General features: G+C 66.0%; 49 protein-coding genes (1 of these 49 running past the window's edge). 22 read left to right on the top strand and 27 right to left on the bottom strand.

What is annotated here, in order from left to right; translation table 11 throughout:
• Positions 1–474, bottom strand: partial view of an acylneuraminate cytidylyltransferase family protein gene (locus G4223_RS00245; protein WP_163673563.1) — the 5' portion only. The gene continues 249 nt to the left of window position 1, outside the view; the window shows 474 of its 723 coding nt (coding positions 1–474); it begins with the start codon at positions 472–474; its stop codon lies off the left edge, out of view.
• Positions 475–645: 171 nt separating this feature from the next.
• Here G4223_RS00245 and gmd point away from each other — a divergent pair, with 171 nt between their 5' ends.
• Positions 646–1698, top strand: coding sequence for a GDP-mannose 4,6-dehydratase (gene gmd / locus G4223_RS00240; RefSeq protein ID WP_163673561.1), 1053 nt, complete (start codon positions 646–648; stop codon positions 1696–1698).
• Between the two features lie 13 nt (positions 1699–1711).
• Here the strand turns inward: gmd and G4223_RS00235 are convergent, their stop codons facing one another.
• On the bottom strand, positions 1712–3616 hold the full coding sequence (locus G4223_RS00235) for a glycosyltransferase family 39 protein (RefSeq protein ID WP_163673558.1): 1905 nt from the start codon (positions 3614–3616) through the stop codon (positions 1712–1714).
• A complete protein-coding gene (locus tag G4223_RS00230) occupies positions 3613–3759 on the bottom strand; it encodes a hypothetical protein (RefSeq protein WP_163673556.1) in 147 nt (48 codons plus the stop codon). Before G4223_RS00230 ends, G4223_RS00235 begins: the two co-directional genes overlap by 4 nt.
• Positions 3760–3897: 138 nt before the next feature.
• Between G4223_RS00230 and G4223_RS00225 the strand changes: the two genes are divergently transcribed.
• From G4223_RS00225 to G4223_RS00185, 9 genes are all read left to right on the top strand, one after another.
• On the top strand, positions 3898–6048 hold the full coding sequence (locus tag G4223_RS00225) for a bi-domain-containing oxidoreductase (RefSeq protein WP_163673554.1): 2151 nt from the start codon (positions 3898–3900) through the stop codon (positions 6046–6048).
• Positions 6049–6053: 5 nt separating this feature from the next.
• Entirely contained in the window at positions 6054–7076 is a 1023-nt protein-coding gene (locus G4223_RS00220; protein ID WP_338086785.1) for an MraY family glycosyltransferase, read from the top strand.
• On the top strand, positions 7073–8002 hold the full coding sequence (locus tag G4223_RS00215) for an NAD-dependent epimerase/dehydratase family protein (RefSeq protein ID WP_163673552.1): 930 nt from the start codon (positions 7073–7075) through the stop codon (positions 8000–8002). The genes G4223_RS00220 and G4223_RS00215 overlap by 4 nt, the downstream gene beginning before the upstream one ends.
• A gap of 192 nt (positions 8003–8194) precedes the next feature.
• Positions 8195–9298: a non-hydrolyzing UDP-N-acetylglucosamine 2-epimerase gene (wecB, locus tag G4223_RS00210; RefSeq protein ID WP_163673551.1), complete on the top strand. Its 1104-nt coding sequence runs from the start codon at positions 8195–8197 to the stop codon at positions 9296–9298.
• Positions 9295–10533 carry an O-antigen ligase family protein gene (locus G4223_RS20320; protein WP_163673548.1) on the top strand — a complete coding sequence of 413 codons (1239 nt, stop codon included), beginning with the start codon at positions 9295–9297 and terminating at the stop codon, positions 10531–10533. The genes wecB and G4223_RS20320 overlap by 4 nt, the downstream gene beginning before the upstream one ends.
• Before the next feature lie 85 nt (positions 10534–10618).
• Positions 10619–12136 (top strand): B12-binding domain-containing radical SAM protein, encoded by a 1518-nt coding sequence (locus tag G4223_RS00200; RefSeq protein WP_163673547.1) that lies wholly within the window; start codon positions 10619–10621, stop codon positions 12134–12136.
• 68 nt (positions 12137–12204) lie between these two features.
• On the top strand, positions 12205–13458 hold the full coding sequence (locus G4223_RS00195) for a glycosyltransferase family 4 protein (protein WP_163673545.1): 1254 nt from the start codon (positions 12205–12207) through the stop codon (positions 13456–13458).
• Positions 13459–13561: 103 nt separating this feature from the next.
• Entirely contained in the window at positions 13562–14962 is a 1401-nt protein-coding gene (locus G4223_RS00190) for a mannose-1-phosphate guanylyltransferase/mannose-6-phosphate isomerase (RefSeq protein WP_163673543.1), read from the top strand.
• Between the two features lie 5 nt (positions 14963–14967).
• Entirely contained in the window at positions 14968–15954 is a 987-nt protein-coding gene (locus G4223_RS00185) for an FkbM family methyltransferase (protein WP_163673541.1), read from the top strand.
• 64 nt (positions 15955–16018) lie between these two features.
• Here G4223_RS00185 and G4223_RS00180 read toward each other — a convergent pair whose 3' ends face one another.
• The 10 genes from G4223_RS00180 to G4223_RS00135 form a co-directional block, all read right to left on the bottom strand.
• The gene (locus G4223_RS00180; protein ID WP_163673539.1) at positions 16019–17203 is read right to left on the bottom strand and encodes a GDSL-type esterase/lipase family protein; all 1185 of its coding nucleotides are present in this window, start codon (positions 17201–17203) and stop codon (positions 16019–16021) included.
• Positions 17204–17207: 4 nt separating this feature from the next.
• A complete protein-coding gene (locus tag G4223_RS20315; protein WP_163673538.1) occupies positions 17208–19049 on the bottom strand; it encodes a carbamoyltransferase N-terminal domain-containing protein in 1842 nt (613 codons plus the stop codon).
• Positions 19050–19067: 18 nt separating this feature from the next.
• Positions 19068–19217: a DUF5989 family protein gene (locus G4223_RS00170; RefSeq protein WP_163673536.1), complete on the bottom strand. Its 150-nt coding sequence runs from the start codon at positions 19215–19217 to the stop codon at positions 19068–19070.
• Between the two features lie 10 nt (positions 19218–19227).
• Positions 19228–19668: an SxtJ family membrane protein gene (locus G4223_RS00165; RefSeq protein WP_241003873.1), complete on the bottom strand. Its 441-nt coding sequence runs from the start codon at positions 19666–19668 to the stop codon at positions 19228–19230.
• A 9-nt stretch (positions 19669–19677) separates the two neighbouring features.
• Entirely contained in the window at positions 19678–20268 is a 591-nt protein-coding gene (locus tag G4223_RS00160) for a D-sedoheptulose 7-phosphate isomerase (RefSeq protein WP_163673534.1), read from the bottom strand.
• A gap of 66 nt (positions 20269–20334) precedes the next feature.
• A complete protein-coding gene (locus G4223_RS00155) occupies positions 20335–25104 on the bottom strand; it encodes an NAD-glutamate dehydrogenase (protein ID WP_163673532.1) in 4770 nt (1589 codons plus the stop codon).
• A 58-nt stretch (positions 25105–25162) separates the two neighbouring features.
• A complete protein-coding gene (gene holA, locus G4223_RS00150; RefSeq protein WP_163673530.1) occupies positions 25163–26185 on the bottom strand; it encodes a DNA polymerase III subunit delta in 1023 nt (340 codons plus the stop codon).
• Between the two features lie 13 nt (positions 26186–26198).
• Positions 26199–26780: an LPS assembly lipoprotein LptE gene (locus G4223_RS00145; RefSeq protein WP_163673528.1), complete on the bottom strand. Its 582-nt coding sequence runs from the start codon at positions 26778–26780 to the stop codon at positions 26199–26201.
• Positions 26767–29340, bottom strand: coding sequence for a leucine--tRNA ligase (gene leuS / locus G4223_RS00140; protein WP_163673526.1), 2574 nt, complete (start codon positions 29338–29340; stop codon positions 26767–26769). The genes G4223_RS00145 and leuS overlap by 14 nt, the downstream gene beginning before the upstream one ends.
• A gap of 84 nt (positions 29341–29424) precedes the next feature.
• On the bottom strand, positions 29425–29958 hold the full coding sequence (locus tag G4223_RS00135; RefSeq protein ID WP_163673524.1) for a DUF3576 domain-containing protein: 534 nt from the start codon (positions 29956–29958) through the stop codon (positions 29425–29427).
• Positions 29959–30229: 271 nt separating this feature from the next.
• Here G4223_RS00135 and G4223_RS00130 point away from each other — a divergent pair, with 271 nt between their 5' ends.
• Together G4223_RS00130 and G4223_RS00125 are read left to right on the top strand one after the other, a co-directional pair.
• Complete coding sequence (locus tag G4223_RS00130; RefSeq protein WP_163673522.1) at positions 30230–31426, top strand: porin; 1197 nt, start codon at positions 30230–30232, stop codon at positions 31424–31426.
• Between the two features lie 427 nt (positions 31427–31853).
• Entirely contained in the window at positions 31854–33002 is a 1149-nt protein-coding gene (locus G4223_RS00125) for a porin (RefSeq protein ID WP_163673521.1), read from the top strand.
• 58 nt (positions 33003–33060) lie between these two features.
• Here G4223_RS00125 and G4223_RS00120 read toward each other — a convergent pair whose 3' ends face one another.
• A complete protein-coding gene (locus G4223_RS00120) occupies positions 33061–33639 on the bottom strand; it encodes a thiamine phosphate synthase (protein WP_163673519.1) in 579 nt (192 codons plus the stop codon).
• A gap of 27 nt (positions 33640–33666) precedes the next feature.
• Here G4223_RS00120 and G4223_RS00115 point away from each other — a divergent pair, with 27 nt between their 5' ends.
• Entirely contained in the window at positions 33667–34356 is a 690-nt protein-coding gene (locus G4223_RS00115; protein WP_163673517.1) for a YggS family pyridoxal phosphate-dependent enzyme, read from the top strand.
• On the opposite strand, the gene G4223_RS00110 is transcribed toward G4223_RS00115, so the two are convergent.
• Together G4223_RS00110 and ribA are read right to left on the bottom strand one after the other, a co-directional pair.
• Positions 34357–35448: a hypothetical protein gene (locus G4223_RS00110; RefSeq protein WP_163673515.1), complete on the bottom strand. Its 1092-nt coding sequence runs from the start codon at positions 35446–35448 to the stop codon at positions 34357–34359.
• A 123-nt stretch (positions 35449–35571) separates the two neighbouring features.
• Complete coding sequence (gene ribA / locus G4223_RS00105) at positions 35572–36687, bottom strand: GTP cyclohydrolase II (RefSeq protein ID WP_163673513.1); 1116 nt, start codon at positions 36685–36687, stop codon at positions 35572–35574.
• Positions 36688–36858: 171 nt separating this feature from the next.
• Here ribA and G4223_RS00100 point away from each other — a divergent pair, with 171 nt between their 5' ends.
• From G4223_RS00100 to G4223_RS00090, 3 genes are all read left to right on the top strand, one after another.
• Positions 36859–37392: a winged helix-turn-helix transcriptional regulator gene (locus G4223_RS00100; RefSeq protein WP_338086784.1), complete on the top strand. Its 534-nt coding sequence runs from the start codon at positions 36859–36861 to the stop codon at positions 37390–37392.
• A 121-nt stretch (positions 37393–37513) separates the two neighbouring features.
• On the top strand, positions 37514–40036 hold the full coding sequence (locus G4223_RS00095) for an ATP-binding protein (protein ID WP_163673509.1): 2523 nt from the start codon (positions 37514–37516) through the stop codon (positions 40034–40036).
• A gap of 10 nt (positions 40037–40046) precedes the next feature.
• Positions 40047–40505, top strand: a complete 459-nt coding sequence (locus tag G4223_RS00090) for a YccF domain-containing protein (protein ID WP_163673507.1) — start codon at positions 40047–40049, stop codon at positions 40503–40505.
• Positions 40506–40659: 154 nt separating this feature from the next.
• Here G4223_RS00090 and G4223_RS00085 read toward each other — a convergent pair whose 3' ends face one another.
• The 6 genes from G4223_RS00085 to G4223_RS00060 all read right to left on the bottom strand — a co-directional run bounded on the left by G4223_RS00085 (position 40660) and on the right by G4223_RS00060 (position 46929).
• Positions 40660–41349 (bottom strand): c-type cytochrome, encoded by a 690-nt coding sequence (locus G4223_RS00085; protein WP_163673505.1) that lies wholly within the window; start codon positions 41347–41349, stop codon positions 40660–40662.
• Between the two features lie 81 nt (positions 41350–41430).
• The gene (gene mog, locus G4223_RS00080; protein WP_163673503.1) at positions 41431–41967 is read right to left on the bottom strand and encodes a molybdopterin adenylyltransferase; all 537 of its coding nucleotides are present in this window, start codon (positions 41965–41967) and stop codon (positions 41431–41433) included.
• Positions 41968–41982: 15 nt separating this feature from the next.
• A complete protein-coding gene (locus tag G4223_RS00075) occupies positions 41983–43317 on the bottom strand; it encodes an ABC transporter ATP-binding protein (protein ID WP_163673501.1) in 1335 nt (444 codons plus the stop codon).
• 12 nt (positions 43318–43329) lie between these two features.
• Positions 43330–45063, bottom strand: a complete 1734-nt coding sequence (locus G4223_RS00070) for an ABC transporter permease (protein WP_163673499.1) — start codon at positions 45061–45063, stop codon at positions 43330–43332.
• Between the two features lie 271 nt (positions 45064–45334).
• Positions 45335–45643 (bottom strand): PH domain-containing protein, encoded by a 309-nt coding sequence (locus G4223_RS00065; RefSeq protein ID WP_163673497.1) that lies wholly within the window; start codon positions 45641–45643, stop codon positions 45335–45337.
• Positions 45644–45786: 143 nt separating this feature from the next.
• Complete coding sequence (locus G4223_RS00060) at positions 45787–46929, bottom strand: DNA recombination protein RmuC (RefSeq protein ID WP_163673608.1); 1143 nt, start codon at positions 46927–46929, stop codon at positions 45787–45789.
• Positions 46930–47016: 87 nt separating this feature from the next.
• On the opposite strand from G4223_RS00060, the gene G4223_RS00055 reads away from it, so the two are divergent.
• The 4 genes from G4223_RS00055 to truA all read left to right on the top strand — a co-directional run bounded on the left by G4223_RS00055 (position 47017) and on the right by truA (position 50654).
• Entirely contained in the window at positions 47017–48405 is a 1389-nt protein-coding gene (locus G4223_RS00055; RefSeq protein ID WP_163673495.1) for a DUF4139 domain-containing protein, read from the top strand.
• A gap of 83 nt (positions 48406–48488) precedes the next feature.
• Positions 48489–49001 carry a peptide deformylase gene (def, locus tag G4223_RS00050; protein WP_163673493.1) on the top strand — a complete coding sequence of 171 codons (513 nt, stop codon included), beginning with the start codon at positions 48489–48491 and terminating at the stop codon, positions 48999–49001.
• Between the two features lie 4 nt (positions 49002–49005).
• A complete protein-coding gene (gene fmt / locus G4223_RS00045) occupies positions 49006–49914 on the top strand; it encodes a methionyl-tRNA formyltransferase (protein ID WP_163673491.1) in 909 nt (302 codons plus the stop codon).
• Positions 49914–50654, top strand: coding sequence for a tRNA pseudouridine(38-40) synthase TruA (truA, locus tag G4223_RS00040; RefSeq protein ID WP_163673490.1), 741 nt, complete (start codon positions 49914–49916; stop codon positions 50652–50654). Before fmt ends, truA begins: the two co-directional genes overlap by 1 nt.
• Here the strand turns inward: truA and G4223_RS00035 are convergent.
• The 5 genes from G4223_RS00035 to G4223_RS00015 all read right to left on the bottom strand — a co-directional run bounded on the left by G4223_RS00035 (position 50645) and on the right by G4223_RS00015 (position 54534).
• Positions 50645–51151: a GNAT family N-acetyltransferase gene (locus G4223_RS00035; protein ID WP_338086783.1), complete on the bottom strand. Its 507-nt coding sequence runs from the start codon at positions 51149–51151 to the stop codon at positions 50645–50647. The genes truA and G4223_RS00035 overlap by 10 nt on opposite strands.
• Positions 51152–51153: 2 nt before the next feature.
• Positions 51154–51714 carry a hypothetical protein gene (locus G4223_RS00030; protein WP_163673488.1) on the bottom strand — a complete coding sequence of 187 codons (561 nt, stop codon included), beginning with the start codon at positions 51712–51714 and terminating at the stop codon, positions 51154–51156.
• Positions 51711–52847, bottom strand: coding sequence for a succinyl-diaminopimelate desuccinylase (gene dapE, locus G4223_RS00025; RefSeq protein ID WP_163673486.1), 1137 nt, complete (start codon positions 52845–52847; stop codon positions 51711–51713). The genes G4223_RS00030 and dapE overlap by 4 nt, the downstream gene beginning before the upstream one ends.
• Positions 52848–52905: 58 nt before the next feature.
• On the bottom strand, positions 52906–53748 hold the full coding sequence (gene dapD, locus G4223_RS00020) for a 2,3,4,5-tetrahydropyridine-2,6-dicarboxylate N-succinyltransferase (RefSeq protein ID WP_163673484.1): 843 nt from the start codon (positions 53746–53748) through the stop codon (positions 52906–52908).
• Positions 53749–53823: 75 nt separating this feature from the next.
• The gene (locus G4223_RS00015) at positions 53824–54534 is read right to left on the bottom strand and encodes a pyrimidine 5'-nucleotidase (protein ID WP_163673482.1); all 711 of its coding nucleotides are present in this window, start codon (positions 54532–54534) and stop codon (positions 53824–53826) included.
• A gap of 150 nt (positions 54535–54684) precedes the next feature.
• On the opposite strand from G4223_RS00015, the gene G4223_RS00010 reads away from it, so the two are divergent.
• Together G4223_RS00010 and G4223_RS00005 are read left to right on the top strand one after the other, a co-directional pair.
• Positions 54685–56355 carry a sensor domain-containing diguanylate cyclase gene (locus tag G4223_RS00010; protein ID WP_163673480.1) on the top strand — a complete coding sequence of 557 codons (1671 nt, stop codon included), beginning with the start codon at positions 54685–54687 and terminating at the stop codon, positions 56353–56355.
• 5 nt (positions 56356–56360) lie between these two features.
• Positions 56361–57632, top strand: coding sequence for a DUF2336 domain-containing protein (locus G4223_RS00005; RefSeq protein WP_163673473.1), 1272 nt, complete (start codon positions 56361–56363; stop codon positions 57630–57632).
• Positions 57633–57671 lie beyond the last annotated feature (39 nt).

Here is a 57671-nt window from a genome sequence, read left to right as displayed (position 1 = left end):
CAGCGGCACCATGCGGCCATCGGCGTTCTCGGTCAGCATCCAAAACGGCGTCTTGCCGGGAACGCAGCACGCGACCGCCGCGGTTGCGCCGCGGTCATGGCAGGCGCGCAAGGTGCCGTCCACGTCCTCGACCCGGCGCAGCGGCACCGTGGAATGCAGCATGGCCACATAGTCGAAGGTGTCGTCGAGAGTGCGCAACAGGTGGACGATGGCGTCCTCGGGGCGGGCGGTGTCGGTCGAGAATTCGGCCGGGCGCAGAAAGGGGACCTCGGCGCCAAGATCGCGCGCGGTTCTGGCGATTTCCTCATCCTCGGTGCTGACCACCAGCCGGTCGATCAGGAGGGACTTGGCCGTTTCTTCGATGCTCCAGCCGATCAGGGGACGGCCGCAGAGGGGGCGAAGGTTCTTCCGGGGGACGCCTTTGGATCCGCCGCGGGCGGGAATGACCGCCAAGACCCGTTTGCCATCGAGCATCGAATTCACTGTCCATTGCGACCGAAACGCTAAACAGCCAAAAACAGCGCAGCGGGTCAAGAAATTTGCGCGTGATCGCGGGTGGCATGGGCGCGCAACAGAGTGTATGGTGCGTGCCCCATGGACCCGAGGGGCATGCGTGCCCGTCCATGGTGCATCCGGAGGATTTGAATGTCTCAGCGCGTAGCCTTGATCACCGGCATCACCGGCCAGGATGGAGCGTATTTGGCCGAGTTGCTGCTGTCCAAGGGTTATGTGGTGCATGGCATCAAGCGGCGGTCGTCGTCGTTCAACACCGGCCGCATCGACCACCTGTACAAGGATCCGCACGAACGCGACGTGCGCATGTTCCTGCATTACGGCGACATGACGGATTCCACCAACCTGATCCGCATCGTGCAGGAGACGCAGCCGGACGAGATCTACAATCTCGCGGCGCAAAGCCACGTCCAGGTCAGCTTCGAGACGCCGGAATACACCGCCAATTCCGACGCGGTCGGCACGTTGCGCCTGCTCGAGGCGATCCGCATCCTTGGCCTGGAGAAGCGCACCCGCTTCTATCAGGCGTCCACCTCCGAGCTTTACGGGAAGGTCCAGGCCATCCCGCAAAACGAGACCACGCCATTTTATCCGCGCAGCCCCTACGCGGCGGCCAAGCTGTATGCCTATTGGATCACGGTGAACTACCGCGAAGCCTATGGCATCCACGCGTCCAACGGCATCTTGTTCAATCACGAAAGCCCGATCCGCGGCGAAACCTTCGTGACCCGCAAGATCACCCGGGCCGTCGCCGCCATCAAGGCCGGCGCGCAGGAAGCGGTGTGGCTGGGCAACCTTGACGCCAGCCGTGATTGGGGGCACGCCCGCGACTATGTCGAGGGCATGTGGCGCATGCTGCAACAGGACCACGCCGACGACTACGTGCTGGCCACCGGAGAAACCCACACCGTGCGCGAATTCGCGGAAAAGGCCTTTGCCCATGTGGGCATCGCCTTGCGCTGGGAAGGGAGCGGCGTGGACGAACAAGGCATCGACATCGCCACCGGCCGGCCGCTGGTGCGGGTCGATCCGCGCTATTTCCGCCCGACCGAGGTGGACCTGCTGATCGGCGACGCGTCGAAAGCCAAGGCCAAGCTGGGATGGGAACCCCAAGTGCCCTTCGATACCCTGGTGCGCGACATGGTCGACGCCGACCTCGACTTGCTGGACAGCGTCGGCCGCTGATTCCCGCCGCGGCTCAGAACGGGCAGGTCGCGGGCGTCAGTTGCCATAGCACGTTGGTCTCGTCGATGGGTTTGACCACGCGCAACGCCCGTGATTCGACCCTTTGGCTTTGGTGGAAGCGCTGAATTTGACGGGCACAGCCGGCGGCTTCCAACTGCATGGTCAATCCCCCCACTCCGGTTCGTGATCCGTCGTCGGGCAAGGTGTGGAAGATGTGGTCGACACCTTGATGGCGGAGTTGCCGCCAGAACAGTGCCGGGTCGTCATTATCCGGGCGCACCTCGACGCGTCCCTCCTGTTCGGGATTGGCCTGAAAGGACGCCCGTTCCAACAGGTAGTTCAGTTCCCGCCGTTCATGCAGGACCTTGGCCGATGCCGGCAGGTGCCGGTTGATCCACGCCGCCGCCTGGTAGCTGTCGACGTTGTGGGCCAGGAACGCCTCGCGCGTTTCGCCCGAGCGCAAATGCTCGATGTATTGCAGCGAGAACACCCCCTGTCCGGCGCATTGCACCGCCAGCGTCAGGACCAGGCCGGCCTTCAGCGCGAGGCGGGCCGGCGAACATCGCGTGGCCCGTTCCGCCGCGATCGTCAGGACCAGGAACACCAGCGGCGCGACCGGAAGCAGGTGGCGGATGCGTTGGGACGGCCCCAGCCAGAACCACAGGCTGTAGAACAGGGCGGCGACCATCAGCCATGTCGCCAGCGGAGAGCGCCAGACGGTCCGGCGGGCTTGCCAGCCGCCCCACAGGGCAAAGCCCGCCGCGATCAGCGGCCAGGGACCGAAGCCGGTTCGCCCGGCCTCGAACACCGGGTGGGAATCCACCAGGACCCGCAACGGATAAGCCAGCCACCATGCCACCGTCTTCGGCAGCAGCAACTCCACGCCGTTGAAACGCGCCTTGAAATAGGCGGCTTGCGCGGTGTTCCACAGCGTGGGGTCCTGGCCGGGCAGCATACCCCACAACATGGGGAAGACCGGGTCGCCGGTGTTGAGCCAGCACCAGACGTAATAAGGAGCCCCCACCGCCATCGCCGTCAGGCCGAACAGGACGACCTGACGCCGGCCGTACGGCCGCGTCAACATCGCGGCCCCGATCGCCGCGACCAACAGCATTCCCGTCAGTTTGGCCGCCATCATGCAGCCGGCGGCCACGCCGGACAACACGAAGCCTCCCCGGTCGCGGCGGGTCAGGGCGTCGGCCGCCACGGCCACGGCGATGGTGGCGAAGGCGGCGCTGCGGACTTCCACCTGTCCGGTGCCCGCTCCGAACAGGACGGCGGGCATGGACAGGATCGTCACCGCCGCCGCCGCCGCCCATCGGCGGTTCAACCACCGCAAGGCCAGGGCGTATGCTGCCAGCGCCAGTCCCCAGCCCGACACCATGGCCCAAAGCGTCATGGCCCGTTCGCCGCCCAAGCTATAGGCCAGACCGGAAACCAGTTGGGTCAGCGGCGGGACGGCGCCGTCCACCGCACGGGGAACGAAGTCCAGCCGTCCGGTTTCCGCCAGATGCTTGGCGATGACGAAATGATAGGCCAGGCTGTCGGCATCCGCAGGGGGAGCCAGCGCTTCCAGCACGTCGCCGGCGGCGATCACTCCGGCCAGCAAGACGATGGCGCGCAAGATCCAGTCCGGGCGGCCCGAGACGGTTTCCGGCTTTGGTTCGGCGTTTCGCGCCAGCCATGGCAGGCCGCACAATCCCACGGCGCACAATCCGGCGGCCACGGGGGCCGACGCCATGTGCGTCACGGCGGGCCAGAAGGTCAGCCAACCCAGGACGCCCTGGCCGATGACGAAGGCGAACGCGACCGATTCGTGACGGCCACGCGGCACCGCGCCGGTGGTGGCGCGCAACGCCAGACCTCCCCAGCCGATGGCGGACACGGTCAGAAAAAGCAGCGCGGCGACGGTGGTCATCCGCGAAACACCAATGCCGCCACCCGGTCGGCCACGGAACCGAATTGAGCCAGGAACGCGCAGGCCGCGAACGTCACCCACAGCCATGCCGCCATGGCGGCGACGGGGAACGCGGTTGCGTGGTTCACGCGCTTCTTGGCCATGAACTCCTGCTGAATCGGCTTGTGGAAGGGTCTCAGGCATAGCTTCGGGGTGGCGGGCTGTCAACCGACGGCGCTGGCAAGTCCGGTTGGATGGGTGTATTTCCTTCGCCAATCGCCGCCCCTTGCGTTCGGAAGGTCATGAAGCAAGTCATCCAAAGCGCCCGCTCGGGCAAATTGTCGCTTAGGGACGTTCCCGAACCCCGAGTCCGTTCCGGTCATCTGTTGGTGCGGACCGGCGCCTCGCTGATTTCCGCCGGCACCGAGCGCATGGTCATCGACTTCGCCAAGAAAAGCTTGGCCGGCAAGGCCAAGGAACGCCCCGACCTGGTGCGCAAGGTGGTGGACAAGGCCCGCCGCGACGGAGTGATGTCCACCTTCCGCGCCGTCATGGCCCGGCTCGACGAACCCTTGCCGCTGGGATATTCCGCCGCCGGCGAGGTGGTGGCGGTTGGCGCCGGGCTGGAAGGGGCCTTCCGTGTCGGCCAGCGTGTGGCCGTTGCCGGCGCCGGTCTGGCCAACCACGCCGAGTTGAACGTGGTGCCGCGCAATTTGGCCGCGCCCATTCCCGACGACGTCGCCGACGACGAAGCGTGCTTCGGCACGTTGGCGTCCATCGCCATGGCCGGCGTCCGCACGCTGGCTCCCGCCTTGGGGGACGTGGTGGCGGTGTTGGGGGTCGGGCTGGTCGGACAGTTGGCGGTACAGTTGCTGGGGCTGTCCGGCGCGCGTGTGGTGGCGCTTGACGTCAACCCGGAGCGTCTGGCCCTGGCTGGCCGGTTGGGGGCGGAGCTGACATGGCGCATCGGCGATGCCGGCCTGACCGAAGCGGTCATGGCCATGACCGGCGGTTTGGGATGCGACGCAATCCTGGTCGCCGCCGCCACCGATTCCTCCGAACCCCTTGAGACCGCCGCCGAACTGGCCCGTGACCGCGCCCGCGTGGTGATGGTCGGCAAGACCGGCACCGAGTTCCCCTACGCCGCCTTCATGAAGAAGGAACTCTCCATCACCGTGTCGCGCTCCTATGGGCCGGGCCGCTATGACGAGGATTTCGAAGGCCGCGGCGTCAAGTATCCGCCGGGTTGGGTGCGCTGGACCGAGGCCGAGAACCTGCGCGAATGCGTCCGCCTGATGAGTCCGTCGCTGCCGCGCCGTCTGGATGTGGGCGCGCTGATCACCCACCGGTTCCCCTTCGATCAGGCCGAACAGGCCTATGCCCTGGTCACCGGCGGCGCCCAGCCGTCACTGGGGGTGGTGTTGCGCTATGACCGGGCCGCCGCGCCGGCACGGCCGGTTCTTGCCGCGCCCAAGGCGGCGGGCGGCTGCGTCCTGGGCGTCATCGGCGCCGGCAACTTCGCCCGCACCGTCCTGTTGCCGGAACTGAAGCGTATCAGTGGCGTCCAGTTGCACAGTTTGTGTACCCAACGTGGACAGACCGCCGACCACGGCCAACAGACCTTCGGGTTCGCCAACGCCACCACCGACATGGAGGCGGTGCTGGCCGACCCGGCGGTCAACGCCGTGCTGGTCGCCACCCGCCACGCCAGCCACGCCGACATCACCGCCCGCGCGCTGCGGGCCGGCAAACATGTGATCGTCGAAAAGCCCCTGGCCCTGGACCGTGCGCAATTGGCCGAGGTGGCCGAGGCCCGCGCCGCCGGCACCGCCTTCTTCACCGTCGGCTTCAACCGGCGCTTCGCGCCGTTCTCGATCCAGGCCCGCCAGCATCTTGCCCGCCATTCCGGCCCCAAGACCCTGGTGCTCAGGGTCAACGCCGGGGCGCTGCCGCCGGAAAGCTGGCTCAACGCCGCCGAAGAAGGGGGAGGGCGCATTCTGGGCGAAGCCTGCCACTTCGTCGATCTTGCCCGCTTCCTGGCCGGCAGCCCCATCACCTCGGTGTTGGCCGACGCGGCGGCGGTGACCCATGGCGGCTGCGACGACCTGACGGTTACCTTGGGCTTTGCCGACGGATCGCTGGCGACGCTGGTCTATACCGCCCAGGGTGATTCCGCCTACAGCAAGGAGCGCTTCGAGTGCTTCGCCGGCGGCACCGTGGTCACCATCGACAACTTCCTGACCTTGTCGGTCACCGAAAACGGCCGTACCCGCACCACCAAGGCGGTGGCCCAGGACAAGGGGCACCGCGCCGAACTGCAAGCCTTCGTCAACGGCGTGGCCAGCGGCCGCCCGCCGGTGGACGAGGAGGAATTGCTGGAAACATCGCTTGCCACCATCGCCGTCCTGGAATCCCTCCGCGATGGGCGGCGGGTGATGTTGAACCGGGATTAGGGCCGGTGCTGGATTTTTCCTCGCCTGTCCTGGCCATGCAGACGGCGGCGGCGCTGGCGGTGGCCGCCGCTGGCCTGACCGTGGTGGCGACGCGCAAGGTTCTGGCCTATCTGCGTCGCCGACAGATCCTTGACCACCCCAACGAACGCTCCAGCCACGTATTGCCGACACCGCGCGGCGGTGGGCTGGCGACCACCTCCGTTCTGGCGGTGTTGTTCGCGGCCTTGGGCTGGCGCTTCGGCGGGGTCGAGGGGATTGCCCTGGGCGGAGGCGCCCTGGCGCTGATGGCGTTGTCGTGGTGGGACGACCGCCACACCTTGCCGGTGTTGCCGCGTTTCGCCGCCCATGCCGCATTGATCGCCTTGGCCGTGCTTTGCGTGCCGGAAGACAGGCTGGTCTTCCAAGGTGTCCTGCCGTTGTGGGCCGACCGCGTCCTGGCCGTGCTGGGTTGGCTGTGGTTCGTGAACCTTTATAACTTCATGGACGGCATCGACGGCATCACCGGCGTGGAAACCCTGTCCCTTGGCGTGGGGCTGGCGGTCGTCGCCGTCCTTGCCGGTCTGCCGGGGCTGGCGCCCTATGGCGGTGCCGCGGCGGGGGTCGCGGTCGGCTTCCTCTGTTTCAACTGGCACCCGGCCAAACTGTTCCTCGGCGATTCCGGTTCGGTGCCGTTCGGTTTCGTGCTGGGCGGGTTGTTGGTGCTGCTGGCCGCGCATGGACAATTGGCGGCGGCGTTGATTTTGCCGGCCTATTATCTGGCCGATGCCACCATTACCTTGGTGCGGCGGGCGTTGAACGGCGAGAAGGTGTGGCAGGCGCACCGCAAGCATTTCTACCAGCGCGCCGTCCAGGGGGGGCGTCGTCACGATCAGGTCGCCTTGGCCATCGCCGCCGGCAACCTGTTGCTGGTGGGATGCGCCGCCGCCGCCGCCGCCGGGTTCGAAGGGGCGGGGCTGGCCGGGGGTGTGGTGGTTACCGCCGGTCTGTTGGCTGTGTTGCGGCACTGGTCGCGGGGAGCGGCGAAATGAAGGTTCTGGTGACGGGAGCCAGCGGTTTCCTGGGGGGGCCGGTCTGCCGGGCCTTGGCCGCGGCGGGGCACGAGGTTCTGGGGGCGGTTCGCCGGCCGGTGGACTTGGCCGCCGGGGTGCGCCCGGTGGCGGCGGCGGATTTGTCGGCCGACGCCGATTGGTCGGTGGCGTTGACGGGCTGCGAGGCGGTGGTGCATCTGGCGGCCCGTGCCCACGTCATGCACGAGACCGAGGCCGACCCGCTGGCGGTGTTCCGCCGGGTCAACCGCGATGGTACCGCCCGGCTGGCGGAGCAGGCGGCGGCGGTCGGCGTGCGGCGTTTCATCTTCGTCAGCTCGATCAAGGCCCAGGGAGAAAGCGGCCTGTTGCGCGCTATCGACGCACCGGCGCCGGTTGATCCCTATGGTGTCGCCAAGTTCGAGGCGGAACAGGCCTTGTCCGCCGCCGCGGCCCGTGTCGGCATGGAAACCACCGTCATTCGTCCTCCCCTGGTGCACGGGGCTGGTGCCAAAGGCAATCTGGCGACGCTGATGCGGGTGCTGTCCAAAGGAATTCCGCTGCCCCTGGCGTGGGTCGACAACCGGCGCAGCCTGGTAGGGGCCGACAATCTGGCCGATCTGATCCGTGTGTGCCTGGATCACCCCGCCGCCGCCGGAGCGACGTTCCTGGTTCGCGATGCCGAGGATCTGTCGACGCCGCAATTGCTGCGCCGCCTTGCCGCCGCCATGGGGCGGCGGGCGGTGCTGTTGCCGGTGCCGCCGTCGGCGTTGCGGCTGGCGGCGCGCATGGTTGGCCGCCAGGCCATGGCCGAACGTTTGCTGGGATCACTGACCGTCGACGACGCGGCCACCCGGCAGGCGTTGTCGTGGGAGCCGCCGAATTCCGTGGATAGCGGCTTGGCGGCGATGGCTGCCGCCTTTCGCTAGTGCATTGAAACATTCAGATGGCTCAATGCACCAAGCCCGAGCGGCACTTGAGCTTGGCTTGCGCCGGAGGCGCAGCCGCCAAAGGCAAGCCTAGTGCTCCGACGCATATGAATGCGTCAGAGCACTAGGAGCGGGGCCTTCTTATGGGCTATACGTCGTTGCCGCCGGTTGGGTGAACAAGGTAAGGCCGTCATGAAAGAAACCAGGGATGTCCTCTGCGTCGTCGGAGCACGACCCAACTACATGAAGATCGCGCCGATCCACGCCAGCTTGACGGCCAGTTCCCGCTTTCGTCCACGTCTGGTCCACACCGGCCAGCATTACGACCCGGAAATGAACGACGCGTTTTTCGCCGACCTTGGCCTGCCGCGTCCCGACGTCAATCTCGAGGTCGGTTCCGCCAGCCATGCGGTGCAGACCGCCGAGGTGATGAAGCGCTTCGAGCCGGTGCTCATGGCCGCCCATCGTCCGGTGGTGCTGGTGGTGGGCGACGTCAATTCGACCATCGCCTGTGCCTTGGTGGCGGCCAAGCTGGGGGTGCCGGTGATTCATGTCGAGGCGGGATTGCGGTCCTATGACCGTACCATGCCGGAAGAGATCAACCGGGTGCTGACCGACCAGATTTCCGACCTTTTGTTCACCACCGAGCGTCAGGCGGCCGGCAACCTTGCCCGTGAAGGCGTCGACGGTTCGAAAGTGCATTTCGTCGGCAACGTCATGATCGATTCGTTGCGCCGTAACCTCGAACGCGCCGTTCCCGCCGCCCAGACCATTGCCGCCTGCGGCCACACGATCCCCGAACGCTTCGCCCTGGCCACCTTGCACCGGCCGTCCAACGTCGATGATCCCATGGTGCTGGAACGGCTGTTGGATTGCCTGGCCCGCATCGGCGAGCGGCTGCCGGTGGTGTTCCCCCTGCATCCGCGGACCCGTGCCCGCGTCGAGGCGGCCGAGCTTTCCCACCGCCTGCAATGGCCGGTTCTGCCGCTGGGGCCGGTGGGATACCTGCCGATTCTTGGCCTGATGTCCAAGGCCGCCCTGGTCCTGACCGATTCGGGCGGCATTCAGGAAGAAACCACGGCCTTGGGCGTGCCATGCCTGACATTGCGTGACAATACCGAGCGTCCGATCACCATCGACCAAGGCACCAATACCCTGGTGGGTCGTGATCCCGCCCGCATCCTGGCGGCGGCGTTCGAGGTTCTCGACAATGGCGGCAAGGCCGGCAAGATCCCCGAATATTGGGATGGTCACGCTTCTGACCGCATCGTCGCCATCATGGAGAGCGTCCTGTGAACCTTGCAACGGTGAAAGCCCGCAAGCTGTGTTGGAACGAAAGCCACCCGCTGGGGCTGGCCGCGTTCCTGGCGCCGACGCTTTCAATTTATGCGGCGCTGGGAATGGCGCCGCTTTACATCGTGGTCCTGGTGGGGACATTGGCGGTGGCGTTGCCGTCGCGCCCCTGGCGGGAGTTCTCGCCTGCGGTCATGGCGCCTTTGTGGGCTTTTTGTCTTTTCGGCGCGGTGTCGGCGCTGTGGGCGGTGGACCCGCTTCAGACCCTGCGGACGGCCGCCGTGTTGATGCTGACCTTCACCTGCGGGGCCGGTTTGATCGTTCAGGCGCGCCGGCTGGACGAAGACGGCCGACGCCGGGTCGGCTTTGCCTTGGTTGTTGGCATGACTCTTGGGCTGGGATGTCTGTTGCTCGAAAAGCTCACGCCCGGCCTGCGCGGCCTGTTCCATCAGGGCAAGCCTCTGGACGCCAATATCGTGCGCAGTTCGCTGCAACGCGCCGAGACGGTGATGACGGTGTTTTTGTTTCCGACATGCGCCTATTTGTGGATGGAACGGCGGCTTCGGATGGCCCTGGGGCTTTTGCTGGTCTTCGTCGTGGCGATCTACACGGGGACATCCCTGGCGTCGAAGCTGGCGCTTCCGGCGGGTCTTGCGGTTTTCGCCCTGTATCGGTGGCGTCCACGATGGGCACAGGGACTGGTGATCTGTGTGGTGTGCGGGCTGATCGCGTTGCAGCCGTTGTGGGCGCTGCTGCCGGATCCTCAGCTGATCATGGACAAAACTCAGGGACTGATTCCCAATTCGGCGCACCATCGTCTGACCATCTGGCATTTCGGTGCCGACAAGACGTTGGAGCGGCCGGTGTTCGGCTGGGGGTTGGACGGGGCTCGGTCCATTCCCGGCGGCGACGACAACATTCCCATCTATCTGATGGATGGCGGCGACCGGGTGCGGATGCACGAACAGTTGATGCCCCTGCATCCTCACAATGGCGCCCTGCAATGGTGGCTGGAGCTGGGGGCGGTCGGGGCCGCCTTGGTGGCGGCGTTCTCGGTCGCGCTGGTCAAGCTGGTCTCGCGTCAGCCATCTCCTTCGGGAGCGGTCGGCCTGTCCATGATGGTTTCGGCGCTGGTTGTTATCCTTGTCAGTTACGGCGTCTGGCAAAGTTGGTGGCAAGGAACCTTATGGCTGGCGGCGGCGTTCGCCGCTGCGCTGATGCCGCGGAATTCCGCATAACCACATAATAAACTGGATTTTTTGGGAAACCGAGCCGGCTTAGATTGCCAGGATCAGGAGCTAACAACGGGCCGGGGTGAACGCCGTGAAGCGCAATAAGGTTGTCATGGTCTATCCGAAACAGGGGTTTTCGGGGGCCTATGTCCGGCATATGCCGCTCAGCCTGCTTTATGCGGCATCTGAATTGGTCAAACATGGCTTCGATGTCCAGACGCTTGACTGCCGGGTGGAGCCCAACTGGCAACAGCGTCTACGCGCCATGATCGACGACGAGACCTTGTGTGTCGGTGTCAGCGTCATGTCGGGGCGTCCCATCACCCATGCCATCGCCATTGGGCGGCTGGTCAAGTCCATCGACAAGGACATGCCGGTGGTGTGGGGCGGACCGCACGCCACCTTTTACCCGGAAACCATCCTGGATCAGGAACACAGCGCCGATTATGTGCTCAGCGGCTATGCGGCCCGCTCCTTTCACCAATTGTGCGTCCACCTTCAGGCGGGCAAGGCGCCGGCTCAGGTTCCCGGCCTGTCCTGGCGTGACGGCGACGTCAGCCGGCGCAACGGCGGCGGGGACGACGCCTTTGAATTCCTGGATTGGCGCGACATTCCCTATCACCTCATCAAGGACTTCTCCGTCTACGGCCAGGTGGACCAGGATCGTCGCATCTTTTCCATGTACAGCGCCATGGGCTGCCCCTACCGCTGCTCATTTTGCAGCTCTCCGGCGCAATACTCGACCATTCCCGGAAAGAAATGGGTGCCGCTGTCGGCGTCCAACATCGTTGACCATGTCCAACACGTGGTCGAACAATATGGCGCCAACTACATCTATTTCATCGACGACGACAGTTTCCCGAAACTGGATCACGTCGGTTCGGTCATCGACGAAATCCAGGCGCGGAGCCTGCCGGTGAAGTTGGGTTTCCGCGGCGCGCGCATCAACGAGATCAAGCGCATGTCGGACGAGTTCCTGGACAAGCTGGCGGCGGCGGGCACCGACATCATGCATATCGGTGCCGAAAGCGGTTCGGATCGTATCCTCAAACTGATCCGCAAGGATTGCACCGCCCAGGACATCGTCGAGGTCAACCGCAAGCTGGCCCGCCATCCCGAGATCACCGCCGCCTACAACTTCCTGATGGGTGTTCCCACCGAAACCCTGGACGAGTTGAAGATGACCCGCGACTTGATGCTGCGGCTGGTCGAGGACCATCCCAACTGCATCGTCTTCCCGCCCAACAAGTTCCGCCCGTTGCCCGGCACCGAATTGTACGAGGTCGCGCAAAAGGAATGGAATTACGAGATGCCCAACACCTTGGAGCAATGGGCCAACATCGAGGTCGAGGGCGAAGCGACCAAGGGGTGGTACAGCCCCGAGCAGGAGCGTTTCTTCAACCTGATGCTGATTTCGTCGTATTTCATCGACAACAAGATCGCCAAGGTGACCGAAGGACGCACCTTGTTCACCAAATTTGCTCGGCTGGCCAACACCCTTTATCGGCCCATCGCCCGGTTCCGCCTGCGCCACGGTCTGAGCCGGGGGCTGGTCGAGTACTGGGCCTATCAAATCCTGACGAAGCTGCACGGTGCCGTCAGCGGCTGATGGGCGGTGACGGCCGAGGGTAAATGTGGCAAGACAGGCGGCATGTCGCCTTTTGGGTTCATGCCGCCATGCACATTCTTTTCCTGACCGAGAACTTCCCGCCTGAAACCAACGCGGCGGCGACCCGTGTGTTCGAGCGGGCGCTGTACTGGGTCAAGTGGGGGCACCAGGTGACGATCATCACCAGTGCACCCAACTTTCCCCAAGGAAAGTTGCACGAAGGCTGGAAGAACGCCTGGTATCAGACCGAGATGCGCGAGGGCATCCGGGTGGTCCGGGTCAAGACCTACATCTCGGCCAACGAGGGATTCCTGCGCCGGACCCTGGATTTCGTCAGCTTCATGGTGACCGCTTATGGGGCGGGACTGTTCCAACGGCGCCCGGATGTGGTGGTCGCCACCTCGCCGCAATTCTTCGCCGCCGTGGGCGGCTGGGCGCTGGCCGCCACCCGCCGTCTGCCCTTCGTGTTCGAGTTGGGCGACTTGTGGCCGCGTTCGATCCTGGCGGTGGGCGCCATGAAGGACAGCCTGGTCATCAAGACGCTGGAACGGCTGGAGCTTTTTCTCTATCGCCGGTCCGAGGCGGTGGCCGCCCTGACCCACGCCTTCAAGCGCGACCTGACGGCACGCGGCATCCCGCCCGAAAAGATCGCGGTGGTCATCAACGGCGTCGACCTGCCGCGTTACGCGCCGCGTCCGCGTGACGGCGAGCTGTCGGCCCGCTGGGGGCTGGATGGCAAGTTCGTGGTCGGCTATGTCGGGACGCACGGCATGGCGCACGGTTTGGTCAACGTACTCGACGCCGCCGAGCGGCTGCGGGACGACGACCGCCTGCGTTTTCTGTTGGTGGGTGCGGGCGCCGAGCGGCAGATGCTGATGGACGAGGCGGCGCGGCGCGGCCTGTCCAATGTGGTATTCGGCGAATCCCAACCCAAGGAGATGATGCCCCGCGTGTGGTCGTTGTGCGACGTGGCGCTGGTCCATCTCAAGGATGACCCGGCTTTCTCCGAGGTCATCCCGTCCAAGATCTTCGAGGCCCAGGGCATGGGGTTGCCCATCTTGCTGGTCAGCCCCGAGGGCGAGGCCAGCCAGGTGGTCGTCGCCGACCGGTGCGGTCCCTGGGTGCCGGCGGGACAGCCCGACGCCTTGGCCCAGGCGGTGCGCCATCTGGCCGGCGACGACGCTTCGCGTCAGACCTTTGCCGCCGCGTCGCTGGCCTCGGCGCCCAGTCATTCGCGTGAGGTTCAGGCCGAACGCATGCTGGCTGTGCTGGAACTGGCCGCACGGCGGCAAGGCCGTCAGGCGGGAACCATCGAAAGCTGAGACAGCCGGATGTCGAAACCGGCAGGGGCCGGCTGGCGATTTTACTTGTCGCGGCATTGGATCGCTTGAATCATTGCCGCCGTCGTTGAGGGTAGGGAACACCATGGATAGCTCGCAACTGGTTCCGGTCATTCTTTCCGGCGGCGCCGGCACCCGGCTGTGGCCCCTGTCGCGCGAGACCTTTCCCAAGCAATTGCTGCCATTGTGTTCGGAACGGACGTTGCTTCAGGAAACCGCCCTGCGGCTGGGAACGCCGCCGGTGGTCGTCTGTAACCAGGAACACCGGTTCATCGTCGCCGAGCAATTGCGTCAGGTGGGGATCGACCCCAAGGCCGTGATCATCGAGCCCATGGGACGCAACACCGCCCCGGCGGCGGCGGTGGCCGCCCTGTCCCTGGACGGCCAGCCCGACACGCTGATGCTGGTGATGCCGTCCGACCACATGATCCGCAACGCCAAGGCGTTCCGGGACGCGGTGGAACTGGCGCTGCCGTTGGCCCGCGACGGTTTCCTGGTGACGTTCGGCATCACCCCGACCGAGGCCCGAACCGGTTTCGGCTATATCCGCAGGGGGGAAGCCCTGGGTGGGGGCTATCGCGTCGATCGCTTCGCCGAGAAACCCGATGCCGCCACCGCCGAGGAGTATGTGGCTTCGGGCGAATATTACTGGAACAGCGGCATCTTCCTGTTCTCCCCGGAAAGTTTCCTGGCCGAATTGGCGGCTTTCGAACCCGACATGGTGGAATCGTGCCGTCAGGCACTGGCCCAGGGACAGCGCGACCTGTTCTTCCTGCGCCTTTCCGAACCGGTGTTCGCCGCCATGCGCGGCCAGTCCATCGATTACGCGGTGATGGAACACACCCGCCGCGCCGCCGTCATTCCGGTCGCCGATCTGGGATGGTCCGACGTCGGCTCGTGGTCGGCGCTGTGGCAGGAAGAAACCCGCGACGAGGCCGGAAACGTGTTGAAGGGTGACGTGGTCGCCCTGGATACCGTGAACAGCTATGTCCGCAGCGAGGGCCGTCTGGTGACCACCGTCGGCGTGGAAAATCTGGTGGTGGTCGCCACCGACGACGCCGTGCTGGTCGCCGATCGCAACGCCGACCAGGACGTCAAGCTGGTGGTGGACCATCTGAACGCCCGTTCCCGCCGCGAGGCGAAGCACGGCGCGCGGACTTGGCGGCCGTGGGGATGGTTCGAAACGACCGACCATGGCGAACGGTTCCGGGTCAAGCACATCCAGGTCGATCCGGGGGCCAAGCTCAGCCTGCAAAAGCATTGGCACCGCAGCGAACATTGGGTGGTGGTGACCGGCACCGCCATCGTCACCAAGGGCGACGAATCCTTCGTCCTGCGCGAAAACGAATCCACGTTCATTCCCGCCGGCGTGGTTCACCGTCTGGAAAATCCCGGACGGGTGCCGTTGCGGCTGGTCGAGGTGCAGTCGGGGGAATATGTGGGCGAGGACGACATCGTCCGCATCGAGGACGATTACGGACGGTGACCGGCTTGGCCCCCCTTTTCCGCTCCTCGCCTTTCGCGGCAGCCATCGGCGGAGCCGGGCTGGCGGCCTTGGACGTGGGGTCACGCGGTGGCTTCGACCCGGAATTGCTGCCGATCGCCTGGGCGGTGGACACCGTTGGCTTCGAACCGGAACCGGATGCCTTTGCCGCCCTCAGCGACGATCCCGGCCCCTGGCGGTCGGTTCGGTGGATTCCGGCGGCTGTCGGCGCCACCGACGGGCGTTGTCCGCTGTACATTCCACGCGATCCCAATGGTTGTTCCTTGTTGGAACACGATCCGGCGGTCGGGCGGCGGTTCGGTCTGCAACACCTGACCGAGGTCGTCTGCGCGGTCGAGGTGGACACCTTGACCCTGGACACGGCTGTCCGGCGGTTCGACCTGCCGGCGGCCGCCTATTGGAAACTGGACGTGGAAGGGGCCGAACTGGACATCCTGAGGGGAGCGACGCAGGCTCTCAATCATGCCCAGGCCATCAAGCTTGAGGCTTGTTTCGTCCCGGCGCGCAAGCACCAGCCCCTTGTGTGCGACATCGAACCGTGGCTGCGCCAACGGGGTTTCGAATTGATGGAGATCCTGACCCCGGCCCAGTGGCGGTTGCGGCCGATCGCCCCTCATCCCTACACTTCCGTCGGCGATCCTGCCTACTCACGGGGTCAGGCCGGCCAATGCGACCTGTTGTTCTTTCGCCACCCGGACGCGGTCGCGACGGCACATGATGGCCTGCGGGCCTTGGCCGTCGCCTTGGCCATGGGTCATTTCGACCGGGCGAAGGAATTGCTCGACCGGGTCGCGGACCTGCGGCGGGTGCTGGCCGACGAATTCGCGGTTGTCGATGCCGACGCCGCCCTGTTCGCCTTGTCCAGGTCGGTGGGGCGTCGCGTGGCCTGGAGAACCCTTGGGCGGCGTTTACGCGACATGGTGCCGCTGGTGCGTTCGCTGTTGGGAGGGGTCCCCCTCGGACCTGGAAAATGACGGGCGGCTGAGCCGCGCGGTCGGGATGCCTGACAGCACCATGGCACCACCAAGGCCGATGCCGTCACTGCGTCCGGGACGTCCGCATCTCGGCGATCTCGGCCGCCAGATCGTTGGTAATCAGATCGGCGACCGCAAGCGAACCGACGTCGCCATAATGCACCGAATCATAGAAGAAGCGGCGCCGATCAGGATGCTTTTTGACGAAGCGTTCGAGGTCGATCACCCTCACCCCGGTTTCGGCACCAACGTCGCGAATGACTTGGTTGAGATAGGCATGGAGTACCGCATGCCGGGTCAACAGCGCCATGTCGGCGCGATTGGCGTTGGCGGGAATGACGTCGGCGCGGGCCTGCGTCATCAGCACAGGGCGAATTCCCAAGGCGCGCGTCAGGCTGACGAAGGTCCGCTGAGCCCTGGCGAAGTCCGCCACGATGGACAGCTCCTGGGGTGCGAGTTGGTCGGCACGCACCTGTTCGGGAATATCGAGGTCCTGCGTCTCCCCTTCGGACAGAAGCGTTGCCGGGGCGAAGTCGCGTTCGACACGGGCCATGGCCGAGCGCACGGCGAGCCAGGTATAGGGAATAAGGCTGTTCTTCAGCCGTCTGGCCAGCGACCCGAGTGTTTCCTGCCCGCTGGCGTTGGCCTCGAACTTGCGGATGATGCGGATGTGCTCGGGGGCGGTTTCCGACCAATAGCTGCCGTTGGCCATCAGGAAGCCGAGGTCGTTGACGTTGTGCATCATCACCGCCAAATGCGGCTTCATGCCGGCGGCCTTGTTGAGCAGGACGTTCAGACTATGAAGGCTGTTGCTGGCGCTGCGGCCGGCATTGTAGGTGTTGACCTTGAGGCCGGTGCCCTGTTCCAGTAGACGCCCCGTGCGGGCGGGAAAGCGGGCCTCTTCGGACACCAACAGGCATTCGGTGGTCGAACCGCCGAGAAAGACGATCTTGACGTCCGGCGCCGTGTGGACGTCGCTGGGCATGATGTAGCCGCTGGCGTCGGTGTGCAGGACGAATTCGCGCCGCTCTCCCTCGACCGTTTGGTAGTTGGCCATCCGGGTGCTGGGCGTGTTCTCGCGCAATTGCACGTAACGTTCGTGCTGGCCCAGGAAACCCTCGCCGCGGGCGACATACAATCGCTGTAGGACGGCCTCGGTGATGCCCAACAGCACCGTCAGCGCGCCCCCCACGATCATGGCGATGACCAGTTTGGGGTGACGCTGTAGGACGGTCGACCGGTGGCGCACGACTCTAGTCCAGTTCGAAGGCGTTCTTGTAGTCGAGCTTGAGGCTTTCGTCCTGGTCTTCCTTCTTGAGGAAGCAATTGCCCACGGTCAGCACCTCGATCTCGCTGCCCATGAAGCAGCGGAAGGCGTCTTCGGGGGTGCACACGATCGGTTCACCGCGTACGTTGAAGCTGGTGTTGACCACCACCGGACAGCCGGTCTTGCCCTTGAACGCCGAAATCAGCGCGTGGTAGCGCGGGTTGGTGTCGGCGTGCACCGTCTGGATGCGGGCCGAGTAATCGACATGGGTGATCGCCGGGATGGACGAGCGCGGCACGTTGAGCTTCTCGATGCCGAACAGCTTTTGTTCGTCCTCGGTCATGGCGCGGCGATGCTGTTCCGCCACCGGCGCCACCAACAGCATGTAAGGGCTGTCGCCGTCCAGTTCGAACCAATCGGCCACATCCTCGCGCAGCACGCTCGGCGCGAACGGGCGGAAGCTTTCGCGGTACTTGACCTTGAGGTTCAGCACCTTTTGCATGGTCGGCGACCGGGGGTCGCCCAGGATGGACCGGCCGCCGAGCGCGCGCGGGCCGAATTCCATGCGGCCCTGCATCCAGCCCACCGCCTTTTCGTCGGCCAGAGCCTGGGCGGTCTGTTCGATCAGCTCGTCGTCGCCGAGCACGGTGAACTTGGCGCCCGCTTCGGTCAGACGGCGTTCGATGTCGGATTGTTCCCACGCCGGACCGAGATAGGAGCCCTTCATGGCGTCCTTGCCGCCGCCGGCCACGACGCGGGGCAGGCCCTTGTGGATGTGGTAACCGGCCAAGGCGGCGCCCAGCGCGCCGCCGGCGTCGCCGGCCGCCGGCTGGATCCAGATGTTGTCGAAGATGTTCTCGCGCAGGATCTTGCCGTTGGCGACGCAGTTCAGCGCCACGCCACCGGCCAGACACAGGTTCTTGGCCCCCGTTTCCTTTTTGATGCCGCGCGCCAGCTTCAGCACCACATGCTCGGTCACCGCCTGCACCGAGGCGGCGATGTCCATGTGGAACTGGGTCAGCGGGTCCTTGTCGGCCCGACGCACCGGCTGGCCGAACAGGTCGGCGAAACGCTGGTTGGTCATGGTCAGGCCGGTGCAATAGTCGAAATACGACTGGTCCAGCCAGAAGCTGCCGTCGTCCTTGACGTCGACGACCTTGTCCAGGATCAGCTGGGTGTATTTCGGCTCGCCATAGGGCGCCAGCCCCATGACCTTGTATTCGCCGGAATTGACCTTGAAGCCCGTATAATAGGTGAACGCCGAATACAGAAGGCCCAGCGAGTGCGGAAAATGCAGTTCCTTGTGGATCTCAAGCTTGTTGCCAGAGCCCATGGCCAACGAGGTGGTGGTCCATTCGCCGACGCCGTCCATGGTCAGGACGGCGGCGTACTCGAACGGGCTCGGGAAAAAGGCGCTGGCGGCGTGGCTCAGATGGTGTTCGGCGAACAGCAGCTTGTTCATCCAGTCGAAGTCCGTGGCGAACTTCTTGAACTCCTTGCGCAGCAAGTCCTTCTGGAACAGCTTTTCCTTCAGCCACACCGGCATGGCGGTCTTGAACGAGCTGAAACCCCTGGGGGCGAACGACATGTAGGTTTCCAGCAAGCGTTCGAACTTGAGGAACGGCTTGTCGTAGAACACCACGTAATCGACATCGGCCAAGGTGCATCCGGCCTGTTCCAGGCAATAGCGGATGGCGTTCTCGGGGAAGGCCGAATCGTGCTTCTTGCGCGTGAACCGCTCTTCCTGGGCGGCCGCGACGATGATCCCGTCGTCGATCAGCGCCGCGGCGCTGTCGTGATAAAGGGCGGAAAGGCCAAGAATCTTCACCGTCGCGGCTCCCGCCGATTAGAACAGGGTATAGATGAAGGGGGCGACGGCCGAGCCCTGGCTCAGCACGATCAGGCCGCCGAACAGCACCATCATCACCAGAATGGGCAACAACCAGTATTTCTTGCGGGCGCGCAGGAAGGCGACGAGCTCAAGCAGGAACGACATCGGCGGTTTCCTAGAATTGGGTTTTCATGGATTCGGGCGCGGGGCCCGGCGGCGTGCGGTCGATCCAATAGCTGGCGGCCTTGGGATCGCGCTTGAGACGCATGGGGTCCTTGCCGGTGGCCCGCATCAAAAGGCCGACCGGGGTGACCGTCAGGAAGAACAGCAGCCCCATGATCAGCGGCGTCATCACATGATGCAGCACCATGCCGAACTTGAACCACACGATGTTCAAGGGCTTGAGCACGCGCGGGAAGGCCAGCGCGATGACCAGGAAGGCGACGGCGGCGCCCAGCGCCCACATGCGCGGGTCGTGCCCGGCCTTGAGCGGCCACACGCCGACAATCAGGAAGACGGCGGCGAACACCAGACCGAACGAACGTTCCGAGCCCATCTGAGGTGTAGGGGCGTGTGATTGCAATTCCTGCATGGCGGAGGGTTTCTTGGCAGCCATGATTTTTCCTTAATGGGCCTGGACGCCGGGACGGTGGCGTTTTTCCAGCATGTCGCACAGGGCATGGCCAAGCAGGATGTGCATTTCCTGGATGCGGGCGGTGACGGTGCTGGGCACCACCACCAGGGGGTCGGCCACGCCCACCATCTTGCCGCCGTCGCGGCCGGCCAGACCGGCGGCGGTGCCGCCGATCGCGCGGGCTGTTTCCAACGCCTTGATCACGCTGCCGCTGTTGCCCGAGGTGCTGATGCCGATGGCCACGTCCTCGGGCTTCATCAGCGCTTCAACCTGGCGGGCGAAGATGTCGTCATAGGAAAAATCGTTGGCGCAGGCGGTCAGCAGCGAGGTGTCGGTGGTCAGCGCGATGGCCGCCAGGGCGCGTCCGTTGACGCGGTAGCGCACCACCAGTTCGGCGGCCAGATGCTGGGCGTCGGCGGCGGACCCGCCGTTGCCGAAAAACAGGATCTTGCCACCGGCTTCGATGGCGCGTGAACAGGCCTCGACCAGGGCCGCGAACGATTCCGCGACCGCGTCACGCGTCGTCGCGACAGTCTGCTCATGCTCGGCGAACTGCTCGGCGAGGAACTGGCGGGGGTCCATTCACGGGCTCCGATAGGGTCGGCTAGCGTCTAGGTAACGCAAGTGGTGACTCACTTCAAGGTATCCTCACTTTTCCACCATCGCTTTAAGTTGACGGCCAGCGACCGTCAGCATGGCAAGGTCCACCTGACGGGCGGCGCGCAATTCCGCCAGCACCGTCTCGGTCCGGTCGATGGCGACGCGATGTTCGGCGCCCCAAACGTCCAAGGCTTCGGCCGCCTTTTGGCCGGGGGCCTTGGCCGCCACCTGGAGTGTCAAGTCGCGCTGGCTGCCGTAAAGGTCCTCGATGACCGCCGCCGCCGCCAGCTTCTGCCAATGTCCGCCCACCGCCAGGGTTTCCGCGCTCGCCCGCAAGGAGCCCAGGCCGAAACGGTGGCCGATGGCGAAATACAGCGAGCCGGCCTCTTCCACCGCCATGCCCTGGCGGGCGGCGATGCGCACGATGTCGGCGGCCGAGGCCAGCACGATCAGGTTGGCCACGTCCCAGGCCAGGTCGGCGGGCACGCCCTGGGCCTGGTAATCGGCGGAACGGGCGGCGACTCCTTCGGCGGTTTCGCTGGGCAGGATGGCCGACAGCGCCGCCCGCAATGCCGCGATGCCCGGCTGCAATTCGCCGATGGCCGCGCCGATGTCGAACGGCGTCGGCACCGAGCGCAGCACCCAACCGGTGGCCCGTTCCAGCAACCGTCCCGATTCCGCCAGCATGGCATGCTGGACCGACGCCGGCACGGTACCGTCCAACGCCTCGACGCGGGCCCAGATGTCGCGCAGGCCATAGGCGTCGCGGGCGACGATATAGGCGCGGGCCACGTCGGCCGGGCCGTGGCCGGTCTTTTCCGCGCATTCGGCGACGAAGGCGACGCCGACCCGGTTGACCATGGAATTGGTGACGGCGGTGGCGATGATCTCGCGGCGCAGGCGATGGCCGCCGATCTCGGTGGCGAAGCGTTCACGCAGCGCGCTCGGGAAGGTGCGGACCAGATCGCCGGCCAGGAACGGATCGTCGGGCAGTTCCGAGGCCAGCACCGAATCGTGCAGCCACAGCTTGGCATAGGCCAACAGCACCGAAAGTTCGGGCCGCACCAAACCCTGATGGCGGGCGGCGCGCTCGGCCAGGGTGTCGTCGTCGGGCAGGAACTCGATGGCGCGGTCCAGCCGTCCGCTTTTTTCCAACAGCCGCATGAAGCGGACCTGACCGTCCAGCAATTCGGCGCCCTGCTCGGCCATGATCGACAGCGCCTGGGTTTGCAGGTAGTTGTCGCGCAGCACCAGGGCCGCCACCTCGTCGGTCATGCTGGCCAGCAACAGGTCGCGTTGCTTGCCGGTCATGTCGCCGGCCGCCACCAGGTCGCCCAACAGGATCTTGATGTTGACCTCGTGGTCCGAGGTGTCGACGCCGGCGGAATTGTCGATGGCGTCGGTGTTCAGGCGTCCGCCCTTGAGGGCGTATTCGATGCGGCCCAGTTGGGTACAGCCCAGATTGGCGCCTTCGCCGACCACGCGGGCCCGCAGGTCGCGGCCGTCCACGCGCAATGCGTCGTTGGTGCGGTCCCCGGCCTCGGCCTGGCTTTCCTCGCTGGATTTGATGTAGGTGCCGATCCCGCCGAAGAACAACAGGTCCACCGGCTGGGTCAACAGGATGCGGATCAGTTGGGTCGGGGTGACGGTCGCCGCCTGGATTCCGAACCGCGCCCGCATCTCGGGGCTGACCGGGATGGATTTGGCGGCGCGCGAAAACACCCCGCCGCCGGCCGAAATGGCCTTGGGATCGTAGTCGGGCCACGCCTTGGCCGCCTGGAACAGGCGCTGGCGTTCGACAAACGAACTGGCGGCGTCGGGTTCGGGATCAACGAAGATGTGGCTGTGGTTGAATGCCGCCACCAGTCGGATGTGCGGCGAACACAGCATGGCGTTGCCGAACACGTCGCCCGACATGTCGCCGACGCCGACCACGGTGAAGCTTTCGGCCTGGGTGTCGATGCCCAATTCGCGGAAATGACGTTTCACCGCCTCCCAGGCGCCGCGCGCGGTGATGCCCATGACCTTGTGGTCGTAGCCTTTCGATCCGCCCGAGGCGAAGGCGTCGCCCAGCCAGAAGCCGTATTCCAGCGACAACCCGTTGGCGATGTCGGAAAAAGTGGCGGTGCCCTTGTCGGCGGCGACCACCAGATAGGGATCGTCGCCGTCGTGGCGGATCAGACCGGCCGGCGCCACCACCGCGCCGCCGGCAAGGTTGTCGGTCAGGTCGAGCATGCCACGGATCAGCGTGCGGTAGCACTCGATGCCTTCGGCCTGAAGCGCCGCACGGTCGCCGCCGGCCGGCGGCCGCTTGACCACGAAGCCGCCCTTGGCGCCGACCGGCACGATCACCGCGTTCTTGACCATCTGGGCCTTCATCAGGCCCAGGATTTCGGTGCGGAAATCCTCGCGCCGGTCGGACCAGCGGATGCCGCCGCGCGCCACCTTGCCGCCGCGCAGGTGGATGCCTTCCATGCGCGGGCTGTAGACGAAGATTTCCACCATCGGCCGTGGCAGCGGCAGGTCGTCGATCGCCCGCGAATCCAGCTTGAACGACAGATAGGGGCGCCCAAGCGTGTAATTGGTGCGAAGGGTGGCGCCGATCAGGTTGAGGAAGCGGCGCAGGATGCGGTCGTCGTCGGCGCTTGACACCTTTTCCAGGGCGGTTTCCAAGGCGGATCTCGCCTTGTCCTCGTCACCGCCGGGAATGAAGCGGGTCTCGAACAGCTTGACCAAAAGTGCCGCCGGTTCGGCATTGCCGGCCAAGGCGCGTTCCACATAGGCTTGGCTGAGGGTCGAGCCGGCCTGACGCAGATATTTGGCATAGGCGCGCAGCACCATGACCTGACGCCAGTTCAGGCCGGCGGCCAGCACCAGACGGTTGAAGCCGTCGCTTTCCGCCTCGCCCCGCCACACCGCCAGCAACGCCTGTTCGAAATCGGCGCCGCGCGCCGCCAGATCCAGCGGCGCCTCGCTTTCCAGTTGGAAATCGTGAATCCAGGCGCTTTCGCCGCCATCGGCCGGGCGGACCTCGTGCGGGACTTCGGCGATGACCCTGAGCCCCATGGCCTCGAGCAGCGGCAAGACGTCGGACAAGGGCACGGTCGAACCGGCATGCAGCAACTTCAGCCGCGCCTGTCCCGGTCCGGCCTCGATCGGGCGGTACAGGTTGACGCCCAGGTCGGCGCCGCTTGTCACCGCCTCCAGCCGCTCGACGTCGGCCACCGCCGCCAGGGCGGAATGGGCCTCGCGATAGGACAGCGGGAAGGCGTCGCGCCAGCGTCGCGCCAGCCGCAGTCCCTCACCCTCGCCATGGGCCTGGACCAGGGCGGCTTGAAGATGATCCGACCAGGAGCGCGCCAATTCGGCGATGCGCGATTGCAACTCGGCCTCGTCGGCCATGGGCCGGCTGCCGGCGGGAATGCGCACGATCACATGCAGCCGGGCCAGGGGACCGTCGGCGACCTGGGTGTAATAGGCGTCGAGACGGCCGCCATAGGCCTGTTCCAACAGACGGATGACCGCCAGCCTGAGCGGGGTGTCGTAGCGGTCGCGCGGCAGGAACACCAGACACGACACGAAACGGCCGAATTCGTCGCGGCGCACGAACAAGGCCACGCGCGGCCGGTCCTGAAGGTGCAGGATGCCAAGGGCGTTGGCGGTCAGCTGCGCCTCGGATATCTGGAACAGTTCGTCGCGCGGATAGGTTTCCAGGATGTTGCCCAGAACCTTGGCGTCATGACCGAAGGGGGGGAAGCCGGCGTTGCTTTGGACGCGGCTCACCTTGCGCCGCAACAGCGGGATGGCCGACGGCGCGCGGGTGTAGGCGGCGGCGGTGAACAGGCCAAGGAAGGCGTGCAGGCCGATCACCCGGCCTTTCTTGTCCAGATGCTTGATGCCGATGATGTCCATGTGCACCGGCCGGTGCACCGGGGCGTGGCGCGCCGATTTGGTCACCATCAACGCGCCGGGCCGGGTCAGGAAGGCGCGGATTTCGGGCGGCATGTCCGACAGCGCCAGGGTGTCGTCGAACACATGCGAGGTCTCGTCGCGCAGGATGCCCAGGGAATGGGCGGGTTCGACCCGGATGTCGGGGGCGTCGCCGTGGCCCGACAGCAGGAAATGGCGATAGCCCAGGAAAGTGAAGTGGTCGTCGTAAAGCCAATCGAGGAAAGCCGTCGCCTCGTCCTCGTCGTTGTCGCGGTCAAGGTCCGCGGTCACGGCGCGGATGCGTTCACGCATGGCCTGCCAGTCCACCACCGCCGCCCGCGCCTGCCCCAGGGTGTGGGTCAGTTGTTCAAGCAGCGCGGCCTTGCCCTCGGCGTCCTGGCGGTCGATTTCCACATGCATCAACGATTCCAGGCTGGCGCCGCCCCCTGTCGGCGCCCCCTCCAGCGCGGTCAGGGCGTTCTTGTCGTCGCGGGTGGCGCGAACGATGGGGTGGACCAACTGGTGGATGGCGATACCCGCCCCGGCCAGCACCATGGCCACCGAATCCACCAGGAACGGCATGTCGTCGTTGACGATTTCGACCACGCTATGCGGCGAGGCCCAGCCGTCACGGTCGGGATCGGGGTTGAAGACGCGAATTTTCGGTTCATTCATCGGCCGTTCGGCGGCGAAATCCAGCAACCCGACCATGACGGCGAACATCTGTTCGCCGTCCACCGCTTCAAGGTCGGCCGCCGGGACGCCGGCCAGATAAAGCGGTGCCAGATGCGACACCAGCCGGGCGCGAACCGGGTCCAGACGGGTGGCGGCGCGGGTGGACATATCCTCGGTCAGGGTGGATTTCAGGAAATCGGCGGGGCGGATCATGGCAGCCTTCCGTTGGTGGCGTCCTCGGGGGCCACCGGCACGGTGGCTGGGGTCGGGTCTAGCGCCGTCCCGCTGCCCTGGCCAACTGCATCACCGTGCGCGAGCACAGGGATTCAGCCGGCATGCCGGTGGTTTTACATTCTGTTTCCGTCTCGATCAGCACTTCCAGGGCGCGGCCCACCCGGTCGGCGGGCCAGCGGCTCAACTGGCGGCGGAAGCGGTCGGCGGCCTTGAAGATCACCGGCGGCTTGAGCGCGGCCATGGCCTGGTCGGCCGACTTGCCCTGGCCCATCAGCCCGGCGGCGAAATGCAGGCGTTGGAAATGGCGTGACAGCGCACGCAGTACCGGCACCGCGTGGGTGCCTTCGCGAAACAGGCGGTCCAGCACGCGCTGGGCGGTGGCGTGGTCGCCATCGGCGGTGGCCAAGGCCAGGTCGTCCATGGAAAGCGAGGCGGTGTCGCCGACACAGGCCTGGGCGTCCTCGATGCGCACCCGGCCGGGCTCTCCCATGTAGAGCGCCAGTTTCTGGAGTTCCGCACGGGTCAGGCGGCGGTCGCCGCCCAGGTTTTCCATGAGATAGGCCAAGGCGTCGGGGTCGGGCGTCAGACCGGCGTTCTTAAGCTCTTCCTGGATGACATGGGCCAGACTGCCGCCTTCGTCGCCGTAAGAGGCCAGGGCCGCGCCCGTGTCCGCGCCCTCGAACAGCTTGCGCAGGCTTGAGCGCGGGCCCAGATCGCCGGCTTCGACCACCACCAGGGCGTCGCCCATGGGATTGGCCAGGAATCCCTGGAACAGCGACGAGACGGAATCGCCGGCGTCGCGGACCACCACCACGCGGCGTCCGCCGGTCAGCGCCATGGCCGCCGCTTCGTCGGCCAGCCGGGCGGGGTCGTCCTTGAGGATGGCGGGGGTCAACTCGGCGACGCGGAACGGGTCGTTCACGTCGGCGACCACTCCCTTGACCAGTCGCGTGACCCGCTCGCGCACCAGGCCGTTGTCGGGACCGAACACCAGAACCACGCGTATGGCAGGATCGGGAGCCCTGAGGAACGTTTCGGCCTTGGCACCGGTCAGTTTCACGGTCTATCCGGCCTCAGGGTTGGTCCGTGGTGGTCGGCAGCATGGGCTGCTGCCGCTGGATTGTCGCTTGTCGCTTCTTGAACGTGTTGGGGTCGCTGAAGAACGCGGTCAACGCGGTGCGGATCGAAGCGGCGATCTCGCTGGCTGCCGAGATTTCGGAATCACGCTCGGCGGCGGTGCTGGCATAACGCGGGCCGATATAGCGGAAACTGGTGAAGCTGCGCGCCTGACCGGAATAGACTTGCTGCCCGCTGGTTTGTTCACTCAGGGTGTAAACGGCCTTGACGGTCAGGCGTTCGATGGTGGCGTTGCCGTCCTTGCTGCTGGCGAAACCGCCCGACGACTGGCTCAGCTCCACTTTCAGCGTATAGAGCGGCCGCGCCGGCTCGCCGCGCGGGCTCAGGCTTTCCACCAGGTTGTTGCGCACCTGCTGCCCCAGACGATCTTCGATGCCGGAGACCCGGATCGAGGCGAGCTGGGTGGCCATGGCCGAGCTTTCGGCGGTACGCGGCTTGGCGTAAATGGGCTGGAACCCGCACCCCGCAGGGCCGAGCGCCAGCACCATCAGACAGACAAGGGCTCTAGACCACCACATTGACGATCCGATTTGGCACGACCACCACCTTGCGCGGGGTCTTCCCAGACATTGCCGCGATAACGGGTGCCTGCGCAAGGGCGGTTTCCTCCGCCAGCTTGGGATCGGCGTCCTTGGGCAGCTCGATGGTGGCGCGCAGCTTGCCGTTGACCTGAACCGCCACGGTGACGCTGTCCTCGACCAACAGGGCGGGATCGGCCTTGGGCCAGGGGGTCGCGGTGACCGCCTCGGCGTGGCCCAGTTCCGCCCACAATTCCTCGGCCAGATGCGGCATCATCGGCGCCGCCATCAACAGCGCGGCCTCCAACCCCTCGCGCAGGCTCCAGGCCAGGTCGGGGGTGGTGGGCTTGACTTCGCCGAGCGCGTTGGTCAGCTCGCGCAGCCGCGCCACCGCCTTGTTGAAGGCGAAGCGTTCCAGGTCGTCGGACAGGCCGGCGATGGTCTTGTGGGTCTGGCGGCGCAGCTTGAGCGCCTCGGCTCCCAGTTCCGGCATGGTGCTTCCTGCCGGCGGCAAGGATTCGATCACGGTGCCGACCAGACGCCACAGGCGGTTGACGTAGCGCCAGGCACCGTCGACGCCGGCCTCGGTCCATTCCAGGTCGCGTTCGGGCGGGCTGTCGGACAGCATGAACAGGCGCGCGGTGTCGGCGCCGTAGGTGTCGATGATGTAGGCCGGGTCCACCACGTTGCGCTTGGACTTGGACATCTTTTCCGAACGGCCCAACGCCACGGGGCGGCCGGTTTCGGCGTGGACCAGTCCGCCGTCCTGCTTGACCACCTCGTCGGGGTACAGCCAGGCGCCGGCTTCGTCCTTGTAGGTTTCGTGGCAGACCATGCCCTGGGTCAAAAGGCCGTCGAACGGCTCCTTCACCTCAAGGTAGCCGCAGGTCTTCATGGCGCGGGTGAAGAAGCGCGAATACAGCAGGTGCAGCACCGCATGCTCGATGCCGCCGATATACTGGTCCACCGGCAGCCAGTAATCGGCCTCGGTCTTCTCGAACGGCACGGTCTCGGCCAAGGGCGAGCAATAGCGGCCGAAATACCACGACGATTCGAAGAAGGTGTCGAAGGTGTCGGTCTCGCGCCGCGCCGGCTTGCCGCAGCACGGACAGGCCACGTCCTTCCAGGTGGGGTGGTGGGCCAGCGGGTTGCCGGGACGGTCGAAGGTGACGTCCTCGGGCAGACGCACCGGCAGTTCCGCCTCGGGCACCGGCACCGCGCCGCAGCTGTCGCAATGGATGATGGGGATGGGACAGCCCCAATAGCGCTGGCGCGACACGCCCCAGTCGCGCAGGCGCCAGTTGACGGTGCGCTCGCCCAAGGATTCCTTCTCGATGCGGTCGATGGCCGCGGCCTTGGCCGCCTCGACGCCCAAGCCGTCCAGGAAGTCGGAATTGTAAAGGATGCCGTCGCCGGCGCAGGCTTCGTCGCCGACCGCGAAGGTGATGGCGTCCTCGCCCGGCGGCAGCACCACCGGCTTGACCGGCAGGCCGTATTTCCGGGCGAAGTCCAGGTCGCGCTGGTCGTGGGCGGGACAGCCGAAGATGGCGCCCGAGCCGTATTCCATCAGCACGAAATTGGCGACGTAGATCGGCAGCTCCCAGCCCGGCACGAAGGGGTGCCTGGCCTTGAGGCCGGTGTCCAGGCCCTTCTTCTCGGCGGTTTCCAGCGCCGCTTCCGAGGTGCCCATGCGGTTGCATTCGGCGATGAACTCGGTGAGTTCGGCGTTGCCCCGTGCCAGTTCGGCGGCCAGCGGATGGTTGGGCGAAATGGCCAGGAAGGCGGCGCCGAACAAGGTGTCGGGGCGGGTGGTGAAGATTTCCAGGCGTTCGGAACGCCCGACGACGTCCCAGCTCAGCTTGGCGCCCTCGGAGCGGCCGATCCAGTTTTCCTGCATGACGCGCACGCGCTCGGGCCAGCGGTCCAGACCCTTCAGGCTTTGCAACAGGTCGTCGGCGAAGGCGGTGATCTTCAGGAACCACTGGCTGAGCAGGCGCTTTTCCACCAAGGCCCCCGAACGCCAGCCGCGGCCGTCGATGACCTGTTCGTTGGCCAGCACGGTGTTTTCCACCGGGTCCCAGTTGACCCAGGATTCCTTGCGGTACACCAGTCCGGCCTTGAGGAAGTCCAGGAACATCTTCTGTTCGTGGCGATAATATTCCGGCTCGCAGGTGGCGACCTCGCGGCCCCAGTCGTAGGACAGGCCCATGGATTTCAACTGTTCGCGCATCGAGGCGATGTTCTCGCGCGTCCACTTGGCGGGGTGCACGCCGCGCTCGATGGCTGCGTTCTCGGCCGGCAGGCCGAAGGCGTCCCACCCCATGGGATGCAGCACGTTGAAGCCCTGGGCGCGTTTATGCCGCGCCACCACGTCGCCCAGCGTGTAGTTGCGAACGTGACCCATGTGGATGCGCCCCGACGGATAGGGGAACATCTCCATCACGAAATATTTCGGGCGCGCGGGATCGATGGTCGCGACGAAGGCGCCGCTCTCTTCCCAGGTGCGCTGCCACTTGGCCTCGGTTTCCTTGAAATTGTAACGCTCGTCGGTGCGCGACATGACGATCCTTGGCTTTCCTAACGCGCGATGCCCGGACGCGGCCGGGCATCGGAATTGAACAAGAAGACGGGCGCCAGCCCGCGATTATTCGGTCGAGACGATGCGCAGCTGCCGCGCGCGGGTCAGGATCGAGTTTTCCAGGTCGGTGACCATGCGGGGATCGACCTTGACGTCGACCCATTGGCCCATGGCGTCGCGCACCTGCTTGAACACCGACACCTTGACGCCGTCGGCGCGCAGCGCCCGGTCCAGGATGAAGACGTTGACCTTGAACCGTTCGGCCGGGCTTTCCGGCAAGGTGTACCAGTCGGTGATGATGGTGCCGCCGAACGGGTCGGCGGTGGCGATGGGCATGAAGGCGATGGTGTCGAGCGACGCCCGCCACAGGAACGAGTTGACGCCGATGCCGGCGGCGTCGCCGTCGCCTTTCTTCTTGCTGTCGCCGAACATGCCCTCGGGGCCGAACACCGTCTCGCGCGGTTCGTTGCTCATGCGCGGCGCGCTGTCGCCCTTGTCCCTGGTGGGAAACACCGCCTTGCCTTCGCCGCAACCCGAGAGCGCGGCGGCGGACAACGCCAGGACCGACAGGACCGCAACCTTCGCCAACTTCGTCTTCATCGCCTCGATACCTTGCTGAGCCCCAGGGGTTCTTCGTGCCAGAGAATGCTACGACCGTTCCTCGGCGGCAAGTCGCGTTTGCTTTCGCCGCCGTCTTCCTTCGTTCGGCCTCGTCCGCGCTGTTGCACATTCGCCACAGTGGGGAGCTTTCGTCACATGCTCGCCCCCCGCTTGCTTGACTTGGAGGGGGCGTCGTGGCGAGATCAGGCCGTTCGTTCATTTTGGAGTGCGGATGTGGTCTCGCATCCCCGTGCCAAAGAGAGGAGATAACATGAAGAAGGTTCTTATCGCCAGCACCGCGCTGGTCGCCGCGACCATGCTGTCGGCCGGCACTGCCTCGGCTTCCGAGAAGATCAAGCTGAACCTGGGCGGCTTCTCCAAGTGGTGGGTCGTCGGCGCTTGGGGCGACGATTCCTATCAGGGTGCCAACAACGCCGACTACAACAACGTCGACATCAAGGGCGACAACGAGATTTACTTCTCGGGTTCGACCACCCTGGACAACGGCCTGCAGGTCGGTGTCGACATCCAGCTGGAAGCCGGTGGCCACACCGACCAGACCACCGACACCATCGACGAGTCCTACGTCTGGCTGGCCGGCGGCTTCGGTAAGTTCATCGTCGGTTCCAAGAACAACGGCACCTACCTGCTGCACGTTTCCGCTCCGGATGCCGCTGGCAACTGGAACGAAGGCGGCATCATCACCGGCGGCTACGCCCTGGCGATCCCGAGCAACGTTTCCGGCGTGACCCCGCTGCAGCGCGGCTGGAACACCACCGCCATCGTCACCGACAACGACGCCGAAGGCATCACCTACGTCGCTCCGACCTTCTATGGTCTGACCGTCGGCGGTTCCTACAAGCCGAGCGCGAGCGAAGACAACCGTGGTGTGAGCAATCTCGCTTCCACCAGCGCTGCTAACTTGGGTGTGACCGGTCCCGCCGTTGGTGAAATCTTCGGTGCCGGCGCTCTGTACTCCAACACCTTCGGTGGCGTTGGCGTCCGCGCTTCGGCTGGCTGGGCCACCTATGACACGAACCTGTCCAATGGCGGCAACCCGGCTCCGCAGCCCGACGATCGCGTGAATGAATACGCTTTCGGTGGTCAGCTGTCCTATGCCGGCTTCACCCTGGGTTCGTCCTATCGTGCGGTCGTCGCCGATCGTGGCAACACCCAGGCCGGCGCTACTCTGGACCTGAACGCCCACGCTTGGGATCTGGGCCTGCAGTACGCTTCCGGCCCGTACGCCATCAGCGCTTCGTACTACCAGTCGAAGGCCAATGGCTCGACCGCCATCGAGGGTGAAGACGAGATCACCGTCTACCAGGTGTCCGGCAAGTACACCCTGGGCGCCGGTGTCGACGCTCTGGCCACCATCGGCCATGCTTCGTATGACAGCGAAGACAGCCTGCAGTCGAACGAGAACGACGGCTGGGCCGTCATGACCGGTCTGTCGCTGCAGTTCTAATCGAACTCAGGCGAAAGCTTGTAGGGAAAGGGCGGCTTCGGCCGCCCTTTCTTTTTGTTTGGTTCTTCGCCGATTTTCGGGGAAGGGCCCATCAACAGAGCGTCACCCCAGCCAAGCGTAGCGCGAACCGGGGTCCAGGGCGCCGTTTCCCACCATGGATTCCCGCTTTCGCGGGAATGACGCCTTATTGGCGGGCATGTTTCCCGGAATTCGGCGATGAACATTTTCCTCTGTTTTCAATGACTTGCTAGGGGTGAGAGCGTGGCGGCGTGACCGTTCTGTGACGATTCTGCAACACCCTTCTGAGAAGTGTTCGCAGCTGCAATCAAGTCGTTGAACCTTTCCCTTGGCCTTCGTAGGATGCATCGAAATTAGGCGGCAGGAACGTCGCCGCTTTTTTTCGTCATACGAGGCACGAGGGGTACTCATGAAGAAGATTCTTGTCGCCAGCACTGCGCTGGTTGCCGCGTCCATGCTGTCGACCGGCGCCGCTTCGGCGTCCGAGAAGATCAAGCTGGAGCTCGGTGGTTTCTCCAAGTGGTGGGTCGTCGGCGCTTGGCAGGACGATTCCTATCAGGCCAACAACAACGGCACTGCTGGCGCCCAGGGCGACTACAACAGCGTCGACATCAAGGGTGACAACGAGATCTTCTTCTCGGGTTCGACCACCCTGGACAACGGCATGCAGGTCGGCATCAATGTCGAGCTGGAAGCCGGTGGCACCACCGACAACACTGCCGACACCATCGACAAGTCCAACGTGTTCATCGCCGGCGGTTTCGGTAAGGTGATCCTGGGCTCCGAAGCCAACGGCACTGTCCTGCTGCACGTGATGGCCCCGGACGCCGCCGGCAACACCGACTCCGACGGTCTGCTGACCGGTGGTCTCGCCATCGCCAAGCCCGATGCCGTGCAGACCCAGGTCGTCACCTCGATCGACACCGACGGTGATTCCGAAGGCGTGACCTACGTTGCCCCGACCTTCTACGGCCTGACCCTGGGCGCGTCCTACAAGCCGAACAGCACCCAGGACAACCGTGGCGCCACCAACATCTCCACCAACAGCGGCGTGACCGCCGGTGAGATCTACGGTGTCGGCGGTCTGTACACCAACACCTTCTCGGGCGTTGACTTCAAGCTGTCGGGCGGCTGGGCCACCTACGACGTGAACAGCCCGGCTTACTCCACTCCCTCGAAGGGCCAGGGCGTGAACGAATACGCTTTCGGTACCCAGATCGGCTACGCCGGTTTCACCGTGGGCGGTTCCTATCGTAAGATCAACGCCGAAGGCGTTGCCGGCTTCCTCCAGGGCGACACCTGGGACGCTGGCGTCCAGTACGCTTCCGGCCCCTACGCCGTCAGCTTCGTCTACTTCAACTCGCAGGCTGAAGGCTCCATCACCACCGCTGGTGAGGATGAGTTCACGGTCTACCAGGTCTCGGGCAAGTACACCCTGGGCGCTGGCGTCGACGTGCTGGCCACCGTTGGTCACGCCGAGTACAGCGACGAAACCAACCTGCAGCAGAACGAGAACAAGGGCTGGATGGTTGCCACCGGTCTGTCGCTCCAGTTCTAATCGAACTGAACGGCTTGTTCGGGAAAGGGCGGCTTCGGCCGCCCTTTCTTTTTTTTGTCTAGCGCAACCCGTCGATGGCCGCCCAGCCGGCGGCGAAACGTAAAGTTCGTGCGGTGCGGCGGTTGACGCCGCCCAAGGCCAGCACCGGCAGGCCGGCCTTTGCCGTCCACAGGGCGAAACGGGTGATTCCCAGGGACGGCGCGCCGGGATGGCTGCGGGTTGGGAACACCGGCGACAACGTCGCCATGTCGGCACCCAAGGTCCGGGCACGGGCCAGCGCCGCCCGGTCGTGGCAGGCCACGCTGAGCAGATGGCCGCGTCGCAGCCACAGCCGCAGGCCGGGATCACACAATCCGCGTGCCATATTTTGCGGCAGGTGGACGCCATGGGCGCCGACCAATGCCGCCAGCCGCCAGTCGCCGCCGGCCATCAGCAGCACCAGCCGCCGTTCGCGGGCCCGGATCGCCAGCCGTCGCGCCAGGGCGGCGCGATCCACGGCGTGATAATGGCGCAGCAATACGCCGTCGCCCGGTGACAGCCGGGCCGCCGCCGCCGTGGGATCGGGCAAACGGATTTCGTCGCTGACCAACAGGCGGCATGGCGGCTTTTTTCGTCGGCTCAGGTTTGTTAGGGTCATGCGCCCTTCATCCAGACAGGTTCCATCGTGTCCGACATCCCCCAGGCCTTGGCCGCTGTCAAGCAACGCATTGCCGACGCCGCTCGCGATTGCGGCCGCGACCCCGCCACAATTTCCCTGGTGGCGGTGTCCAAGACCCACGACGCCGCCACCATCCGTACGGCGCTCGAGGCCGGACAGCGGGTGTTCGGCGAGAACCGGGTCCAGGAATCGCGGGCCAAATGGCCCGATCTCAAGGCCGCTTTCGCCGATGTGGAACTGCATCTGATCGGCCCGCTTCAGACCAACAAGGTGCGTGAGGCGGTGGCGTTGTTCGACATCATCGAGACCGTGGACCGACCCAAGCTGGCCCGCGCCCTGGCCGACGAAATGGAGCGCAGCGGCCGCCAGGTGCCTTGCCTGCTCCAGGTGAACACGGGCCTTGAGGAGCAAAAAGCCGGACTGCACCCGGATTCGGTGGATTCCATGTTGCGGCTGTGCCGCATGGAATATCAGTTACCGGTGATCGGGCTGATGTGCATTCCGCCGGTGGACGAAGACCCCGCGCCCCATTTCCGCATGCTGGCCGAGGCGGCGGAGCGCAATGGCCTCAAGGTCGTCAGCATGGGGATGAGCGGCGATTTCGAAACGGCCATCGCCCAGGGCGCGACCCATGTACGGGTGGGATCGGCCATCTTCGGGGAACGCGATTACGGCGAACAGCCTGCGGAAGCTTGATTACTGCAAGGTCTCGCCGCTGTCGTCGGCGCTTTTGCCGCTGCGCTGGTTGGCGCGCTGGTACTTGTCCAGGGCCTGGCTCCACGCGGTGGTGAACCAATCGCTGCCGGCGGTGTCGGCGGGCGGCGTCATGGGATGGCTGGCCAATTGTTCCTCGGCGCTGGGCGGGCGGGTTGTGGCGGTGGCGTGATAGGCGTTGCTGGCGGTGACGTGACCGGTGACCGGCACGTTCGAACGGCTGGTCGAGCCGGAAACCGGAACGGTGACCAGCGGTTTTGGCATGGGCATGGCGTTGGGGTTGCGTTCCGGCACCGGCATGACCCGCCCCGTCCGGGCGTTGGCCAGCGGCATGGAATCGGTCAACGTGGAACCGGTCGGCGCGGCCCCGGTCGGCGGCGCAAGGCTGACCGGCATGGGCATGGTTTGGGTTTGGGGCGTGGTTTGGGCTTGGGGCGTGGTCGTGTCGCCGTTCAGGCTGAACACCATGGGGCGTGGCCCGCCACTCGTGGTCCCCGCAGCACCGGGAAGGGTGATCACCGGGGCCGCCACCGCCTGGGGTCCGATATTTTCGTTCTGAATGTTTCCGTTCTGAATGTTTGCGGGCGCCACCTTCTGCGGCTCGACAGGGGCGGCAGGAATTTCCGCCTGGGTCGCGTCGGCCTGGGCCAATTGGGTGGCACCGGGGGCGTCTTGTGCCGTGTCGTCCTGGAACAGCGCCAGCATGTGGCCGCCGGTGTCCTTGCCGGTGCTTTCCTCGACCACGCAATCCACCGCCGAGGCGATCAGGCCGATAGGACCGCCCAGCAAGGCGCCGCCGACCAGCCGGGCGCCCACCCCGATCTGGTCGCCGGTGATCTCGCGGTAGATGTTGCTGACCACCGGGATGTGCTGAAGCGGGTTGATGACGTCCAGCAGGTCCCAGAAGCTGGGGGAATCGTCGCCCTCGGCGAACATGGACAGGTGCTTTTCGCCGCTTTTGTCCTGGCTGTCCGTGGCGGCGGTCTTGTCCCGTTCCGCCGCTGGCGGCGGGTCGAGTTGCAGGCGTTCCGGGTCGTAATAGAACGGCGTGGGGGCGACGGCGGATAGGGACATGGTTCACCTGCTTGGCGGCGGTCGAAAAAGACGCTGCAAGCATGATGCCAAATCATAGTGCTTTGTTTTTAAACGATTTGCCTGTTTGCCCTGTCTTCCCGGACGGCAGAAACTGCCGGTTGCCTAGAAAAGATGGCCGCTGCGGGTGGCTTTGGTGTTCAGATAGAACCGGTTGTGTTCGTTGGCGGGGAAGATGTGCGGGACCCGTTCGGCGACGCGGATACCATGGGCGGAAAGTTGGCCGACCTTGAGCGGGTTGTTGGTCATCAGCCGTACGCTGCCGATGTCCAACAGGCGCAACATTTGGGCGGCCGGCTGATAGATGCGTTCGTCGTCGTCGAATCCCAACTGCAAGTTGGCGTCCAAGGTGTCGAAGCCGTCGTCCTGAAGCTGGTAGGCCCTGAGCTTGTTGACCAGGCCGATGCCGCGCCCTTCCTGGGCCAGATACAGCAGGACGCCGCTGCCGGCCTGGGCGATCTCGGCGATGGCGCCCTTGAGCTGGTCGCCGCAATCGCAGCGCAACGACCCCAGAAGATCGCCGGTGAAGCATTCGGAATGCAGCCGGGTCAGCACCGGCTGTTCCACGTCCGGTTCACCGATGACGATGGCAAGGTGTTCGATGCCGCCGTCGGCGGGGCGGAAGGCGATGATGCGCGCCTGTTCGGCCCCGGCCAGCGGCACGCGGGCCTGGGACACCACGCGCAAGGTGCGGGCGGTGTTGACCTGATAGGCGGCGACGTCGGCGGCGGCCACCCGGATCTGATCGGCGGCGAAGCCGTTTCCCGCCTCGACCACCACGACCGCAGGCAACAAACGCGCCAGCTTGGCCAGGGCGACCGCCTGGGCGGCGGTGGCCGAGGCGGGAGAGGCGCTGAGAACGCCCAATTCGGGACGCGGCCCGGACAGGCAGGGATCGGCCAGCGCCGCGACGGTTTCGGCGGTCATGCCGCCCAAGGAGGTGAGCAGCACCACCGCGCTGTCCTCGGCCCCCAGGCCAAGCACGCGGGCGCGGCGGCCGGTGACCGCCAAGGCGGGTCGGGTGCCGGCGGCGAAGGTCGCCAGCATGGACAAGGAATCGGCGTTCGCGGCCTCGGCCGTCAGGGTGTGGACCACGCCGCCGTCTTTGCCCTGCACGGCGACGATGCCGCCACGGCGCAGTTCGGCGATGGCGCGATCGACACTGATCAATGTCTCGGGGGCGGGCATTTGCGGCCCGGAGGTGGTTTGTAACGGCCTCATCTCGGCTCTCAGCGATTCAAGGGCGGCACCATAGCGGTTTTCGCCGCCAGGAAAAAGGGCATGGGTTCCGCTTGGGGCCGCTTGGCGTTATATGTGGGCTGCTTTACCCGAAACGCCAGGACGGGGGCGACCATTTCCCACACACACATTCTTGTGCTCGACGCGGACCCAGTGGCCGGACGCATGCTGGCCGAGGTTCTGGAGGGTGCCGGTCATCGCGTGACGGTGGCCGAGGCTTTGCGCCCCGATTCACCGACAATCGACCTGCCGACAGTCGATCTGATCGTCGCCGACCCGGCCCAGGACGCCGGCGCCGCGACGGTTCCGGTTCTGGTGCTGACCAAGCCGGTGCGTCTGGGTACCTTGCTGGCGCGGGTCGAGGAGACGTTGCGGGCGGCCACGGTAGACAGGCCCTGTCGCCTGGGGCGGTGGCTGTTCGACGCCTCGGCCCGCACGCTCGAGGCCGAGGACGGCGGCAAGGTGCGGCTGACCGACAAGGAAGCGGCCATCCTGGATCATCTGCGGCGCGCCGGCCGGGTGGTCGGGCGCGACGAGTTGCTGGCCGAGGTGTGGGGCTATTCCGCCGCGATCACCACTCATACCCTGGAAACCCACATCTATCGCCTGCGGCGCAAGATCGAGGACGATCCGGTCCATGCCACCTTGCTGTTGACAGAGGCTGGAGGATATCGTCTCGGGGGTTGAGGCGCCTCCTTCTTCTGGATAGGGGCGTGTACGCAATCGGGGTGTGCGCTGCCCGTATCCGTGTTACCATTTCACGGAAAGATGGGGGCGCTTGACGCGACCCTGGATAGGGATGGGTTCGATGAACGACGCTACGGCACATTCGGGCCGCGGCTTTCGCTGGGGGGGGGATCGGCTGCGTTTGGCGATCATCGCCATCGTCGCCCTGTTCATCGGGTTATATTGGGTCAACCTGTTCCACGAGATGCGAACCGCCGAGGACGAGGCGGTCGAGGAAGCCCGGCGCCGCGTGGTGTTCATCACCCAGGCCGCCGCCGAGGCGGTGGAAACCACCCTCAACCGTTTTCAGGTCACGCTGACCACCGCGTCCATCGCCGCCACCCAGGGCGCCGATGCCCTCAGGCTGTACGGCGACGCCGTTTCGGCGGGCAGCGACGAACTGGTCTTCCAACTGTTCCGCATCGACGCCGGCGGCGCCCTCGCCTACAGCTCCTTGGGGCCGGCACCGCGCAATTATCTTGGCGACCGCTGGTATTTCCAGCAATTGGCCGCCGAACCTGGCTTGCCCCTGGTGGTCAGCCCGCCCGTGCAGGGACGTCTGACCGGCAAGCTCAGCCTTCAGGTGGCGAAGGCGGTGGTCGTTCGGGGGCGCTTCGCCGGTGTGGTGGCCATCGCCGTCAACCCCCAGGCGTGGACCCGCCAACTGGCGCGGTTCGAACTGGGAAGCACCGACGTCCTGTCGCTGTTCAGTGCCGACGGCGTCTATCTGTTGCGTACCCGCGAATCGGAAAAGCACATGGGCCAGCATGTCGCCGAGGACCGGCCGTTCCTGGTGCCCGGTGCCCCGGAAAGCGGCTGGTATCGGGACAGCGGGACCCATGACGGGATCGAGCGGATCTTCGCCTGGAAACGCCTGTCGACCGGCCAGGTGATGGCCGGTGGTGTCGGTTTGGACGGGGCGTTGGCTCCGGTCCGCGAGCTCAACCACCAGACCTCGCTATGGGCGGGGATCGCGACCGCGGCCCTGGCCCTGGCGTTGCTGGTCATCGCTGTTCTCGGGCGCCATTCCGACCGCGTCGCGCGGGCGGCGGCGCAGCAACAGGAAGCCCAGCGGGTCACCCTTTCCGCCATGGCCGAGGGGCTGGCCATGGTGGCGCCATCGGGCGAGGTTCTTTTCCACAACGACAGTTTCGCCCGGCTTATTCCCTACGACAAGACGCGTCTATGCCGCATCGGCGGTTTCCAGGCCTGGGACGTGGTGGACGAAACCGGGGCTCCCTTGCCGTTGGAGCAGTTTCCCAGCGTCATCGCCGCCCGGACCGGCCGCACCCTGGACAACGTTTCCCTGGGATTGCGCGGCAGCAACGGTTCCTTGCGTTGGTACAACGTCAACGCCCGGCCGCTGTTCGGGCGTGGCGGCAACGTTCAGGGCTCGATCCTGACGGTGGGCGAGGTCACTTCCCAGCGTCAGGCCGAACGGGCGCTCAAGGCCAGCGAGGAACGCTATCGCGCCCTGGTCGATTCGCTGATGGAAGGGATCGTCGTCCAAAACCGGGACGGCATCATCCTGTCGTGCAATCCCGCCGCCGAGCGTATTTTCGGGGCCGAGGCGGGAACCTTGGCCGGGCGTTCGCCGTTCGACCCGCGCTGGCAGCTCATCCACCCCGACGGCAGCCTGTTGACGCATGAGGAATGCCCGGCCCATGTGTCGCTGCGCACCGGGGAACGATGCGAGGGCGTGGTCATGGGGCTGCGGCACAGGAACGGCGACGTGACCTGGATCGAAGCCAACGCCGCCCCCTTGGGTTCGGGCGAGGACGGATTGCCGCTGTCGGCGGTGTCGTCCTTCCTCGACATCACCCACCGCAAGGAATTCGAGGACGAACTGAGCCGCTCCAACGCCGAACTGGAACAATTCGCCTATGCGGTGTCGCACGATCTGCGCGAACCCTTGCGCATGGTGGCCAGCTACATCCAGTTGCTGGAACGCCGCCTGGGTGGCGCCGCCACCGACGACATCCGCGAATTCGTCTCCTTCGCCGTGGACGGCGCCAAGCGCATGGACCGCATGCTGGTGGCGTTGCTGGAATATTCCCGTGTCGGCCGCCGTGGCCTGCCCATGGAATGGGTGGACAGCCGCAAGGTCCTGGACGAGGCGCTGTTGTTCCTGTCGCCGGTGGTCCAGCAGACCAAGGCCGAGGTGCGGATCGAAGGCGAATGGCCGTGGCTTCTGGCCAGCCCGGACGAGATCGAGCGGTTGTTCCAGAACCTGTTGGGCAATGCCCTGAAGTACCATGCCGATGGCGTGGCTCCGGTCGTCGCTGCCCGGGCGGCACGCGACGGTTCGGGGTGGCGTTTCACCTTCGCCGACAACGGCATCGGCATCGCCGCCGACCAGACGGATCGCCTGTTCAAGGTGTTCCAGCGCCTGCACCGGGGCGACCGCTACGAAGGGGCCGGCGTCGGACTGGCGTTGTGCCGACGGATCGTGCAACGTCACGAGGGCCGGATCTGGGTGGAATCCGACGGCCCCGGCCAGGGATCGCACTTCATCTTCACCTTGCCCGCCGCCCAGGCCCAGGCGCCGGAACCTGGACCAGAGGCCGAACCTGGACCAGAGGCCGAACCGGCCGAGACTTCTTGAAAGGACGATCATGTCGCTCATCCTCAACATCATCTGGGTGGTTTTCGGCGGTCTGGTCATGGCGCTGGGCTGGCTGCTGGCGGCGGTGATCATGGCCGTCACCATCATCGGCCTGCCGTGGGCGCGGGCGTGTTTCAACATCGCGCTGTTCGCCCTGTGGCCGTTCGGCAAGGAAGCCGTCAGCCGCAAGGTGCTGACCGGCAAGGACGATATCGGCACCGGAACGCTGGGGCTGGTCGGCAACGTGGTGTGGTTCCTGCTGGCCGGCATTTGGCTGGCCATCGGTCACATCATGGCGGCCATCACCTGCGCCCTGACCATCATCGGCATTCCGTTGGCCGTCGGTCATCTCAAGCTGGCCAACGTCGCCTTGTTCCCGGTGGGCAAGACCATCGTCGACAAGGAAATGGCCGAAGAAGCCCGCCGCCGCGCCGCTCGGCAGGAACTGGACACCATCCAGCGGCCGTGAGACGCCGGTGATCGGTTCCGATCACCGGGATATGGTCTCCTACCGGCCGCCCATTGAAATGATCCGTTCGGGCGGCCGGCAAGCCCGCGCGGCGCTGAGCGTCACCGTCTCGACGTGAACTGAGCCAACGGATCAGTTCATTCGCCGGGCGGTCTCAATCGTCCAGCAAGGACACGTGCGCCCAGATGTCCTGCCAGTCCTGGTCGGTCTTGGGACGCATCAGTTCGTCCACGTCCTCGTGCTCGCGCTGTCCCTTGAGGAACAGCGCGACCTGGGCACGCAGATATTTCATGTGCTGTTGGGCCAGGGGCGGCTTCCTGACCCGGCCCTGGCCGTTGCGACCGTGGCATTCCATGCAGTCGCCATTATAGAGCTTTTCGCCCTTGGCGGCGTCGCCCGGTTCACGCGGAATCTGCACAGCCTGCTTGGCCAGCTTCAGGCGCTCGAAGGCGTCCATGGGGGTGTCGTCGGACGGCGGGCGGTTGGGCGGCTTGATGGAGGCCAGGTAGTAGGAAACGTCGAGAACATCCTTTTCCGGCAACTCGCGGTCGTTGGCATAGGGGATCATGGGGATGTTCTCGCGGGCGCGGGACTTGAAGGCGCGCAACTGGTCGGCCAGGTAATCCGGGTGCAGGCCGGCGATGCGGGGATAGACGCCGCCGCCGCCGCCTTCGCCGAACTCGCCATGACAGGCGGCGCAGGTGCGCATGATCTCACGGCCCTGTTCGGCGTCGTAGGTCCAGGTCTTGCCGTTGGGCAAGGTCACCGGCGGCGGCGCGTCCTGGGCCCAGGCCCCTGTCGCGCCGCCCACGGCCACCACCGCCACAACCCACCATCCGCGCATCGTGTCACCCCGCAATGGACATCTTCCAGGCCCCTTTGTGACAAGGAGCGGGGGCGGCGGTCTTTGAGCGCGGTCAAGCCCTCACTTCTTCTTGGGGCGGAAGGCCGCGCACACCGCCGGGTCGGTGTCCAGCCACGGCCCGCCGATCAGGTCCAGGCAATAGGGGGTGGCGGGGAACACCGCGTCCAGGCAGTCGGCGATGGCGCTGGGCTTGCCCGGCAGGTTGATGATGAGCGTCCGCCCGCGGATGCCGGCGGTCTGGCGCGACAGGATGGCGGTGGGTACCACCTTGAGGCTGGCGGTGCGCATCAGCTCGCCATATCCCGGCATCATCTTGTCGCACACCGCCTCGGTGGCTTCGGGCGTCACGTCGCGCGGCGCCGGGCCGGTGCCGCCGGTGGTGAGGATCAGGCCGCAGCTTTCGGTGTCGGCGAGGTCCCTCAGCGTCGTCTCGATGATCTCGCGGTCGTCCGAGATCACCCGCGACACCGCCTGCCACGGCGTGACCAGGGCACGGCTCAGCCATTCGGCCATGGCCGGCCCGCCCAGATCCTGGTAGACGCCGGCCGAGGCACGGTCGGACACGGTGACAAGGCCGATGCGGGCCGGTTCGGTCATGGCGTAAATCCTTGCTTATTGTGTCTGGTCGGCGGCCGGCGGCGCGGGTTCCTCGTCGTCGTCCTCGGGCAGCATCAGCACGCCGGCATTGTAGTCGTAGTCGAAAATCTCGGCATAGCGGCCCCAGGTGATGACCGTTTCCAGCACGCGCTCGGCTTCGTCGGCCGACAGATAGTCCTGAAGCTCCTGAAGAAAACGTTCCTCGGGGGCGCGGTGGTCGCGCCGTTCGTCCAGCACCCGGCGGATGCGTGCCGCCAGGGGGATGGCGTGCAACAGGTGCTCGCCGAACATCCGCTTGCGTTCCGGCGGCTCGGCCTCGACGAAGGCGCGGCCCGCCGGTGTCAGGAAGATGTCGCCAACCGCCAGCCGCGCCAGCCCCAGCACCCGCAGACCTTCGAACAGGTGGAACAGCGAATCGTCGGGCAGTTCGGTGAACTCGGCCAGGGCAGGGACGTCGGCGCGGCCTTCGAACGGCGGTTCGGCGATGGTTTCCAACAACTCGGCCATGCGGTTGGGCGTGGCGTCGGGCAGGCGGTAGCCGATGTGGATGGGCTCGGCCGGGGCGCCGCCCAGCGTGCGGGTAGTGGCGGTCATCAGGCCGTAGACTTCGTCGACGATCTGGCGGAATGCCGGCGAATCGGGATCGCGCGGATGCTCCAGGCCGACCTTGATCTCGCCCTTCACCCGTCCGGGGTCGCTGGCGAAGATCAGCACGCGGTCGGCCATGTAGACCGCTTCCTCGATGTTGTGGCTGACCATCAGCATGCCCTTGGTCGGGATCTTGCGCTCGCGCCACAATTCCAGAAGGTCGTCGCGCAGGTTCTCGGCGGTCAGCACGTCGAGGCCGGAAAACGCCTCGTCCATCAACAGGATGTCGGGATTCATCACCAGGGCGCGGGCGAAGCCGACGCGCTGGCGCATGCCGCCCGACAATTCCTTGGGATAGGCGCCCTCGAAGCCGCCCAGGCCGATCATGTCGATGGCCGCCGCCGCCCGGTCCTCGCGCTCGGCCGGGCGCACGCCCAGCGCCTCCAGCCCCAGTTCGACGTTTTGCTGCACGGTCAGCCACGGGAACAGGGCGAAGCTTTGGAACACCATGGAAATGCCCTGGACCGGGCCGGCGATGGGCTGGCCGCGATAAAGGGCCTTGCCGCCGTTGCTGCGCACCAATCCAGCCATGACGCGCAACAGCGTCGACTTGCCCGATCCCGACTTGCCCTGAAGGGCGACGATCTCGCCTTCCTCCAGGCGGAAGTCGACGCCCTCCAGCACGGTGCGCTCACGGCGGTCAGGGGTGCGGAAGGTCTTGCGCACCCCTTCCAACAGCAACAGCGGCGTGGTCTGGCTCATCTCCCCCCTCCCTCAGCCGATGCGCAGCCGTTCGGCCGCCAGGTTGAACAGCCGGCGCCAGACGAAATGGTTGAAGCTCATGACATAGACGCACATCACGGCGATTCCCAGGGCGATGCGCGGAAAGTCGCCGTCGCTGGTGGCCGCGGCGATGTAGGACCCAAGGCCGGTGGCTTCCAGCCGGGTGTCGCCCCAGGTCACCAGTTCGGCGACGATCGAGGCGTTCCACGATCCGCACGACGCGGTGATGGCACCGGTCAGATAGGCGGGGAAGATGCCGGGCAAGATGAAGCGCTTCCACCTCAGCCAGCCCTTGAGTCCCAGATTGCCGGCGGCGTCGCGCAGGTCGGACGGCAGCGACGACGCCCCGGAAATCACGTTGAACAGGATGTACCATTGGGTGCCCAGCACCATCAGCGGGCTGGTCCACACCTCGACGTTCAGTTGGAAATGCACGATCAGCATGACCACCACCGGGAACACCAGGTTGGTGGGAAACGCCGCCAGGAACTGCGCCACCGCCTGAAGCCGGCCGGCCATGCGTGGGCGCAGGCCGATCCACACCCCCACCGGCACCCATACCAGCGAGGCCAGGGCGATCAGCACGACGATGCGGGTGGCGGTGACGGCGCCGCGCCACAGGACGTCGAAGATCTCGGCCCAGCCCAGGGCGGAATGGACGAAGATGGAGACCCAGCCGACCGCTCCCAGCAGCATCGCCACCAGCACGCCGTTCCACACCGCGTCCAGCCAGCGCGGCAACAGCCATTCGCTGGCGCTGGCCCGCAATCGTTGCGGCCGGCGCGGCATGGCGTTGAGTACGCCGCGCCACATCCCTTCGGGCAGGCGGGCGGCGGCACGGAAGAAACGGGCGCGCTGCATCAGGGTCAGAAGCCACGATTCCGGGGCTTCCTCGCCGGCATTCTGTTCGAATTTGAATTTCTCGGCCCACGCCACCAGCGGACGGAAGAACAGTTGGTCATAGGCCAGGATGGCCGCCAGCACCGCCAGGATGGCGTAGCCGATGGCGGCAAGGTCGCGTTCCTGGATGGCCAACGCGATGTAGGAGCCGACGCCCGGCAACATGATGGTCTGGCCCGACACGGTGATGGCCTCGGACGCCACCACGAAGAACCAGCCGCCCGACACCGACATCATCATGTTCCACACCAGCCCCGGCACCGCGAACGGCAGTTCCAACCGCCAGAACCGCCGCCAGGGGCTCAGGTGGAACATGGCCGAGGCCTCGATCAGGTCGGTGGGAACGGTGCGCAGCGACTGGTAGAGCGACGTGGTCATGTTCCACGCCTGCGAGGTGAAGATGGCGAAGATGGCCGCGCATTCCACCCCCAGCAGATTGCCGGGGAACAGGGCGATGAAGCCGGCCACGGTGATCGACAGGAAGCCCAGGATGGGAATGGACTGAAGAATGTCGAGCAGCGGGATCAAAACCCGTTCGAGCGCCGGCACCTTGGCCGCCAGAAGCGCGTAAACCAGGGTGAAGCCCAGCGACAAACCCAGCGCCGCCAGCATGCGCAAGGCGCTGCGCAACAGGTAGTAGGGCAGGTTGGCGGGATCGAGCGACAGCGGCAGCGGCGTGCCGACGTCGTAGGGCGCGTCCATCTGCAACGCGCCCCACGCCATCAGCGCCAGGATGCCGAACACGATCGGCAACAAGGCGGCGTCCCACAGGTTGGGGCGCAAATCCTGGCTGACGGCGATGGTGGGCGGCAAAAACGGGCGCATGGGACGGCGTCCTCGTCGACGGAAACGCGACGACATTTACCCGCTTGTCGTGGCCGGCGCGAGCCCTAATGCCAAATCCCGACAATAAGATACCGGGATACGACGGGTGCTCGGGGGATGCTCATACCAAGTTTCGATGAGCGCGACTCATCGAGACTTGGTCGGGCGCAAGGCGCCCGCGCCGCCAATGCGGCGGGAGCCAAGGGTTTTGGAAAAACCCGCCCGGCGCTTGAGGGCGGCGTTGATCGGTTCAGATCAACGCGATTTGGTATCAGCCGCCCGCCCGCCGACGTTCGCGTTCGGCCAACAGCCGGTCGCGTTCGGCGATCATCACCTCAAGGCCGCCGTCTTCCAGGGCGGCCACGGTGCGTTGGCGTTCGGCGGCGGTGTGTTCGCGCAAGGCGCTGGTGCGGGCCAACGCCTGGTCCAACTGACCCCTGGCATCGACACAGGCACGGTCGACCACGTTGATGAAGGTGTCCACCGCGCGGACCAGCCCGCGCATGGACTGGGCTGCACGCTGCTGCTCGGCGGCGACGCGCCGTAACAGGAAGTGTTCGCACGGCACGACATTTGCCATCACAGGCCCCGCGATCTGATGTCCTAAGGGGCAGTCTAAAAGCGACGAATGATAATTAGGCAAAAAAGTTGCGAATGACATGCATCATAACAGCCATGCACAGCATGCACTGGTTGTCATTGATGTTTCTTCCTCGACCTTAATTATTGTGCCGGCAGCTTGGGCTGGGGCGGCGCCAGCTCCGCGGCCTTCTCGTCGTCGCCGACCTGCACGGATTCGATGCGTTCGGCGCGCTTGGTGACCTTGTCGGTCGAGATGCGGATTTGGCGCAGATCCTCGACCGCTTGGCCGAAATGCTTGTCCAGCGCGGTGACGCGGGTGTCGAGCCGGTCGATGTCGTCCAGCAAGAACCGCACTTCCTTTTGAATCTGGCCGGCCTGTTCGCGCATGCAGGCGTCTTTCAGCACCGCGCGCACGGTGTTCAGCGTGGCCATCAAGGTGGTGGGGGAAACGATCCACACCTTGGCGCGAAAGGATTTTTCCACCACGTCGGTGAAATTGGCGTGCAATTCGGCGTAGACCGCTTCGGATGGCAGGAACATCAGGGCCGATTCGGCGGTTTCGCCGGGAACGATGTATTTCTCGGCGATGTCGCGCACGTGCTTGAGGATAGCGGTGGCGAAGGCGCGGCCGGCGGCGACGCGTTCGGCGTCGTCGCGGGCGTTGCGCAACGCATGAAAGCTTTCCAGCGGAAACTTGGCGTCGATGGCGATGGCACCCGGTGGATTGGGCAGGTCGAGCAGGCAGTCGACGCGTCGGCCATCGCCCAGGGGGGCCTGGAACTTGTAGGCGTTGGGCGGCAGGATCGAGCTGACGATGTCGGCCAACTGGATTTCGCCGAAGGCGCCGCGCGCCTGTTTGTTGGACAAGATGTCCTGAAGGCTGACCACCTGGGCCGACAATTGGGTGATGTTCTTTTGCGCGGCGTCGATCACCGCCAGGCGCTCCCGCAATTCGTGAAGGGTGGTGGCCTGGCGGTGCGACGATTGCTGCAAACCGTCGTCCATGCGCTTGCCCAGGGCGGCCAGCCGCTCCTCGACGGCGCGGGCCAGGGCGCGCTCCTGGGCCTGAAGGCGTTCCGACATCTGCGCCTGGGCGGCGGCCTGGGTTTCCGCCAACTGCGCCAGCCGCCCGGTCAAGGCCGACTGCGCCTGGGCCATGGAATCGACGGTTCGCGCCATGAAATCCTCGCGCGCCGCGTTGCCGCGTCCGCGCAGCAACAACACCGCCGCCACCCCCAGCAAGGCCAGGATCAGTCCGCCCAACGCCGCCGCCATCATCGTCATGGAATCCAAGACTTGCTCCTTTGTCGCCATGCTCCCGCCGTTTTCATAACATAGAACGGCACCATGACGACCTTGCGGAGAATATTCATGAAACGGCGCCTGGCCCTGATCACCACCGCCGCCTTCGTGCCGCTGCTGGCGGCGGCCGGTTTCGCCGACACCGTGGTGACCCCGGCCGACCGTGGCGGGCTGGCCCTGACGGTGACCCAGAACGACACCGCCCTGGTGCGCGACCACCGTACCGCCACCTTCGAACGCGGATCCCAGGTGCTGGTGGTGGAAGGGGTGGCCCGTGCCGCCCGCGACGGCAGCGCCATGCTGTCGGGTGGCGGGCTGGTGGTGCATGAACAGGGGTTCCTGCCGGGCGGTGTCGATGCCGCCGGATTGTTGGCCGCATCGGTGGGCCGCGACGTGACCGTGGTATGGCGTGACGCCGTCGGCGCCGAACGCGAGGAACGGGCCCGTGTGGTTGCCGCCGGACAGCCGCCCCTGTTCCAGGTGGCCGGCAAGGTGGTGGCCGGCGAACCGGCCCGCATCCTTTACGATTCCCTGCCGCCGGAATTACGCACGGCCCCGGCCTATCGCGCCGCGGTGACCGTCGAACAGGGCGGCAAGCGCGGGGTCGAGCTGAGCTACCTGACCTCGGGCCTGTCGTGGCAGGCCGATTACGTGGCCGAACTGACACCGGCCGGCGACAAGCTGTCGCTGTCGGCCTGGGCGACGCTGGTCAACGTTTCCGGGGCGGACTTTCCGGCGGCCAAGTTGCAATTGCTGGCCGGCGACGTCGGCACGGTGGCCAACGACGCCCCGCCGCGCGCCATGCGCATGGAAAAGGTGTTGATGGCCGCCACCATGGCGCCCACGCGCGAGACGGCGGGCGGCGTCTATCATCTTTATACCGTGGCTCAGCCGGTGTCGCTGGGCGACGGCGAACGCAAGCAGGTGGCGTTGGTGGCGCCGCAGAACCTGACGGTCAGCCGTCAACTGATCCTTGATCCCTTGCCGGGTCAGGCATGGCGCGACCGCGCCGCCGATCCCGAGCCGCAACATCCCCAGGCGGTGTTGCGTCTGAAGAACGGTAACGAACCGCTGCCGTCGGGCACCATCCGGGTGTTCCAGCGGGCCCGCGACGGCGGCGCCACCTTCCTGGGCGAGGACCAACTGGGCGACGTTCCCGCCGGGGCCGAGGCCCGCGTCACCCTGGGCCGCGCCTTCGACGTCACCGCGCGGCGGGTCCAGACCGACTTCAACCGGGTCTCGGCCGAGATCACCGAGGCGCAATGGCAGGTGCGTCTTGCCAATGCCGGCGACACCCCCGCCCAGGTGGTGGTGCGTGAAAGCCTGGGCGGCGACTGGCTGGTGCTCGACGAGAGCGCGCCGCATAAAAAGGAGAACGCCTTCACCGCGACCTGGACGGTCGAGGTGCCGGCGCGTGGCGAACAGGTTCTGAGCTATCGCGTCCGGGTCAAGGGCTGAGAGCCAATGTAGGGCGGTTCTTCTTGACGCTTGCCGGAAGGTTCCATATTTCCCATGGGAATTCCTTGAAAGGCGACGCGTCCATGGCCCTCCTCCCTATCCTCACCGCTCCCGACCCCCGGCTGAAGCAAAAGGCCGCCCGTGTCGAGACGGTGGACCAGTCCGTCCGCACGTTGATGGACGACATGCTGGAAACCATGTACGCCGCCCCCGGCATCGGTTTGGCCGCGCCGCAGGTGGGCATGAGCATCCGCGTCATCGTCGCCGATATCGGCAAGAACGAAGAGGATCGCCAGCCCATCCGCATGGCCAACCCGGAAATCGTCTGGGCGTCCGACGACGACAACACCTACGAGGAAGGGTGCCTGTCGGTGCCCGAGCATTATGCCGCCGTGGTCCGTCCGCGCGCCGTCCGCGTGCGCTATGTGGACGAACACGACGCGGTGCGCGAGATGGATGCCGACGGCTTGCTGGCGACGGTGTTGCAGCACGAGATGGACCATCTGGACGGCATCTTGTTCATCGATCACCTGTCGTCGCTCAAGCGCAACATGATCCTGCGCAAGCTGTTGAAGGCCAAGAAGGAAGCGGGCTGACGCCATGCGCCTGTGCTTCATGGGGACGCCGGATTTCTCGGTTTCCATCCTCGCCGCGCTGATCGACGCCGGCCATGACGTGGTCTGCGTCTATTCCCAGCCGCCGCGTCCCGCCGGACGCGGCCACAAGGAACAGCTGACCCCGGTGCACGCCTTCGCCCAGTCCCGGGGCATCGCGGTGCGCACGCCGAAAAGCCTGAAGGGCGCGGACGAGCAACAGGCCTTTCGCGACCTCGGCCTCGACATGGCGGTGGTGGCGGCCTATGGCCTGATCCTGCCCCAGGCGGTGCTGGAGGCGCCGAAGCTCGGCTGTCTCAACGTCCACGCCTCGCTGTTGCCGCGCTGGCGCGGCGCGGCGCCGATCCAGCGCGCCATCCTGGCCGGCGACGCGGAAACCGGCGTCACCATCATGCAGATGGATGCGGGCCTGGACACCGGCGACATGCTGTTGACGCAAAAGGTGGCGATCACGCAGCAGACCACCGCCGGAATGCTGCACGACCAACTGGCCGAGACGGGGGCGCGCCTGATCGTCGAGGCGGTCGCGCGCTATCCCGAACTGGAACACGTCAAGCAACCCGAGCTTGGAATCACCTACGCCGCCAAGCTGGCCAAGGACGAGGGCCGCATCGACTGGACCCGGCCGGCCGTCGAGATCGAGCGTCAGGTGCGGGGCCTCAACCCATGGCCGGGCGTGTGGTGCGTGTTGAACGAGGAACGGCTGAAGGTGCTGGCGGCCGAGATGACTGATGGCTCCGGGGTGCCGGGCACGGCGCTGGATGATTGCCTTGCCGTCGCCTGCGGTGAAGGGGCGCTCAGGCTGACCCGCGTACAGCGCGCCGGCAAGGCGCCCATGGCGGCGGCGGACCTGTTGCGTGGTTTCGCGGTGCCCAAGGGCAGCCGGTTCGGCTGATGGCCCGCTACAAGCTCACCATCGAATATGACGGCCGCCCTTATCACGGCTGGCAGCGCCAGGACCACGGCCCCTCGGTGCAACAGGCATTGGAAGAGGCGGTCTTGCGCTTTTGCCAAAGCGAGACGCTGGTGCAATGCGCCGGCCGAACCGATGCCGGCGTGCACGCCACCGGTCAGGTGGCGCATTTCGACGCCCCGCGCGACTATCGTTGCGACCGGGTGCGCGACGGCCTGAATTTCCATTTGCGCCCCCATCCGGTGGTGGTGCTGGCGGCCGAGGCGGTGGCCGACGACTTTCATGCCCGCTTTTCCGCCATCGGGCGGTCTTATCTGTTTCGCATCCTGAACCGTCGGGCGCCGGCCGGACTGGATGCCGGGCGGGTGTGGTGGGTGCCGGTGGCGCTTGACGCCGACGCCATGCAACAGGGGGCCGACTACCTGTTGGGGCATCACGACTTCACCACTTTCCGCGCCAGCGAATGCCAGGCGAAAAGTCCGATGAAGACGCTGGACGCGCTGAGCGTGACCCGCGTCGGCGAGGAAATCCACGTCGCCACCTCGGCGCGGTCGTTCCTGCACCATCAGGTGCGCAACATGGTCGGCACGTTGAAGCTGGTGGGCGAGGGCAAGTGGCGGCCCGAGGACATGAAGCGTGCACTCGACGCCCGTGACCGTTCGGCCGGCGGCCCGACCTGTCCGCCGGACGGGCTGTATCTGACCGCTGTCCACTATCGCTGAGAATTGTCCCTTCCCGATGGCAGCAGCTTGATCCGGTAGGTCGCGTCGCCATAGCTGGCGATTTTCTCGCACGGCTGCGGCACATAGCCCAAGGCACCCCAGAAACCGTCGGAATTGTTCACCGCCGTCAGCGCGATGCGGTCGAAGCCGTGGGCGCGGGCGACGTCTTCCATCAGCCGGGCCAGCGCCACCCCGAGATGACGGCCGCGCGCCTGGGGCAACAAGGCGACGTCGTGGATGTAAAGACAATCGGCGGCCTTGGGCGGCGCCCCCAGCACGGTGTCGAGCGGCGGCGGGTCGCCGACGATGCCGGGATGGGCCAGGCAATAGCCCAAGGCCTGCCCGTCGTCGTCCTCGGCCATCAGGCAGCCGGGGGCGAACAGCGCCAGACGGTCGGCGAACACCGCCGGATCCTCGGGGTAATTGACGTGGACGACGTCGGCCACCCGCACCACTGTTTCCAGGTCGGCGACGGCCATGGGGCGCCAGCGGGCCACGTCTACACCCTCATCAATTGATCGCTGACGACGCGCAGGAAACCGGCCAGCAATATGTCCAACAACACGATGCCGGCGGCGGTGCCGAACCCCACCGCCAACGCCACATGGGCCACATAGGCGCGATAGACCAGCAAGACGATGGTGGCGGTCTGAGCCAACAGCAAGGTGGCGGGACTGGGGGCCGCCACCGCCAGCAGGGCGATGGGCAACAGCACCGCCATCTGCACCACCGCCGCCCAATTATAGGCGACGATGTAGCGGATGTAGTTGGGCCACTTGCCCAGGGAATCGACCACCGCGATCATCAGCACCGGAAAGGCGGTCCAGTCGATGACGTAGCCGATCAGCTTGATCGCCATCTGACGCGTGGTGGTCTCGTCGTTCAGGCTGCCCGACAGGACGTCGAGGATCAGGAAGGTGGGCGCCACCAGCACCGCCGCCCAGAACGAGTTCCAGAATCCGCGCGGGGTGGCGTCGAACCACACCATGCCGCCGGGATCGCGCCGGGCCAGTCGGAAGGCGCCGGTGATGCCGGCCATCATTTCTCCGGCGGTGATCATGGATGGCCCACCAGACGGTCCAGCACCTGGACATAGATGTCGGTCAGCGCCTGCATGTCGGCGATTTGGACGTGTTCGTCCACCTTGTGCATGGTCTGGGCGACCAGGCCGAATTCCAGCACCGGACAGAAGTTCTTGATGAAGCGGGCGTCCGAGGTGCCGCCGGTGGTGGACAGTTCCGGCCGCCGTCCGGTGACGGCGAAGGCGGCGTCTGCCACCGCGTCGCTCAGCAATCCCGGCTGGGTCAGGAAGCTTTCGCCCGACACCTCGACCGAGCATTCGATGTCTCCACCGACCTGGGCCAGGGTGTCGCGAATCCATTTTTCCAGCGACGCGCCGGAATGCAGGTCGTTGAAACGGATGTTGAAGCCGGCGCGGGCCTCGGCCGGGATGACGTTGGTGGCGGCGTTGCCCACGTCCACCGTGGTCAGCGCCAGGGTGCTGGCCTGGAAATGCTCGCTGCCGTCGTCGAGCGGCTTTTCGGTCAGCCGGCGCAGCATTTCCAACAGGCGGGGAATGGGGTTGTCGGCCAGATGGGGATAGGCGGAATGGCCCTGGGTGCCGAAGACGCGGATCTTGCAGTTGAGCGAGCCGCGCCGGCCGATCTTCATCATCTCGCCAAGATGGCGGGGGTTGGTGGGTTCGCCCACCAGACACAGGTCAAGCTTTTCGCCCCGCGCGGCCAGCCAGTCCAGCACCTTGACGGTGCCGTCCACCGCCGGGCCTTCCTCGTCACCGGTGATCAGCAGGCTGATGGAACCCTTGGCGGGGCCGTTTTCCAGGAACCGCGACACGGCGGCGACGAAACAGGCGATGGCGCCCTTCATGTCGGCGGCGCCGCGTCCGAACAGCCGGCCGTCGATCACCTGACCGCCGAACGGGTCCACCGTCCAGGTGCCGCCCGCCGGCACCACGTCGGTATGGCCGGCGAAACAGAAATTGGGGCCGCTGTCGCCCAGGCGGGCGTACAGGTTCCTGATGGTCGGACCGCCGGTGGCCGAATCCACCGCGTGACAGACGAACCCCAATCCTTCGAGGGTGCGGGTCAGCACGGCCATGGCGCCCGCGTCCTCGGGGGTGACGCTGGCGCAACGGATCAGGTCCTGGGCAAGGCTGATGGGGTCGAGCGCCATGCGGTCCTCTCGGCGAGATGGCGGATGCCCGGAAGGTGTCCGGGCATCCTTGTAAAAATCAGTCGCGCAGCAACTCGTTGATCGAGGTCTTGGAGCGGGTCTTTTCGTCCACCCGCTTGACGATCACCGCGCAATACAGGCTGGGGCCGGGGGTGCCGTCGGGCAGCGGCTTGCCGGGCAGCGAACCGGGGACCACCACCGAATAGGGCGGTACGCGACCGATGAACACTTCGCCGGTGGAGCGGTCGATGATCTTGGTGGAGGCGCCCAGGAACACGCCCATGGACAGCACCGAACCCTCGCCGACCACCACGCCCTCGGCCACTTCGGCGCGGGCGCCGATGAAGCAATTGTCCTCGATGATCACCGGGCCGGCCTGAAGCGGCTCCAGCACGCCGCCGATGCCGGCGCCGCCCGAGATGTGGACGTTGCTGCCGATCTGGGCACACGACCCCACGGTCGCCCAGGTGTCGACCATGGTGCCGGTGTCCACGTGGGCGCCGACGTTGACGAAGCTGGGCATCAGCACCACGCCCGGCGCGATGAAGGCCGAACGGCGGACGATGGCGCCCGGCACGGCGCGGAAGCCGTGGGCGCGGAACTTGCCGTCATCCCAGTCGGCGAACTTGGACGGCACCTTGTCGAACCAATGGGCGCCGCCGGGGCCGCCGGGGATGGGGGCCATGTCGTTCAGGCGGAACGACAACAGCACCGCCTTCTTCAGCCATTGGTTCACCACCCATTCGCCGTCGATCTTCTCGGCGACGCGAAGATGGCCGGTGTCCAGCATGCCCAGCGCGGTGTCCACCGCGTCGCGGATCTTGCCGCCGGTCTCGAAATTGATGGTGTCGCGCGCCTCCCAGGCGCTTTCGACGTCCTTTTGCAGATCGGCGAAGCTCATCGGGTCGTTCCTTGCGGGTGATGGTGTTGACGGGAACATAGCGCGCTGGCGGTCGCTGTCAACGCGCGCAAGGCATCACGGTGTGTGGGGTATGGCTTCCAGCCAGCCCACCAGATCCTCGGTGACGTGGTGGACGTGGGACAGGTCGTCATCGTCCTGGATCACCACCTTGAAGTCGGGGTGGTTGTCCTGGCGCACCCACACCGTGGTCATGCCGATGTCACAGGCGGGTTTCAGGTTGCGGTGGATGTCCTCGACCATGGCCGAGGACCGCGCCTCGATCCCGAACCGCGCCAGCATGGCGTCGTAACAGGCGGGCTGCGGCTTGGGGATGAACTGGGCGGCCTTGATGTCGAAGATGCCTTCGAAACGCTGGGCGATGCCCAGGCGTTCCATGACGTTCTCGGCGTGGCGTTCCGAACCGTTGGTGAAGATGAACCGCCGCCCCGGCAGCCGGGCCAGCGCCGCGTCCAGTCTGGGCGCCGCGTCCAGCACGGTGTGGTCGATGTCGTGGACGTAGTTCAGGAAGTCCTCGGGTTCGATGCCGTGCACCAGCATCAGGCCGCGCAAGGTGGTGCCGAATTCGCGGTAATAGCGCTTTTGCAGGACGAAGGCGTCGTCCAGCGCCATGTGCAGCCGTTCGGCGATGAACTGGCGCATGCGCACGTCGATTTGCGGGAACAGGCTGCTGGACGCCGGATACAACGTGTTGTCCAGATCGAACACCCAGGCGTGGACATGGTCCAGGCCCAGGCGGCGGGGGTCGGTGGGCGGTGTTTCGCTCATGCCTCAACCGATAGCCCCGGCGGCGCCGGAAGGCAAGGGCATGTGGCCGGGGAGGCTTCTCAATCCGGCTTGTGCGTATCGCCGTTTCGTCTCTCGTGGTGGCTTGCCGTCTATGCTAAGCATGAAGACGGAGCAGACCACGGAAGGATCATGAGCGCGTCGTCCGAGTTCAAGCGAGAGCCGGGTGCGGACATGCCGAAGCTGCGCTTCAGCTTGGGTTCTGTCGGCTTGTCGGCCTATCCCGGCGTGGCGGTGGTGCTGGACGGGGACGGCCGCGTGGTGGCCTCCAACGGCCGCGCCGAACTGCTGGTCCGCGCCATCGTCGAGGGCCGTCTGGTCCAGATCGATGCGTTGCGGGCGGGCGGCGGGCGGCCGGTGATCGAAACCCTGCCGGCGGCGGGGGGCGGGGCGGTGACCCTGGAACTTTCGGCGCTGCCCACCGATGACGGCCATCTTCTGTTGCTGGGGCGCGACGCCACCTTGGAACGCAATCTGCGTTCGGCGCTGGTGGAATCGCGCCAGCGCTACAAGGATCTGGTCGAGATCAGTTCGGATTTCGCCTGGGAAGTGGGCGGCGACGGACGCTTCGCCTTCGTCAGTCCCAAAGGCGCTCTGGGGTTCAGCTCCGACGAACTGGTGGGGCGGGCTCCGGCCGATTTCGTCGCCATGCCCGAACCCGAGGGAACGACGTCGCCCTTTCTGGCCTCCCTGGTGGTCGAGGACCGCGAAGTGTGGATGAAGATGGCCGATGGCGGCGAGGCCTGCGTGCTGTTGTCGGCCACGCCCATTTTCGGCGAGCACGGCGAATGGCGCGGCGCCCGCGGCGTCGGCCGCGACGTCACCCAGGAACGTCTGCGCGACGCGGCGTTGAGCCGGGCCAGCAATCGCGAACGCCTGCTGTCCTATGTGGTGCGCACCATCCGCGACGAGGTCGAGCCGTCGGACATGCTGCGTGCCGCCGCCGAGGCCACGGCCCGCGCGCTGGGGGCCACCGGCTGCCAGATCTTCCGCATTCTTCCCGATTCCACGGATTTCGTGCTGGCGGCGCAATTCGGCGAAGGTGGCGAGGGCGCGCCGGTTCTCGAGGCCCTTGCCGGGAGCGAGCATTTCGACGGCGAAACCGCTGGCTGGCACGTCCTGGCCACGGTCAGCCGTTATCGCCAGTCGGTCAACGGCGCGGTGTTGCTGTGGCGCGACGGCGACCGCGCCTCGTGGGGAGACGACGACCGACTGCTGATCGACGACGTCGCCAATCAGGTGGGGCTGGCCAACGAACAGATCGCCAATCACGAACGTATCCTCAAGCTGTCGCGCACCGATTCGCTGACCGGTCTGTTCAACCGTCGCGCCTTTTTCGAGGAAATCGCCCGACGGTTCCAGCGGTTGAGCCGCGAACACAGGCCGGCGGCGTTGATCTACGTGGATTTGGATAATTTCAAGCTGGTCAACGACGTGCACGGCCATTCCGTCGGCGACCAAGCGCTGTTGGCGGTGCGCGACCTGCTGTTGTGCCATACCCGTCCCACCGACATCGTCGCCCGATTGGGGGGCGACGAATTCGCCATCTGGCTGGAAGGCGCCGAGCAGCACATCGCCGTCCAGCGTTGCCGCGACCTGTTGACCGCCGCCCAAGGTCTGGGCGAGTTTTCGGGGGACCGCGAACGGCCGTTGCACATGTCGCTCGGCGTGGCGGTCCACGCCGGTTCCAGCGCCGAATCCCTGGACGCACTGATCGCACGGGCCGACAAGGCCATGTACGAGGTGAAGAAGGACGGCAAGGGGGCGTGGCGTCTGGCCCCGCCGTACGAGGACGGGAACTAGGCGCCATGTTGGAACTGATCCGGCGGTTGGTGGGCGGCGGGCGCAAGATCGATTATGAACAGGCGCGCGAACTGGCGGCCGACCAAGATCCCGGCGTGCGCGCCGAACTGGCGGCCCGCGCCGATATCCAGCCCGAGATCCTTTATTACCTGGCCGAGGATTCCGATGCCGAGGTCCGCCGCCGCGTCGCCAGCAACCACCACGCCCCGCCCCAGGCCAACCTGTTGCTGGCCGGCGACGGGGACGAGGGCGTGCGCAGCGAACTGGCGGCCAAGATCGTGCGTCTGGCGCCAGGTCTTTCGGCCAACGAACAAGATCGTTTGCGCCGCCTGACCTATGAGGCGCTGGAGATTCTGGCCCGTGATCAGATCGTCAAGGTGCGCGGTATCCTGTCGGACGCGCTGAAGAACGTGGTCGACGCACCGCCCGAGGTCATCTTGCGGCTGGCCCGCGACGCCGAGTTGGCGGTGTCGGCGCCGGTGTTGCAGTTCTCGCCGGTACTGTCGGACGAGGACTTGCTGGAGATCATCGCCTCTGGTCCGGTGCCCGGGGCACTCTCGGCCATTTCCAAACGCTCCGAGGTCAAGGCCCGCGTCGCCGACGCCATCGCCGCCACCGAGGACATCGACGCCATCGCCACGCTTTTGGCCAATGGTTCGGCCCAGATCCGCGAAGAGACGCTGGACCGGTTGGTGGATCGTGCCGCCGACATCGAACAATGGCATCAGCCCTTGGTCGAACGGCCGCATCTGTCGTCCAAGGCGGCGGGCAAGCTGGCGCGCTTCGTCGCCGCCAACCTGTTGCAGGGGTTGGCCGCCCGTCAGGACCTGGAACCCGACGCGGCGGTGGCGGTGGCGGCGGTGGTCAGACGGCGGCTGGACGAGATGGAGGCCACCGGGATCGCCAAGGCCGACGCCAAGAAGGCGGCGGACGAGACGGCAGCCATGATGCGTGCCCAGCAATTGAAGAATCAGGGAAAATTGGACGAAAGCACCGTGGACGCGGCCTTGGCCGGTGGCGACCACGCTTTCGTCATGGCGGCGCTGGCGGTGTTGTCGGGGGTGTCGCTGGCGACCATCCGCAAGACCGTGCACACCCAAAGCGCCAAGGGCATCGTCGCCGTGACCTGGAAGGCCGGGTTGTCGGCGGAACTGTGCGAACAGTTTCAAAGCAAGCTGTTGCGATTGCCGGCCAGCCGTCATCTCCATGCCCGCAGCGGGGTGTTTCCACTGACCGCCGACGAGATGGAATGGCAACTGGAATTCCTGGGGGCCTGAACGATCCCGTTTTCAGGCGGTGGCGCCCTGCGCTGTTGT

The sequence above is a fragment of the Magnetospirillum aberrantis SpK genome, assembly GCF_011022235.1.
GTDB lineage: Bacteria > Pseudomonadota > Alphaproteobacteria > Rhodospirillales > Magnetospirillaceae > Magnetospirillum > Magnetospirillum aberrantis.
The sequence above is the reverse complement of the archived record's forward strand: the minus strand, read 5'-3'. Positions and strand labels throughout refer to the sequence as shown.

Bases quoted from the DNA above. Each gene is read 5' to 3' on its own strand.
- gmd (WP_163673561.1), top strand. From the start codon at position 646: ATGTCTCAGCGCGTAGCCTTGATCACCGGCATCACCGGCCAGGATGGA.
- G4223_RS00235 (WP_163673558.1), bottom strand. From the start codon at position 3,616: ATGACCACCGTCGCCGCGCTGCTTTTTCTGACCGTGTCCGCCATCGGC.
- G4223_RS00230 (WP_163673556.1), bottom strand. From the start codon at position 3,759: ATGGCCAAGAAGCGCGTGAACCACGCAACCGCGTTCCCCGTCGCCGCC.
- G4223_RS00225 (WP_163673554.1), top strand. From the start codon at position 3,898: ATGAAGCAAGTCATCCAAAGCGCCCGCTCGGGCAAATTGTCGCTTAGG.
- G4223_RS00215 (WP_163673552.1), top strand. From the start codon at position 7,073: ATGAAGGTTCTGGTGACGGGAGCCAGCGGTTTCCTGGGGGGGCCGGTC.
- wecB (WP_163673551.1), top strand. From the start codon at position 8,195: ATGAAAGAAACCAGGGATGTCCTCTGCGTCGTCGGAGCACGACCCAAC.
- G4223_RS00195 (WP_163673545.1), top strand. From the start codon at position 12,205: ATGCACATTCTTTTCCTGACCGAGAACTTCCCGCCTGAAACCAACGCG.
- G4223_RS00190 (WP_163673543.1), top strand. From the start codon at position 13,562: ATGGATAGCTCGCAACTGGTTCCGGTCATTCTTTCCGGCGGCGCCGGC.
- G4223_RS00170 (WP_163673536.1), bottom strand. From the start codon at position 19,217: ATGTCGTTCCTGCTTGAGCTCGTCGCCTTCCTGCGCGCCCGCAAGAAA.
- G4223_RS00165 (WP_241003873.1), bottom strand. From the start codon at position 19,668: ATGGCTGCCAAGAAACCCTCCGCCATGCAGGAATTGCAATCACACGCC.
- G4223_RS00160 (WP_163673534.1), bottom strand. From the start codon at position 20,268: ATGGACCCCCGCCAGTTCCTCGCCGAGCAGTTCGCCGAGCATGAGCAG.
- G4223_RS00155 (WP_163673532.1), bottom strand. From the start codon at position 25,104: ATGATCCGCCCCGCCGATTTCCTGAAATCCACCCTGACCGAGGATATG.
- G4223_RS00145 (WP_163673528.1), bottom strand. From the start codon at position 26,780: ATGTGGTGGTCTAGAGCCCTTGTCTGTCTGATGGTGCTGGCGCTCGGC.
- leuS (WP_163673526.1), bottom strand. From the start codon at position 29,340: ATGTCGCGCACCGACGAGCGTTACAATTTCAAGGAAACCGAGGCCAAG.
- G4223_RS00135 (WP_163673524.1), bottom strand. From the start codon at position 29,958: ATGAAGACGAAGTTGGCGAAGGTTGCGGTCCTGTCGGTCCTGGCGTTG.
- G4223_RS00130 (WP_163673522.1), top strand. From the start codon at position 30,230: ATGAAGAAGGTTCTTATCGCCAGCACCGCGCTGGTCGCCGCGACCATG.
- G4223_RS00125 (WP_163673521.1), top strand. From the start codon at position 31,854: ATGAAGAAGATTCTTGTCGCCAGCACTGCGCTGGTTGCCGCGTCCATG.
- G4223_RS00120 (WP_163673519.1), bottom strand. From the start codon at position 33,639: ATGACCCTAACAAACCTGAGCCGACGAAAAAAGCCGCCATGCCGCCTG.
- G4223_RS00110 (WP_163673515.1), bottom strand. From the start codon at position 35,448: ATGTCCCTATCCGCCGTCGCCCCCACGCCGTTCTATTACGACCCGGAA.
- ribA (WP_163673513.1), bottom strand. From the start codon at position 36,687: ATGAGGCCGTTACAAACCACCTCCGGGCCGCAAATGCCCGCCCCCGAG.
- G4223_RS00095 (WP_163673509.1), top strand. From the start codon at position 37,514: ATGAACGACGCTACGGCACATTCGGGCCGCGGCTTTCGCTGGGGGGGG.
- G4223_RS00090 (WP_163673507.1), top strand. From the start codon at position 40,047: ATGTCGCTCATCCTCAACATCATCTGGGTGGTTTTCGGCGGTCTGGTC.
- G4223_RS00085 (WP_163673505.1), bottom strand. From the start codon at position 41,349: ATGCGCGGATGGTGGGTTGTGGCGGTGGTGGCCGTGGGCGGCGCGACA.
- mog (WP_163673503.1), bottom strand. From the start codon at position 41,967: ATGACCGAACCGGCCCGCATCGGCCTTGTCACCGTGTCCGACCGTGCC.
- G4223_RS00075 (WP_163673501.1), bottom strand. From the start codon at position 43,317: ATGAGCCAGACCACGCCGCTGTTGCTGTTGGAAGGGGTGCGCAAGACC.
- G4223_RS00070 (WP_163673499.1), bottom strand. From the start codon at position 45,063: ATGCGCCCGTTTTTGCCGCCCACCATCGCCGTCAGCCAGGATTTGCGC.
- G4223_RS00065 (WP_163673497.1), bottom strand. From the start codon at position 45,643: ATGGCAAATGTCGTGCCGTGCGAACACTTCCTGTTACGGCGCGTCGCC.
- G4223_RS00060 (WP_163673608.1), bottom strand. From the start codon at position 46,929: ATGACGATGATGGCGGCGGCGTTGGGCGGACTGATCCTGGCCTTGCTG.
- G4223_RS00055 (WP_163673495.1), top strand. From the start codon at position 47,017: ATGAAACGGCGCCTGGCCCTGATCACCACCGCCGCCTTCGTGCCGCTG.
- def (WP_163673493.1), top strand. From the start codon at position 48,489: ATGGCCCTCCTCCCTATCCTCACCGCTCCCGACCCCCGGCTGAAGCAA.
- fmt (WP_163673491.1), top strand. From the start codon at position 49,006: ATGCGCCTGTGCTTCATGGGGACGCCGGATTTCTCGGTTTCCATCCTC.
- truA (WP_163673490.1), top strand. From the start codon at position 49,914: ATGGCCCGCTACAAGCTCACCATCGAATATGACGGCCGCCCTTATCAC.
- G4223_RS00030 (WP_163673488.1), bottom strand. From the start codon at position 51,714: ATGATCACCGCCGGAGAAATGATGGCCGGCATCACCGGCGCCTTCCGA.
- dapE (WP_163673486.1), bottom strand. From the start codon at position 52,847: ATGGCGCTCGACCCCATCAGCCTTGCCCAGGACCTGATCCGTTGCGCC.
- dapD (WP_163673484.1), bottom strand. From the start codon at position 53,748: ATGAGCTTCGCCGATCTGCAAAAGGACGTCGAAAGCGCCTGGGAGGCG.
- G4223_RS00015 (WP_163673482.1), bottom strand. From the start codon at position 54,534: ATGAGCGAAACACCGCCCACCGACCCCCGCCGCCTGGGCCTGGACCAT.
- G4223_RS00010 (WP_163673480.1), top strand. From the start codon at position 54,685: ATGAGCGCGTCGTCCGAGTTCAAGCGAGAGCCGGGTGCGGACATGCCG.
- G4223_RS00005 (WP_163673473.1), top strand. From the start codon at position 56,361: ATGTTGGAACTGATCCGGCGGTTGGTGGGCGGCGGGCGCAAGATCGAT.